At 61.5% G+C, this 56,482-nt stretch carries 52 protein-coding genes; 15 read left to right on the forward strand and 37 right to left on the reverse strand.

The features are described 5' to 3' along the window. Nucleotides 1-137: 137 nt before the first annotated feature. Nucleotides 138-1,001 (reverse strand): universal stress protein, encoded by an 864-nt coding sequence (locus tag IDM28_RS08265; protein ID WP_188035692.1) that lies wholly within the window; start codon nucleotides 999-1,001, stop codon nucleotides 138-140. 151 nt (nucleotides 1,002-1,152) lie between these two features. On the opposite strand from IDM28_RS08265, the gene IDM28_RS08270 reads away from it, so the two are divergent. Further along, entirely contained in the window at nucleotides 1,153-1,770 is a 618-nt protein-coding gene (locus IDM28_RS08270; protein ID WP_101318338.1) for a tRNA-(ms[2]io[6]A)-hydroxylase, read from the forward strand. Nucleotides 1,771-1,800: 30 nt separating this feature from the next. Here IDM28_RS08270 and IDM28_RS08275 read toward each other — a convergent pair whose 3' ends face one another. Next, nucleotides 1,801-2,118, reverse strand: coding sequence for a YqjD family protein (locus IDM28_RS08275; protein WP_101318340.1), 318 nt, complete (start codon nucleotides 2,116-2,118; stop codon nucleotides 1,801-1,803). A 131-nt stretch (nucleotides 2,119-2,249) separates the two neighbouring features. On the opposite strand from IDM28_RS08275, the gene IDM28_RS08280 reads away from it, so the two are divergent. The 4 genes from IDM28_RS08280 to zapE all read left to right on the forward strand — a co-directional run bounded on the left by IDM28_RS08280 (nucleotide 2,250) and on the right by zapE (nucleotide 5,299). Then, nucleotides 2,250-2,513 (forward strand): hypothetical protein, encoded by a 264-nt coding sequence (locus tag IDM28_RS08280; RefSeq protein ID WP_101318342.1) that lies wholly within the window; start codon nucleotides 2,250-2,252, stop codon nucleotides 2,511-2,513. 144 nt (nucleotides 2,514-2,657) lie between these two features. Beyond that, a complete protein-coding gene (locus IDM28_RS08285; protein ID WP_188035693.1) occupies nucleotides 2,658-2,972 on the forward strand; it encodes a hypothetical protein in 315 nt (104 codons plus the stop codon). Between the two features lie 22 nt (nucleotides 2,973-2,994). Beyond that, complete coding sequence (locus tag IDM28_RS08290; RefSeq protein WP_150571312.1) at nucleotides 2,995-4,146, forward strand: PQQ-dependent sugar dehydrogenase; 1,152 nt, start codon at nucleotides 2,995-2,997, stop codon at nucleotides 4,144-4,146. Between the two features lie 46 nt (nucleotides 4,147-4,192). Then, a complete protein-coding gene (zapE, locus tag IDM28_RS08295) occupies nucleotides 4,193-5,299 on the forward strand; it encodes a cell division protein ZapE (protein WP_188035694.1) in 1,107 nt (368 codons plus the stop codon). A 19-nt stretch (nucleotides 5,300-5,318) separates the two neighbouring features. Here the strand turns inward: zapE and IDM28_RS08300 are convergent, their stop codons facing one another. The 4 genes from IDM28_RS08300 to yegQ all read right to left on the reverse strand — a co-directional run bounded on the left by IDM28_RS08300 (nucleotide 5,319) and on the right by yegQ (nucleotide 8,757). Beyond that, on the reverse strand, nucleotides 5,319-6,317 hold the full coding sequence (locus tag IDM28_RS08300) for an alpha/beta fold hydrolase (RefSeq protein ID WP_150571310.1): 999 nt from the start codon (nucleotides 6,315-6,317) through the stop codon (nucleotides 5,319-5,321). A gap of 76 nt (nucleotides 6,318-6,393) precedes the next feature. After that, entirely contained in the window at nucleotides 6,394-6,831 is a 438-nt protein-coding gene (locus IDM28_RS08305; RefSeq protein ID WP_188035695.1) for a YqaA family protein, read from the reverse strand. Between the two features lie 10 nt (nucleotides 6,832-6,841). Continuing rightward, on the reverse strand, nucleotides 6,842-7,270 hold the full coding sequence (locus IDM28_RS08310; RefSeq protein WP_150572838.1) for a DUF411 domain-containing protein: 429 nt from the start codon (nucleotides 7,268-7,270) through the stop codon (nucleotides 6,842-6,844). Between the two features lie 152 nt (nucleotides 7,271-7,422). Further along, nucleotides 7,423-8,757 (reverse strand): tRNA 5-hydroxyuridine modification protein YegQ, encoded by a 1,335-nt coding sequence (gene yegQ / locus IDM28_RS08315; RefSeq protein ID WP_188035696.1) that lies wholly within the window; start codon nucleotides 8,755-8,757, stop codon nucleotides 7,423-7,425. 130 nt (nucleotides 8,758-8,887) lie between these two features. Here yegQ and IDM28_RS08320 point away from each other — a divergent pair, with 130 nt between their 5' ends. After that, entirely contained in the window at nucleotides 8,888-9,949 is a 1,062-nt protein-coding gene (locus IDM28_RS08320; protein ID WP_150571306.1) for an AI-2E family transporter, read from the forward strand. 7 nt (nucleotides 9,950-9,956) lie between these two features. On the opposite strand, the gene IDM28_RS08325 is transcribed toward IDM28_RS08320, so the two are convergent. Further along, complete coding sequence (locus IDM28_RS08325; RefSeq protein ID WP_188035697.1) at nucleotides 9,957-12,017, reverse strand: TonB-dependent receptor family protein; 2,061 nt, start codon at nucleotides 12,015-12,017, stop codon at nucleotides 9,957-9,959. 226 nt (nucleotides 12,018-12,243) lie between these two features. On the opposite strand from IDM28_RS08325, the gene IDM28_RS08330 reads away from it, so the two are divergent. From IDM28_RS08330 to IDM28_RS08340, 3 genes are read left to right on the forward strand one after another with little or no spacing between them, the layout of a single operon-like run. Continuing rightward, complete coding sequence (locus IDM28_RS08330; RefSeq protein WP_101318363.1) at nucleotides 12,244-12,489, forward strand: helix-turn-helix domain-containing protein; 246 nt, start codon at nucleotides 12,244-12,246, stop codon at nucleotides 12,487-12,489. 15 nt (nucleotides 12,490-12,504) lie between these two features. Next, nucleotides 12,505-12,858: a head completion/stabilization protein gene (locus IDM28_RS08335; protein ID WP_188035698.1), complete on the forward strand. Its 354-nt coding sequence runs from the start codon at nucleotides 12,505-12,507 to the stop codon at nucleotides 12,856-12,858. Further along, nucleotides 12,851-13,225, forward strand: a complete 375-nt coding sequence (locus tag IDM28_RS08340; RefSeq protein ID WP_224785543.1) for a hypothetical protein — start codon at nucleotides 12,851-12,853, stop codon at nucleotides 13,223-13,225. Before IDM28_RS08335 ends, IDM28_RS08340 begins: the two co-directional genes overlap by 8 nt. A 3-nt stretch (nucleotides 13,226-13,228) precedes the next feature. Here the strand turns inward: IDM28_RS08340 and IDM28_RS08345 are convergent, their stop codons facing one another. Further along, nucleotides 13,229-13,615, reverse strand: a complete 387-nt coding sequence (locus tag IDM28_RS08345; RefSeq protein WP_150571304.1) for a helix-turn-helix domain-containing protein — start codon at nucleotides 13,613-13,615, stop codon at nucleotides 13,229-13,231. Nucleotides 13,616-13,860: 245 nt separating this feature from the next. Here IDM28_RS08345 and IDM28_RS08350 point away from each other — a divergent pair, with 245 nt between their 5' ends. Continuing rightward, nucleotides 13,861-14,154 carry an ogr/Delta-like zinc finger family protein gene (locus tag IDM28_RS08350; RefSeq protein ID WP_224785544.1) on the forward strand — a complete coding sequence of 98 codons (294 nt, stop codon included), beginning with the start codon at nucleotides 13,861-13,863 and terminating at the stop codon, nucleotides 14,152-14,154. A gap of 67 nt (nucleotides 14,155-14,221) precedes the next feature. On the opposite strand, the gene nuoN is transcribed toward IDM28_RS08350, so the two are convergent. From nuoN to IDM28_RS08425, 15 genes are all read right to left on the reverse strand, one after another. Beyond that, complete coding sequence (gene nuoN / locus IDM28_RS08355; protein ID WP_101318369.1) at nucleotides 14,222-15,691, reverse strand: NADH-quinone oxidoreductase subunit NuoN; 1,470 nt, start codon at nucleotides 15,689-15,691, stop codon at nucleotides 14,222-14,224. A 7-nt stretch (nucleotides 15,692-15,698) separates the two neighbouring features. Continuing rightward, nucleotides 15,699-17,231 carry an NADH-quinone oxidoreductase subunit M gene (gene nuoM, locus IDM28_RS08360; protein ID WP_101318371.1) on the reverse strand — a complete coding sequence of 511 codons (1,533 nt, stop codon included), beginning with the start codon at nucleotides 17,229-17,231 and terminating at the stop codon, nucleotides 15,699-15,701. A gap of 49 nt (nucleotides 17,232-17,280) precedes the next feature. Next, nucleotides 17,281-19,134, reverse strand: a complete 1,854-nt coding sequence (gene nuoL, locus IDM28_RS08365; RefSeq protein ID WP_101318373.1) for an NADH-quinone oxidoreductase subunit L — start codon at nucleotides 19,132-19,134, stop codon at nucleotides 17,281-17,283. Next, complete coding sequence (nuoK, locus tag IDM28_RS08370) at nucleotides 19,131-19,439, reverse strand: NADH-quinone oxidoreductase subunit NuoK (protein WP_103436825.1); 309 nt, start codon at nucleotides 19,437-19,439, stop codon at nucleotides 19,131-19,133. Before nuoK ends, nuoL begins: the two co-directional genes overlap by 4 nt. 3 nt (nucleotides 19,440-19,442) lie before the next feature. Further along, nucleotides 19,443-19,943 (reverse strand): NADH-quinone oxidoreductase subunit J, encoded by a 501-nt coding sequence (gene nuoJ, locus IDM28_RS08375; protein ID WP_101318377.1) that lies wholly within the window; start codon nucleotides 19,941-19,943, stop codon nucleotides 19,443-19,445. Nucleotides 19,944-19,953: 10 nt separating this feature from the next. Then, nucleotides 19,954-20,502 (reverse strand): NADH-quinone oxidoreductase subunit NuoI, encoded by a 549-nt coding sequence (gene nuoI, locus IDM28_RS08380; RefSeq protein ID WP_101318379.1) that lies wholly within the window; start codon nucleotides 20,500-20,502, stop codon nucleotides 19,954-19,956. An 11-nt stretch (nucleotides 20,503-20,513) separates the two neighbouring features. After that, complete coding sequence (gene nuoH / locus IDM28_RS08385) at nucleotides 20,514-21,521, reverse strand: NADH-quinone oxidoreductase subunit NuoH (protein ID WP_101318381.1); 1,008 nt, start codon at nucleotides 21,519-21,521, stop codon at nucleotides 20,514-20,516. After that, the gene (nuoG, locus tag IDM28_RS08390; protein ID WP_181089390.1) at nucleotides 21,518-24,232 is read right to left on the reverse strand and encodes an NADH-quinone oxidoreductase subunit NuoG; all 2,715 of its coding nucleotides are present in this window, start codon (nucleotides 24,230-24,232) and stop codon (nucleotides 21,518-21,520) included. The genes nuoH and nuoG overlap by 4 nt, the downstream gene beginning before the upstream one ends. Nucleotides 24,233-24,366: 134 nt before the next feature. Next, nucleotides 24,367-25,743, reverse strand: a complete 1,377-nt coding sequence (gene nuoF / locus IDM28_RS08395; RefSeq protein WP_101318384.1) for an NADH-quinone oxidoreductase subunit NuoF — start codon at nucleotides 25,741-25,743, stop codon at nucleotides 24,367-24,369. Further along, nucleotides 25,740-26,237, reverse strand: coding sequence for an NADH-quinone oxidoreductase subunit NuoE (nuoE, locus tag IDM28_RS08400; RefSeq protein ID WP_101318386.1), 498 nt, complete (start codon nucleotides 26,235-26,237; stop codon nucleotides 25,740-25,742). Before nuoE ends, nuoF begins: the two co-directional genes overlap by 4 nt. Nucleotides 26,238-26,239: 2 nt before the next feature. Then, nucleotides 26,240-28,021, reverse strand: a complete 1,782-nt coding sequence (gene nuoC / locus IDM28_RS08405) for an NADH-quinone oxidoreductase subunit C/D (protein WP_101318388.1) — start codon at nucleotides 28,019-28,021, stop codon at nucleotides 26,240-26,242. A 79-nt stretch (nucleotides 28,022-28,100) separates the two neighbouring features. Continuing rightward, nucleotides 28,101-28,778, reverse strand: a complete 678-nt coding sequence (locus IDM28_RS08410; RefSeq protein ID WP_101318390.1) for an NADH-quinone oxidoreductase subunit B — start codon at nucleotides 28,776-28,778, stop codon at nucleotides 28,101-28,103. Nucleotides 28,779-28,787: 9 nt separating this feature from the next. After that, a complete protein-coding gene (locus IDM28_RS08415) occupies nucleotides 28,788-29,201 on the reverse strand; it encodes an NADH-quinone oxidoreductase subunit A (protein WP_101318392.1) in 414 nt (137 codons plus the stop codon). A gap of 590 nt (nucleotides 29,202-29,791) precedes the next feature. Then, a complete protein-coding gene (aceA, locus tag IDM28_RS08420) occupies nucleotides 29,792-31,117 on the reverse strand; it encodes an isocitrate lyase (protein WP_101318394.1) in 1,326 nt (441 codons plus the stop codon). A 500-nt stretch (nucleotides 31,118-31,617) separates the two neighbouring features. Next, nucleotides 31,618-32,352: a secretin N-terminal domain-containing protein gene (locus IDM28_RS08425; protein WP_188035699.1), complete on the reverse strand. Its 735-nt coding sequence runs from the start codon at nucleotides 32,350-32,352 to the stop codon at nucleotides 31,618-31,620. A 200-nt stretch (nucleotides 32,353-32,552) separates the two neighbouring features. On the opposite strand from IDM28_RS08425, the gene IDM28_RS08430 reads away from it, so the two are divergent. Continuing rightward, nucleotides 32,553-33,995 (forward strand): SulP family inorganic anion transporter, encoded by a 1,443-nt coding sequence (locus IDM28_RS08430; protein ID WP_188035700.1) that lies wholly within the window; start codon nucleotides 32,553-32,555, stop codon nucleotides 33,993-33,995. Between the two features lie 55 nt (nucleotides 33,996-34,050). On the opposite strand, the gene fusA is transcribed toward IDM28_RS08430, so the two are convergent. After that, nucleotides 34,051-36,162, reverse strand: a complete 2,112-nt coding sequence (gene fusA, locus IDM28_RS08435) for an elongation factor G (protein ID WP_101318398.1) — start codon at nucleotides 36,160-36,162, stop codon at nucleotides 34,051-34,053. 98 nt (nucleotides 36,163-36,260) lie between these two features. Beyond that, nucleotides 36,261-36,689, reverse strand: a complete 429-nt coding sequence (locus IDM28_RS08440; RefSeq protein ID WP_101318400.1) for a hypothetical protein — start codon at nucleotides 36,687-36,689, stop codon at nucleotides 36,261-36,263. A gap of 182 nt (nucleotides 36,690-36,871) precedes the next feature. Between IDM28_RS08440 and IDM28_RS08445 the strand changes: the two genes are divergently transcribed. Then, nucleotides 36,872-37,171: a hypothetical protein gene (locus IDM28_RS08445; RefSeq protein WP_101318402.1), complete on the forward strand. Its 300-nt coding sequence runs from the start codon at nucleotides 36,872-36,874 to the stop codon at nucleotides 37,169-37,171. A gap of 3 nt (nucleotides 37,172-37,174) precedes the next feature. Here the strand turns inward: IDM28_RS08445 and IDM28_RS08450 are convergent, their stop codons facing one another. Further along, nucleotides 37,175-38,425, reverse strand: coding sequence for an aspartate aminotransferase family protein (locus tag IDM28_RS08450; RefSeq protein ID WP_188035701.1), 1,251 nt, complete (start codon nucleotides 38,423-38,425; stop codon nucleotides 37,175-37,177). 421 nt (nucleotides 38,426-38,846) lie between these two features. On the opposite strand from IDM28_RS08450, the gene IDM28_RS08455 reads away from it, so the two are divergent. From IDM28_RS08455 to IDM28_RS08465, 3 genes are all read left to right on the forward strand, one after another. Next, entirely contained in the window at nucleotides 38,847-40,244 is a 1,398-nt protein-coding gene (locus tag IDM28_RS08455; RefSeq protein ID WP_150572857.1) for an amino acid permease, read from the forward strand. A 503-nt stretch (nucleotides 40,245-40,747) separates the two neighbouring features. After that, nucleotides 40,748-41,443 (forward strand): glutathione S-transferase N-terminal domain-containing protein, encoded by a 696-nt coding sequence (locus tag IDM28_RS08460; protein WP_188035702.1) that lies wholly within the window; start codon nucleotides 40,748-40,750, stop codon nucleotides 41,441-41,443. Nucleotides 41,444-41,541: 98 nt separating this feature from the next. Continuing rightward, a complete protein-coding gene (locus IDM28_RS08465; protein ID WP_188035703.1) occupies nucleotides 41,542-41,973 on the forward strand; it encodes a GNAT family N-acetyltransferase in 432 nt (143 codons plus the stop codon). Nucleotides 41,974-41,976: 3 nt separating this feature from the next. On the opposite strand, the gene IDM28_RS08470 is transcribed toward IDM28_RS08465, so the two are convergent. From IDM28_RS08470 to IDM28_RS08520, 11 genes are all read right to left on the reverse strand, one after another. Then, on the reverse strand, nucleotides 41,977-43,431 hold the full coding sequence (locus IDM28_RS08470) for a right-handed parallel beta-helix repeat-containing protein (protein ID WP_188035704.1): 1,455 nt from the start codon (nucleotides 43,429-43,431) through the stop codon (nucleotides 41,977-41,979). A 14-nt stretch (nucleotides 43,432-43,445) separates the two neighbouring features. Then, nucleotides 43,446-44,597, reverse strand: coding sequence for a polysaccharide lyase (locus IDM28_RS08475; RefSeq protein ID WP_150571297.1), 1,152 nt, complete (start codon nucleotides 44,595-44,597; stop codon nucleotides 43,446-43,448). Then, complete coding sequence (locus tag IDM28_RS08480; RefSeq protein ID WP_101318416.1) at nucleotides 44,588-45,997, reverse strand: alginate O-acetyltransferase AlgX-related protein; 1,410 nt, start codon at nucleotides 45,995-45,997, stop codon at nucleotides 44,588-44,590. Before IDM28_RS08480 ends, IDM28_RS08475 begins: the two co-directional genes overlap by 10 nt. Nucleotides 45,998-46,021: 24 nt before the next feature. Then, nucleotides 46,022-46,651 (reverse strand): alginate O-acetyltransferase AlgF, encoded by a 630-nt coding sequence (locus IDM28_RS08485; protein WP_188035705.1) that lies wholly within the window; start codon nucleotides 46,649-46,651, stop codon nucleotides 46,022-46,024. A 19-nt stretch (nucleotides 46,652-46,670) separates the two neighbouring features. Next, a complete protein-coding gene (locus IDM28_RS08490) occupies nucleotides 46,671-47,765 on the reverse strand; it encodes an alginate O-acetyltransferase (protein WP_103436842.1) in 1,095 nt (364 codons plus the stop codon). A gap of 9 nt (nucleotides 47,766-47,774) precedes the next feature. Next, nucleotides 47,775-49,202: an MBOAT family O-acyltransferase gene (locus IDM28_RS08495; protein WP_101318422.1), complete on the reverse strand. Its 1,428-nt coding sequence runs from the start codon at nucleotides 49,200-49,202 to the stop codon at nucleotides 47,775-47,777. 14 nt (nucleotides 49,203-49,216) lie between these two features. Further along, on the reverse strand, nucleotides 49,217-50,671 hold the full coding sequence (locus IDM28_RS08500; protein ID WP_150571295.1) for an alginate export family protein: 1,455 nt from the start codon (nucleotides 50,669-50,671) through the stop codon (nucleotides 49,217-49,219). Further along, complete coding sequence (locus tag IDM28_RS08505; RefSeq protein ID WP_150572849.1) at nucleotides 50,668-52,119, reverse strand: sel1 repeat family protein; 1,452 nt, start codon at nucleotides 52,117-52,119, stop codon at nucleotides 50,668-50,670. The genes IDM28_RS08500 and IDM28_RS08505 overlap by 4 nt, the downstream gene beginning before the upstream one ends. Before the next feature lie 22 nt (nucleotides 52,120-52,141). Then, the gene (locus IDM28_RS08510; RefSeq protein ID WP_150571293.1) at nucleotides 52,142-53,305 is read right to left on the reverse strand and encodes a PilZ domain-containing protein; all 1,164 of its coding nucleotides are present in this window, start codon (nucleotides 53,303-53,305) and stop codon (nucleotides 52,142-52,144) included. Nucleotides 53,306-53,322: 17 nt separating this feature from the next. Beyond that, complete coding sequence (locus IDM28_RS08515; protein ID WP_178080758.1) at nucleotides 53,323-54,855, reverse strand: glycosyltransferase; 1,533 nt, start codon at nucleotides 54,853-54,855, stop codon at nucleotides 53,323-53,325. 64 nt (nucleotides 54,856-54,919) lie between these two features. Beyond that, entirely contained in the window at nucleotides 54,920-56,227 is a 1,308-nt protein-coding gene (locus tag IDM28_RS08520; RefSeq protein ID WP_150571292.1) for a nucleotide sugar dehydrogenase, read from the reverse strand. Nucleotides 56,228-56,482 lie beyond the last annotated feature (255 nt).

Genomic DNA, 56,482 nt, shown 5'->3' on the forward strand with positions numbered 1-56,482 from the left:
GTGGGGTCTCCCCATGTGAGAGTAGGTCATCGTCAAGATTCATTTCGCAAAACCCCTATCTGCGCAAGCAGGTAGGGGTTTTGTCTTTTCCGGATCTGGGAATTTGAGGCTGCATAGCGGCCCCAATCAAGGCAGCTTCAGCCCCGAGCCAACTCAGCAAGATGCGCAATCACCTGCTCAGTCTTCAGTACCAATACATCACCTTCAAGCTTATCCAGCACCACTTCAGCAGTGTTGCCGATCAACGCGCCGGAGATACCCGTACGGGCAACGGTGCCGATCACCGTTACCACGGCTTTGTATTTATCCTCGGTGTAAGGAATCAGCACATCTGCCGGCCCTTCAGCAATGTGTAGGCGATCATCAGTGATATCGAACTCAGCTTGAAACGCGCTGCACGCCTCGCGATAGCGTTGTTCGATACTGTCCCGGTTCTGGTACACCGGATCAGCTGCGGAGAGCATGGGGGAGGGGTGGGCACTGATCACGTGCAGTTCGCCCTTGGCCAGGCTGGCGATGCCAAAACCGTGATCGATAATGCTCGCATGCAATAGGCGGTGTTCCTCATCATGATTGCCCACGTCGACTGCTGCCAGAATCACCCCACCGGTCCAGGGTTGCTCGCTCTTGACCATCAGTACCGCGCAAGGGCACTGACGCAGTAGCTTCCAGTCGCTAGGGGTGAGTAATGCTTTCTTCAGGGGGTTATCCGGACGATGCTCCTTGATTACCAGGTCGCAACCCTCGGCTTGCTGGGCCTGGATGATGGCCTCATGTACAACATCGTGCCTGCTTTGCTCAAAGCTAATATTGTCGTAACCGTCTTCCTGCAGTTGGCCCGCCAATACGCTCAGCAGTGCCTGATGGTCGTGCTTTTTGTCGTACATCAGCAGATGCATACGGGCGCCCGTCACCCCGGCAATCAGCTTGGCCCGGGTCAGCGCCCGGCTGTGGGCGTGGTCTGGATCGAGTACAACCAGAATGCTTCTGACCTGTTGCATGAGCATGGACTCCTAGAATGGGTGGCCGATGCCTGACTATAGACGGCGCGCTCACGGTTGCCGTTTGACGTATATCAAGCATAGTCGCTGGCGATCGCCGCTGCCCTCGGTATAATCGCCGACCCTGCCGCTGTTCAGTTGCCGTGAAATTATGTCCCTGATTCCCGAAGTCGAAGCCTTTCTCGGTTGTCGCACCCCTGATGCCTGGATCGAAGCAGCACTGGCCGATCAGGAGACGCTGCTGATCGATCACAAAAACTGTGAATTCAAGGCTGCCAGCACAGCTTTGAGCTTGATTGCCAAGTACAACGCGCACCTCGACCTGATCAACATGATGTCGCGCCTTGCACGTGAGGAACTGGTTCACCACGAGCAGGTACTGCGCCTGATGAAACGTCGGGGCGTACCGCTGCGGCCGGTCCCGGCAGGGCGCTATGCGTCCAGCTTGCGCAAGCTGGTTCGCTCCCACGAGCCGGTCAAGTTGGTCGATACCCTGGTGGTGGGTGCTTTTATCGAAGCGCGCAGCTGCGAGCGCTTTGCCGCACTTGTACCGCACCTGGATGAAGAGTTGGGGACGTTCTACCACGGCTTGCTGAACAGCGAAGCGCGGCATTTTCTCGGCTATCTGAAGCTTGCCAATCAGTATGGCGATCAGGCCGACATCGCGCGCGTAGTGGAGAAGGTGCGCGAGGCTGAAGCAGAGTTGATCTGTTCAACAGATCAGGAATTGCGCTTTCACAGTGGTATACCGCTGGCTCTGGCCGCTTGATCAGCGGCTGAGCCAGCGATCTCGCCCGTATTACGAACGACGGCCCAGCAGCAAGCCGACTACCAGACCGAAGCCTGCAGACACAGCAACGGTCTGCCACGGGTGGCCACCGATATAATCTTGAGTGGCTTCGACCACCGGCTGCGCACGGTCGCGTACCGAGGTGGCAGCCTGACGAGCCTGGCTCAGCTTCTGGCTAATCTGGGCGCGCAGGGTATCGGCCTCTTCGCCAATCAGCGATGCACTTTGCTCGAGCAGACGCTCGGACTCTTCAATCAACGACTGCAGCTCGCTGAAGACCTGGTCCTTGATCTGATCGGTATCGATTTGGGTGGTTTTCCGGGCCATGAACAGCTCCTCGTTTGGTGATGGTTAGAACAATGGATACCTGCGCGGCGGGAAAGTTGCGCAGACGTTCCGGCCGATTGCCGCATCAGTGTAAGATAGCCGGCAAATTTCATGCAGCAGGGTAGATTTTCATGAGTTTCAATCTGGCCAACAGAAGCTTTGAAGAACGGGCGCAGATCGAAGCGGAGAAAGCGCGACTGTTCGAGTATTGGCAGAGCAACCTTGGCAAGGTCAAGGCTGAAGCCGGTCGCTTGATTTCCGAGAAGTCTCGTCGCAAGGGCAAATGGGCCGAGTGGGTCCGCGCCGAGCTAGATGCGATGACGCCTCAGGATTTTGCGATCATGGTCCGTAGCGAGGTCAATAAAATGATGGCCGCCGCCAACGCCAATCGCTGAGCAGGTGCTGCTGTCGTTGGCGGCCCTCAGCCGCTAGACACGTCAGGAAGCATCTGCACACGAATTCGCACTTTTAATACGAACCTGCCACGCCCTAGGCTATCCAACGCCTGAGCGTGGCTTTTTCGTTTTTGGAGGTGGCACATGAAATCTGTCTGGCCAGTCCTTGGCCTTGGTTTGTTGCTGGCGTTACCTGGCAGCGCCGCATTCGCTGATACCAGTGCGCAGGCGGCCAACAATAACCCCTACAACAGCCCGATTCAGCGCGCCAACCCCAATAGCCGGCAGGGCAGTGCGCCTGATACCCCACCCGTGCGCGGGCCCTCTACCCAGCCCATGCCACGTCCACCGACGCTGGACAATCGCGGTATCGGCAACGGTGACAACTTGCGCCGCCAACAACAGACCCCACGCCTCGAACCCAGTCGCCCGCCGCGTGACAGCCAACGCGCGCCGTGAGCTTTTCTGCAAGGAACCCCGCATGACTCCACGATCCTGGTTGACCAGCTTGACCGTTGCAGCGTTGCTGCCCGTATTTGCCCACGCCGCCTCCGAGCAGCAATTTCCCAGTGAAGAGGGTGAGATCACCGTCAGCACAGTAGCCAATGGCCTGCGTAATCCTTGGGGCCTGGCGTTTCTTCCAGGCGGTAAGGACATGCTGGTCACCGAACGCCCTGGCAACCTGCGTCTGGTGACCGCTGAAGGCAAGGTCGGGCCACCCCTGAGCGGCGTCCCCAAGGTCTGGGCGCAAGGGCAGGGCGGCCTGCTCGATGTAGTGCTGTCGCCAGACTTCGACAAGGACCGCACGGTCTACCTGTCGTTCGCCGAAGAAGGCGACGATGACAAGGCCGGTACTGCGGTTGGCCGCGGCCAGCTCTCGGCCGACCGCGCGCGTCTCGACAATTTCACCGTGATATTCCGGCAGATGCCGAAACTGTCTGAAGGCAACCATTTCGGCTCGCGGCTGGTGTTCGACCGTGACGGCTATTTGTTCATCGCACTGGGCGAGAACAACCAACGCGCCACCGCGCAGGACCTGGACAAGCTCCAAGGCAAGGTCGTGCGCATCCTCCCCGATGGTGAAGTACCCAAAGACAATCCCTTCGTTGGCAAATCAGACGTTCGCCCCGAGATCTGGTCGTTTGGCCATCGCAATCAGCAGGGCGCAGCGCTCAATCCGTGGAGCGGCGAGCTCTGGACCAATGAGCACGGGCCGCGCGGTGGTGACGAGATCAACATTCCCCAGGCTGGCAAGAACTACGGTTGGCCGATTGCTACCCATGGCATCAACTACTCGCTGTTGCCGATTCCAGAGGCCAAGGGCAAGCACGTTGACGGCATGGTCGATCCCCATCATGTGTGGGAGAAGTCACCAGGCATCAGCGGCATGGCGTTCTACGACCGTCCTACGTTCAAGGCCTGGGACCACAACCTGTTCATCGGTGCACTGGCCACTCAAGAGCTGATCCGCCTGCAGCTCAAGGGCGATAAGGTGGTGCACGAAGAGCGGCTGCTGGGCGAACTGAAGGCGCGAATTCGTGATGTACGCGTAGGGCCTGACGGCTACCTGTATGTATTGACCGACGCCAAAGACGGCGCGCTGCTGAAAGTTGGCTTGAGCAACGACCAGTAATCGCGATAACAGGTACCATGGCGTTTTCCCAAACGCTCACTGGCACATGGCTATCGATCCGCAAACGCTCTATCAGCAGGCTTTGCAGCAGGACGGCTTCGTTGCCGATCCTGCGCAGGCCAATGCCGTAGCCGCCCTTCAGCGGTGTTTCGAATCCTTGCAGACTGACCAGGCCGGCCCGGGCGTCTACCTATGGGGGCCGGTCGGTCGCGGCAAGACCTGGCTGATGGACCAGTTCCATCGCTGCCTGCAAGTACCTGCAAGGCGCCAGCACTTTCATCACTTCATGGCCTGGGTGCATCAACGGCTGTTCCAGCTCAACGGCACCGCTGATCCGCTGCGAGCATTGGCCAGTGAGCTGGCCGGGCAAATTCGTGTGCTGTGCTTCGATGAGCTGTTCGTCAACGACATCGGCGACGCGATCATCCTTGGCCGGTTGTTCAGCGAGCTGTTCGAGCACGGTGTGGTGATCGTCGCCACCTCCAATCAACCGCCGACTGAGCTGTACCTGGACGGCTTCAATCGTGACCGCTTCCTGCCCGCCATTGAGGCAATGCAGCGGCATATGCAGATTCTGCCGGTCGTCGGCGAACAGGATCACCGGCTGCACCCAGGCCTCGCGCGTCAGCGTTACTGGTGTGTAGCAGACAATGCGACCAGTACCTTCGGCACGCTTTTCGAGCAATTGAGTGCCGGCGACGCTGGTTGTGCCGAGCCGCTGCAATTAGGTTCGCGACAAATCCGCGTGGTGCGCCTCAGTGACCAGGCCATCTGGTGTCACTTCAGCGATCTGTGCGAGCAACCGTTGTCGGCCATCGAGTTCATGGCCTTGTGTGACCGGTTTCCGGCGATCCTCATCGATGCTATCCCTGCGCTAGGCGGCGAGCAGCGCGCCGGGCGCATTGCACGGGGCACCGAAGATGCTGCCGAGCGAGTAGCAGCCGGCGATCGCCAGCTGCCGACGTTGTCAGCCAAAGACGATAGCGTGCGCCGCTTCATCGCTTTGGTCGACGAGTGCTATGACCGCCGCGTTGCCCTCTACCTTGAGGCCGAAGTGCCGTTGGATGCGCTCTACACAAAGGGCTACCTGGCATTCCCGTATCAGCGCACCTTGAGCCGGTTACGGGAAATGCAGTTGCAACGCTTCGGCTAACGGTCGGCTCAGAGCTGGTTCATTTCTGCAGCCAGTCGATCAAGGTCTTGTGGAAGCGCCGCGGTTCTTCGATTTGCGGCGCGTGGCCCATCCCCTCAAAGACGATCAACTCGCCCTGCGGGATCAGCTTGGCCGCCTGCGGTCCCAGCGCCTTGTAGTTGCCCAGCTTCGCCTTGACCTCAGCCGGGGCAATATCGCTGCCAATCGCGGTAGTGTCCTGATCGCCGATCAGCAGCAAGGTCGGCATCTTCAGGTTCTGGAACTCGTGATAAACCGGCTGGGTAAAGATCATGTCGTAGATCAACGCCGAGTTCCATGCCACGCGCTCATGCCCAGGACCCTGATTCAAGCCAACCAGCATCTGCACCCAGCGCTCGTATTCGGGCTTCCAGCGGCCGGCGTAGTAGGTCTTGCGCTCGTAGTTGCGCACGCCCTCGGCGTCCAGCTTGAGCTCACGTTGATACCACTGATCAACCGTTCGGTAAGGCACGCCTAGGGCTTTCCAGTCTTCCAGGCCGATTGGATTGACCATCGCCAGGCGCTCGACCTGCTGCGGGTACATCAGCGCATAGCGGGTGGCAAGCATGCCGCCAGTGGAGTGGCCGAGAATGATCGCCTGCTCGACCCCCAACTGCTCGAGCAGGGCGTGAGTGTTGCTCGCCAGCTGCTGGAAGCTGTATTGGTAATAGGCAGGCTTGCTCGACGTGCAGAAGCCGATTTGGTCCGGCACGATAACCCGGTAGCCGGCTTTGCTGAGGGCGTCGATGCTGCTTTCCCAGGTTGCGCCACAGAAGTTCTTGCCGTGCATCAGCACCACGCTGTGACCGTTGGCCTTGCCTTGGGCAGGGACATCCATATAGCCCATTTGCAAGGCCTGGTCTTGCGAGGTGAAGTCGTAATGCTGGAGCGGGTAGGGGTAGTCGAAGCCTTCGAGTTGCTGCCCATAGGTGGGTGACTCGGCAGCGAACGCCGGGCTGCCGATTAGGCAGGCGAGGGCCAGGGCGGTTGCGCGCAGCATGGGGGCACTCCGTGTAGGACCATGTAGGAAAAAAGCGACTGTAGCAGCCCGACACGCGCAACAAGCGGCAAAGGTGTTACTGGCCGTTAACCCAGCCCAGGGTAATCAGCACTACCACCAGGTAACGCCCACACTTGGCGACTGTCACCAGCAGCAGAAAACGCCAGAATGGCTCGCGCATGATGCCGGCAATCAGCGTCAGAGGATCGCCGACCACCGGCATCCAGCTAAGCAACAGCGACCACTGGCCCCAGCGTTGGTAGCGTTGCTGGGCACGCTCCAGTTGGGCGCCACTGAACGGGAACCAGCGGTGCTCACGGAGCCGTTCCACCGCCCGGCCGAGCAGCCAGTTGACCACCGAGCCCAGCACATTGCCCAGGGTCGCGACCAGCAGCAGGGTCAACCAGGCATGCTGCTCGCGCAGCAGCAACCCGACCAGCACCGCTTCGGACTGCAACGGCAGCAGAGTGGCGGCGCCGAAGGCGCTGAGGAACAACGCCACAAGGCTCATCATCGGCCGCGGCTCAGTAGCTGGCCACCACCTCGTCGTTACCCTCATGGGTCACGCCGATCACCTGGTATGAATCTTTGTGATCGCCCATCTCCATCCCCGGCGAACCCATCGGCATGCCGGGTACTGCCACGCCCTTGAGGTCGTTGCGTTTGGCGAGCAGGCGCACCTGTTCGGCCGGCACATGGCCCTCGACGAACTTGCCATCGATAACGCCGGTATGACAGGAGGCCAGCCGCGGCGCTACGCCGAGGCGTTGTTTCACGGCGCTCATGTTCGGCTCGACGTGGTCATTGACGGTAAAACCGTTATCGCGCAGGTGGCTGATCCACTGCTTGCAGCAGCCACAGTTGGGGTCACGGTAAACGTCGATGGTCTCGGCAGCCTGAGCAAGGCTAGTGAAGGCCAGCAGGCCCAGAGCAATCAGGCGAGTTCGTAGCATGGTCAAATTCCTCGGCAAGGGGCGGCCGCCTGCAGGCGGCAGGCTCGGCGGCAGCTTAACGCAACCGGCGTCAGCCTGCTGCAGGCAGGCCAAAAGCGGCCAGCATGGCGCAACTCACCTGACAGCAAGCTGACGCAGTCATTACAGCGCTGTCAGCCGGCAGGCGCAGCACCGTCCAGATCACGCATCAGCAACGCGTACTCAAGTGGCACCTGCTCAGGGATAGGCAGATACACCACGTGGCCGTCGCCAGGCGCTACCTCGATCTCGCGCTGCTGCCGATCGTGCAGGCGGCTCAGTTCGAAATGGTAGTTGCCGCGGGGTGTCATCAGCTCCAGCTGATCGCCAAGGGCAAAACGGTTCTTGACCTTGACCTCGGCCAGGCCCTCGACCCGCACACCGGTCAGCTCACCGACGAACTGCTGTCGCTCGGACACCGAATTGCCGCGCTGGTAGTTCTGGTATTCATCGTGCACATGGCGGCGCAGGAAGCCTTCGGTGTAGCCACGCTGGGCCAGCGATTCAAGGTTGTCCATCAGGCTGCGATCAAACGGCCGCCCCTGCAGGGCATCGTCGATGGCCTGGCGGTAGGACTGCACCGCGCGAGCGCAGTAGAAATGCGATTTGGTCCGGCCTTCGATTTTCAGCGAATGCACACCCATGCGCGTCAGCCGCTCGACGTGTTGTACGGCGCGCAGGTCCTTGGCGTTCATGATGTATGTGCCGTGTTCGTCCTCGAACGCCGGCAGCGCTTCACCGGGCCGATTGGCCTCTTCAAGCAGGAACACCTGCTCGGTCGGGGCGCCCAGGCCAAGAGTCGGTTGCACTTCATGGACGATGTCGCCGCTGACGTTCTCCACCGCTGCAGTGGCCTGATACTTCCAGCGGCAGGCATTGGTGCAGCTGCCCTGATTGGCGTCGCGCTTGTTCAGGTAGCCCGACAGCAGGCAGCGCCCTGAGTAGGCCATGCACAGGGCGCCGTGGACAAACACCTCCAGCTGCATAGCGGGTACCTGCCGGCGGATCTCCTCGATCTCTTCCAGCGACAACTCGCGCGAGAGGATGATTCGGCTCAGGCCAAGCTGCTGCCAGAAGCGCACGCTCGCCCAGTTGACCGTGTTGGCCTGCACCGACAGGTGCACCGGCATCTGTGGGAAGTGCTCGCGCACCAGCATGATCAGGCCCGGGTCAGACATGATCAGCGCATCGGGCGCCATCGCGATCACCGGAGCAAGGTCCTTGAGGAAGGTCTTCAGCTTGGCGTTGTGCGGGGCGATGTTGATCACCACGTAGAACTGCTTGCCCAAAGCGTGCGCTTCGTTGATGCCCAAGGCCAGGTTGGCATGGTCGAATTCGTTGTTGCGCACCCGCAGGCTGTAGCGCGGCTGGCCGGCATACACCGCGTCGGCGCCGTAGGCAAAGGCGTAGCGCATGCTTTTCAGCGTGCCGGCAGGGGCGAGCAATTCAGGCTTGGCGAGAGAGGTCATGGGCGCACCGGAGCAAAGGGCGCGGATGGTAGTGGCTGGCCAATTCAGGCGCATTGATCTGGATCAACCCTCACAGGGCACTTTTTCCGATCTCTGCTGCACTAAAGGTCTGAATCCCCGAGGAATACTCATGAACCAAACCGCACTACAGAACAGGGCACTGGCCGTGCTGCTGACCGCCGTCACCATTGCCTTCGTCTGGATCATGCTGCCGTATTACGGCGCGATATTCTGGGCGGTGATCCTGGGCATCCTGTTTGCCCCTTTGCAGCGCAACCTGTTGATCCGTTTCAACCGCCGGCGCAACCTCGCCGCCGGTGTCTCGTTGCTGATCTGTCTGCTGATCGCCATCTTGCCGGTGATCTTCACCAGTGCGCTGTTGGTACAGGAGGGCGCCTCGCTGTATCAACGCATCGAGAGCGGCCAATTGGACATCGCCGGTTACGTTGAGCAAGGCAAGAACATGCTGCCAGCGTTCGCGCAGCACGGCCTTGACCAGATGGGCATGGGTAACCTCGATGGCTTGCGCGACAAGATCAGCAAGTGGGCCGGGCAAGCCAGCCAGATTCTGGCCAGTCAGGCGTTCAGCTTTGGCCAAGGCACGTTCGATTTCCTTGTCAGCTTCGGCATCATGCTCTACATCCTGTTCTTCTTCTTGCGTGAAGGGCCGGAGTTGGCGCGCAAAGTGCGCCTGGCGGTACCGCTGCCCGAGGATCAAAAGCGCCGCCTGCAACTGAAGTTCAACCGCGTGGTGCGTGCCACGGTCAAGGGCAACCTGTTGGTGGCGATCACTCAGGGTGCGCTGGGCGGGGTGATCTTCTGGATTCTGGATATCCCCAGTGCGTTGATCTGGGCAGTGCTGATGGCGTTTCTGTCGTTGCTGCCAGCAGTTGGCGCGGGGATCGTCTGGGCACCGGTTGCGGCCTACTTCATTCTGACCGGGGCAACCTGGCAGGGTGTGGTGCTGACGGCCTTTGGTGTGTTGGTGATCGGTATGGTCGACAACGTGTTGCGGCCGATCCTGGTCGGGCGCGACACGCGCATGCCCGACTACCTGATCCTGGTATCGACCCTGGGCGGCCTGGCGGTATTCGGCCTCAACGGCTTCGTGATCGGGCCGTTGATCGCTGCGTTGTTCATTTCCAGCTGGACCATCTTTACCGAAACCAAGCCGCAAGTGCAGTTGCCCTGAATCTGTTTTACTTCAGGCTGTAGGACACACCTGCATACACGCCGAATCCTTCCCCGGGCGTCGCCCGGGGTTGGTCGCTGCCTTGATCGTCATAGCCCGGGGTGACGCTGGCGCTGTAACGTTTGTTGGTCAGGTTGCGCAGGTCGAGCCAGGTTTGCCAGTCTTGTTGCGGTGAGTCCCAACCCAGTCGCGCACCGAACTGGGCATAGGCATCGGCGTGGTTGCTGTTGGCATAGTCGACCTGCACCTTGGACGCCATCTGTGTATTGACGCCGACATGGAAGCCGCTCGGCCAGTCATAGCGCAGCTCGGCCTGGTAGTAGTGCACGGGCAGGCCAGGCAGGCGGTTGTCGCCAAAGCGCTGGTCATCGCGGTAGTGAAAATCGCTGAAGGTATAGGCTTGGCGCAGGCTCAGCTTGCCGCTGCCTGATTGTTCCCAGAGGGTGCTGTCCAGGCTGGCTTCGACCCCTTCATGGACCGTTGCGCTGGCATTGAACTCCTTGGCAGGCAAGCCTTGTACGAGTTCAACCGCCAGCAGCTCATGGCGAACCTGAGCGTAATACCAGGCCAGATCCCAGCGGCCGACGGCCGAGTCGCCTCGCGCGCCAAGCTCGAGCGTGGTCGCCGTCTGGTTTTGCATCTTGATTGGCTGGGTCGCAACCGTAGAACTCCAGATCAGCGACCATGGGTGCGGCGGTTCGACCGAACGGCTGAGGTTGCCGTACAGCTGCAAGTTCGGCTGCCAGTCGTAGCGCAGGCCGATCCGCGGGGCGTAGTCCCAATCGTGCTGGCTGACCTTGCCGCCACTGGCGGGATAGCTGACGTCGCTCTCACGGCGGGTGTAGATCATGGCCAGGCCGGTGGTCAGCCACAGGTCTGGGATCAGCTCCAGTTCATTACCGACGTGCAACACGGTATCCGAACCCTGATAACTGAAGTCGCGGCTGCGGGCGCCGAAATTATCGCCATTGGTGCGGGCAAACTGCGACGCACCGCTGTTAGGCAGGTGCTTGGTGGTACGCCAACCCACGGTGGTCTTGCTCTCGTGGCCCAGCAACGTGTCGCGGCGCAGGTAGTTCAGGGTGCCGCTGACATCGGTGTAGGCCACCTTCAGGCGCATTGGCCCTTCGCGCAGGTCCATCGGGAAATCGTGGTAGACCAACCCAGCTTCAACGCGGGCATCGTCCTCAAGGTAGAAGGTAGTCTTGTTGGCCACCCAGGTGCTGCCCGGCTGCGGGCGGCTGTCGTCACGGGCCAGGTAGGCGGCGTTGGCGGCCCGTGGGTCGTGCTTGATCTGCTCCTTGGTCAGGCGCCCGGCCAGTTCGTTCTCGGTTTCCCGGTAGCGCAGGTAGAAGCGCGTTTCCAGATTCGGGTTGAAGCGATAGCCTACGTTGGCAGCAAAGCCCTTGGCGCTGCCACTGCTGTGCTCCTGGTAACCGTCGTATTCCGAGTCGGTCAGGGCCACGTAGTAGTCGAGCTTGCCCAGTACCTGGCCGGAACTGATCTGGCGATGGGCGTAGCCGCGGCTGCCGGCCTCATAGCGCACCTGCAGGCGATCTGCATCGTAACCGGTGTGGGTCACGTAGTTGATCGCGCCACCGAGCGTGAGCGCGCCCTGATCAAAACCGTTAGCGCCCCGCAGCACCTCTGCGCGGCTCAGCCACAGCGGCTCGAGCAGCTCGTAAGGCGTGCCGCCGGGGCCAGTCAGCGGCAAACCGTCGAACATCGTGTAGACCCCTGAGCCGTGCGCACCCGGCGCACGGTTGATACCCGAGCCGCGGATCGACAGTTTGATGCCCTCATTACCCGCCGACTGGGCAAACACACCCGGTTGATAGGCAAGTACGTCCTGGTTGCTGGCCAACCGCCCTTGTGCCACCTGCTGCATGTCTACCAGATTGGTAGCGCCCGGGACGTGACGCAGGCGCTCGTCGGCCGCCTCCAACTGGCTTTGCGGCTGATCATTGATCAGCAGTTGATCCAGTTCTACGGGAGCGCTGGCCAGCACCGGGCAGCTGGCCGTACTGATCAGCAGGCCTAAGGCGCGAGAGGGTGGAACACAACGCATCGAACGACTCCAATGGCAGGGGCTTACAGGGCAAAGGAGGTCAGACGTACGAGATGTCGCTCGAAGCACGTCCGATTCTTAAGCGGGCAAGTGTATGAAGTTAGAACGTTGTTGTAGGCGATCGCTTTACAACTGCCGGTACTGGAGCGATCGATCCGCGAGTTCGTAAGGTGGTGTCTTACCCCTCTGCTCTGAGGGCCGTATTCGAATCTGCGGAGAACCAGCCATGAACGCCGTCACCCCACCGATTGATGCTCCGGGCAATAACCCGCCCATTTACCTGACGCCGCGCGAGCGGGAAGTACTGTTGTGGTGCGCCTATGGCAAGACCTCATGGGAAATCGGCCAGATCATTGGCTGCAAGGAGGTCACCGTAAATTTTCATGTCGGCAACATTCTCAGCAAGTTCGCCGTGACCACTCGGGTAATGGCGGTGATCAAGGCCATCCGCTACGGCATGCTGCAAGAATAATGAGGAGGCACGACCATGGACGCCGAGCTTCAATCGCCTGACCCAGCCCCGCCTTTGTACTATCTGGCACGCCACGACCGGTTCTGGCCGCGCATCGAGCTGTCGAGTTTGCGCCAACGCTTGGCGATACCCGCGTACATCAGCGATACCCATCTGCAACTTGCCGGTCAACAGGCCTTGGCGATCGCCGCAGGAGAGTTCGCCAGCTGGCGCCGGCGTTTACGTGCACTGGGCTACACGCAACTCACCGACCTTTGCCGACATGTGCACGGTCGCCGCCTGTGCAGCTGCTATCAGCGTCTGGTCGAGCACTGTACGTTGCGCGCCTTGGGTGGCCGGTCAGCCTTGAAGGGAGCTGCCCATGAATGAGCTTGCCCAGGAAATGCTGCGTAATTGGGCGCAGATTGAGGGTGACCTGGCCAATTTCGACGGCCAGGCCCTGGCTGGCGCGATACTCGGCGCCTGGCTAGTTAGTTCGTCGAAGGGCAAGGCCTGGGTGACGATAAGGACGAGGCGCAAGTTGAGCCTGCAACAACGCCTGCTTACCCTGTTGCTGTCAGCGGGCGTGGGCTACCTATTCATGCCCCTGCTGTTGTCACTGGTGCCTTTCGTCTCCACAGGCGTTGCGGCTTTTGTCGCTGCGGTGGTCGTGATTCCGATCAGTGTCAAGGTGATGCTCTGGCTGGAGAACGCTGATCTCAAGGAAATCGTCCAGCGCTGGCGCCGTGGATCGTGATTGTCAGGCCGAATGCACAGCGGCGCTCAGTTGCTCGAGGCGCCGCTCCAGTTCCTGCAGGCGCAGTCGGTCCACGATTTGAATACGCAAGGCTTGCAGGTCGGCAGGCGCCAGCCCCTGCACCAGATCAAGCAGCTCTTGCGCCGCGTTTGCTGGCCCTGCCTGGGCTGTCCGTGCCGGGCTGCCAATGCCAAGCAGCAACCAGTCCAGTGACACGCTGTGGCGGTTGGCAGCTTCTATGCAAAACGCGTAGGGAATGCTCTCGCGCACCTTCCAGCTGCTCAGGGTCTGCGGACTGACGCCCAGCTCTTTTGCAAGTGCGGAATCACTGCTGGTGCCGGTTAACTCCTTTAACCGGTGCAACACCGAAACTAGAGAGGTATTACTCATTATGAATATCCCTGATAAGTTCTGATAAGATCGATGGCACGGATGTACTCAATATGAATAATCTGGATGGATCCTTACCCGCACCGCATGGTACGTAATTATGATAGTGATGAATATTCTGATAGCGCGCGGGAACAACTTGCCCAGCTGTTGTCGGAGCGACTTACAGACTGCCGGTTTTCAGGTGTTCTTGCTGCCGACACGTTGTTCCCTACGACAGACCCACCTGATTGGAGGAGGGCGCGGTGAGTAGTTACAAACTGGTGTGCCCGCATTGCAGCAGCCGGATGCGCATCCGCACCAGCGAAGGGCGGCATGTGTTTCTCAGGGTCGCTTACCTGCAGTGCATCAATGAAGCCTGTGGCTGGTCTGTGCGTGCCGAGTTCGAAATGACCCACGAACTGTCGCCCAGTGGCATGCCCAATCCGGATGTCCAGTTGCCCAGCGCCAACCGCGAGCTGCGCCACGCTGCTCGTAACCCTGACCCGCCAAGGAAACCCGAGCCTGAACCCAGGCAGGGCGCGCGTACGTCGATCTGATCGAAGTGAGCCTGTTGCCCATAAAAAAACACCCCGCAGATGCGGGGTGTTTTATCTTGCCGGATGATCAGCCGATCAGTTGCAGGCCGGCCTGCTGGACCATCTCCAGCAGCGGCTGCGGGTATACACCGAGGACAAAGGCGAGCAGGGCAATTGCCAGCAGCATCACGCCACCGGTCTGCTGCTCCCACTTCAGCGGCGCGTCGTGGCGACGCAGGTTCGGCTCGACCAGGTACAGGGTGACCATGACGCGCAGGTAGTAGTAAACGCCGATGGCGCTACCAATCACCAGTGCACCGACCAACCACCACAGTTGCGACTCGACGCCAGTGGCGATGATGTAGAACTTGCCGATGAAGCCTGCGGTCAGCGGTATACCCGCCAGCGAAAGCATCATCACGGTCATCACCGCAGTCAGGTACGGACGACGCCAGAACAGGCCGCGGTACTCGTACAGGGCGTCGGCGTCACGGCCGGCGTATGGCGACGACATCAGCGTGATCACGCCAAACGCGCCAAGGCTGGTGATCACATAGGTGACCAGGTAAACACCCATGGCTTCCATGGCCAGGCCTTTGCTGGCGATCAAGGCGATCAACAGGTAGCCGAAGTGGGCGATGGACGAGTAACCGAGCAGACGCTTGAGGTTGCTCTGGGTCAGCGCCAACAGGTTACCGATCAGGATCGAAGCTACGGCGATTACCGCCAGCACGGTGCTCAGTACACCGCTGCTGGCAGCAGGCGAGATCATGTACAGACGCATCAGCACCGCGAACACGGCAACCTTGCTGGCGGTGGCCAGGAACGCTGCGACCGGCGCCGGGGCGCCTTCGTAGACGTCCGGGGTCCACAGGTGGAACGGTACCAGCGACAGCTTGAAGGCCAGACCGACCAGCATCATGCCCAGGCCCATCTGAGCCAGCAGGCTTGGCATGTTGGTGCTGGCCAGCGCCTTGGCGATACCGTCGAAGCTTAGGGTGCCTGCATCGGCATACAGCAGCGCCATACCGAACAGCAGGAACGCCGAACCTGCAGCCGACAGCACCATGTACTTGATACCGGCTTCCAGCGATCGCTTGTTGAAGAACGCGTACGCCACCAGCCCGTAGACCGGCACCGAAAGCAGCTCCAGACCGATGAACAGCCCCGCCAGGTGGTTGGCGCTGACCAGTACCAGGCCGCCCAGTGCCGACATGAGCAGCAGCAGGTAGAGCTCTTCGCGGTTACCCGGGTAGCCTTTGGAACCTTCGCCCAGATAAGCATGGGCCAGGGTTACGCAGGCCAGCGTAGCGACCAGCATGATCGCCATGTACAGGCAGGCGAACTTGTCGATGGTGATCAACGGGGTGATCGCCAGCGGCGCGACTTTCAGTGCTGGCAGGATCGACAGCAGTGCAGCGTTGAGACCGATGGTCGACAGCAGGAAGGTCTGCGAGTGGTTGCGCTTCCAGGCGATCGCCAGCATCACCACAACCGTGGTGAGGGTGGTGATCAGCATCGGCGCCAATGCAATGAAGTGTTGAGTGGTGAATTCCATAGCGCTCTTACCGTGCCGAAGCGAGTTGAGTGAATGCGGAACCGAGCCACTGCTGCACGCCACTCATGGTGGCGGCAGAGGTGTCGAGGAACGGCTGCGGGTAGACGCCGAGCACGATCAGCAACACGGCCAGGCCCAGCACCATGATCAGCTCGCGGCCGTCCATGCCAGCAAGCACAGTCTCGGACTTGCTTGGGCCGAAGTAGGCGCGGTGGATCATGATTAGCGAGTAGACCGAACCGAACACCAGGCCAGTGGTGGCAATCACGGTGAACCACGGCACGTGGGCGAAGCTGCCGATCAGGATCAGGAACTCGCCGACGAAGTTGCCGGTGCCCGGCAAGCCCAGCGAAGCAGCTGCAAAGAACAGGCTGATGGCCGGCAAGTAGGCGATACGGTGCCACAGACCGCCCATTTCACGCATGTCACGGGTATGCAGGCGCTCGTACAACTGGCCGCTGAGGATGAACAGCGCGGCAGCCGAAACACCGTGTGCCAGCATCTGGATCACCGCGCCTTGCAGGGCTTGCTGGCTGCCGGAGTAGATGCCGATCAGCACGAAGCCCATGTGCGAGACGCTGGAGAAGGCGATCAAGCGCTTGATGTCGGTCTGCGCGAAGGCCAGGAAGGCCCCGTAGAAGATACCGATCAAGCCCAGGGTCATGGCGATCGGGGCAAACTCGGCCGACGCGTTCGGGAACAGCGGCAGAGCAAAGCGCAGCAGGCCATAGGCAGCGGTTTTCAGCAGGATACCGGCGAGGTCGACGGAACCGGCAGTCGGCGCCTGGGCGTGAGCATCAGGCAACCACGAGTGGAACGGCACTACCGGCAGCTTTACCGCGAAGGCAATGAAGAAGCCCAGCATCAGCAGGTACTCGGTACCGGCCGGCAGGTCGGCCTTGAGCAGGTCGCTGTAGTTGAAGGTGATGACGCCAGTGTTGCCGTAGTTGACCAGTACCAGGGCGAGAATCGCCACCAGCATGATCAGACCACTGGCCTGGGTGAAGATGAAGAACTTGGTCGCCGCGTAGATCCGGGTCTTCTTGCCATCCGCCGAGCTGTGACCCCAGAGCGCGATGAGGAAGTACATCGGCACCAGCATCATTTCCCAGAAGAAGAAGAACAGGAACAGGTCCAGTGCCAGGAACACACCGACCACGCCGCCCAGAATCCACATCAGGTTGAGGTGGAAGAAGCCGACGTGGCGCTGGATCTCTTTCCACGAGCACAGCACCGAAAGCACACCGAGCAGGCCGGTGAGCAGGATCATCAGCAGCGACAGGCCATCCAGCGCCAGGTGGATGCTGATGCCGAAGCGCTTGATCCATTCGACTTTGTATTCGAAGGCCCAGGCAGGTTCGGCGCCCGGAGCAGGGGCCAGGGTGTAGTCACCGTTGGCCCACAGCCAGAGGCCGATACCGAGCAACAGGGACATGGTCAGCAGTGCAATCCAGCGCGGCAGGGTAGAGCCGAAGCGCTCACCCAGCCAGCACAGGAAGCCGCCGATGAAGGGAATCAGGATCAGCCAAGGCAAAATCATGACGGGTTCGTTTCCTTTGGCAAAGTCGCAAGGTTCGCAAGTGTGAAAGTCATACCGCAGCCACCAGCACGGCGCCGAGTACGAGTACTGCACCTACGGCGATCGAAGCGGTGTACCAGCGCAGCTGGCCGGTCTCGGTCTTACTCATGGCGACATGACCGCCACGTGCCAGCCGAGGAATCAGGCCGATGCCGCGATCTACCGGGTCCTTGCGCAGCAAGTGGCAGATCAGCAGGTAAGGTTTGACGAACAGCTTGTCGTAGATCCAGTCAAAGCCCCAGGCGGCGAACCACCAGGCCGTGAGCAGGCGACCGATGCCGCTGTTGGCGATGGCCGTGACCAGGCGACGCTTGCCCAGGAACAGCATGGCCGCCAGCAGGATACCGGCGATGGCAATGGCGCCCGAGGCGATTTCCAGGCTGTGCTTGGCTTCGCCACCGGCATGGCCGACGCTCTGCGGCAGCACACCCGCCAGTGGTGGATGGATCCAGGCACCGACAAAGGTCGACAGCACGATCAGCGTGCCCAGTGGCAGCCAGTGGGAAATCCCATGGCCAGCATGAGCTTCGGTCTTGGCTTCGCCATGGAAGGCAATGAAGATCAGGCGGAAGGTGTACAGCGAGGTCATGAACGCGCCGAGCAGGCCAGCGTAGAGCAGGCCGCTGTTGCCGCTGGCGAACGCTTCCCAGAGGATCTCGTCCTTGGAGTAGAAGCCTGCGGTCAGGATCGGCAGGGCAGCCAGCGCCGCACCACCGACCACGAAGCTGGCGTAGGCCAGTGGCAGTTTCTTCCACAGACCGCCCATCTTGAAGATGTTCTGCTCGTGGTGGCAGGCAACGATCACCGCACCGGAGGCAAGGAACAGCAGCGCCTTGAAGAAGGCGTGGGTCATCAGGTGGAAGATCGCGCCTTCCCAGGCACCAACGCCCAGGGCCAGGAACATGTAGCCGATCTGGCTCATGGTCGAGTAGGCGAGGATGCGCTTGATGTCGGTCTGCACCAGCGCGGCAAAACCGGCCAGTACCAGGGTCACACCGCCAACGATACCGACCAGGTGGAGGATATCCGGCGCCAGGGCGAACAAGCCGTGGGTACGCGCGATCAGGTAGACGCCAGCCGTGACCATGGTCGCGGCGTGGATCAGTGCCGAAACCGGCGTCGGGCCAGCCATGGCGTCAGCCAACCAGGTCTGCAACGGCAGCTGCGCCGATTTACCAACCGCACCGCCGAGCAACATCAGCGTTGCCAGTACCATCCAGGTATCACCAGCCTGGAACTTCTGCGGTGCCAGCACCAGCAGTTCCTGCACATTCAAGGTACCCAGCTGGGCGAACAGAATGAACATGCCGATGGCCATGAACACGTCGCCGATACGGGTCACGACAAAGGCCTTGAGGGCGGCGTTACCGTTGTTGCGGTTGCTGTAGTAGAAACCGATCAACAGGTACGAGCACAGGCCCACGCCTTCCCAGCCGAAGTAGATGAACAGCAGGTTATCGCCCAGGATCAGGAACAGCATGCTGGCGATGAACAGGTTGGTGTACGAGAAGAAGCGCGAGTAGCCGGCTTCGCCACGCATGTACCAGGAGGCGAACAGGTGGATCAGGAAGCCGACACCGGTGACCACGCCAAGCATGGTCACCGACAGGCCGTCCAGGTAGAGGGTGAAGCTCGGCGCAAAGCCATCCACCGACATCCACTGCCAGAGCAGTTGGCTGTAGGCGCCGCCCTCAGGCGGGGCAACGTTGAATTGCCAGATGACATAGGCCGAGACAGCAGCCGAAAGGCCGATCGAGCCAACGCCGATCAGCGCCGAGAGGTTCTCCGAGAACCGCCCGCGCGAGAACGACAGCAGCAGGAAGCCCAGCAACGGGAAGACGAAAGTCAGGAAGAGAAGGTTCATCCGCGCATCTCACTGGCAGCATCGATGTCGAGAGTGTGGAAGCGGCGATACAGCTGCAGCAGGATCGCCAGGCCAATGCTGGCCTCGGCGGCTGCCAGGCTGATCACCAGAATGAACATGACCTGGCCGTCGGGTTGTACCCAACGCGCGCCGGCGACGATAAACGCCAGCGCACAAGCGTTCATCATGACTTCCAGGCTCATGAGCACGAAGAGAATGTTGCGGCGGACCATCAGGCCAACCAGACCAAGGCAGAACAGAATGCCGGCGACTGCCAGGCCGTGTTCCATCGGGATAGCACCCATGATTTACTCCTTCGCCTCGTTGCGGCCCAAATGGAAGGCGGTGACGGCCGCAGCAAGCAGCAGCATCGAAGCCAGTTCGACCACCAGCAGATACGGACCGAACAGGCTGATGCCGACGGTCTTGGCGTCCACGGTGGTGCCGCTGATGCCCGCGCCGCTTGGCGCAACGAACAGCACATAGAGCAATTCAGCCAGCAGCAAAGCGCCCAGCAGCACCGGCCCGGCCCAGATCCCTGGGGTCAGCCAGCCGCGCTCCTGGGCGACCGAAGCCGGGCCCAGGTTGAGCATCATCACCACGAACACGAACAGCACCATGATGGCGCCGGCGTAGGCGATCACTTCCAGGGCACCGGCAAACGGTGCACCCAGCGAGAAGAAGATCATCGCCACGGAAATCAGCGAAATGATCAGGTAGAGCAGGGCGTGTACGGGGTTGGTGCCGGTAACCACCCGCAGGGTGGAAACCACGGCAATCCCGGATGCAAAGTAGAAAGCGAATTCCATCTTTCTGTCCTTATGGGAGCAAGCTCTTCACGTTGATCGGCTCGGCTTCGTTCTGTGCAGCGCCTTTCGGCTTGCCAGCGATTGCCATGCCCGCAACACGGTAGAAGTTGTAGTCAGGGTATTTGCCGGGGCCGGAGATCAGCAGATCTTCTTTCTCGTACACCAGGTCCTGACGCTTGAACTCGGCCATTTCGAAATCCGGAGTCAGCTGGATTGCGGTGGTCGGGCAGGCTTCTTCGCACAGGCCGCAGAAGATGCAGCGCGAGAAGTTGATGCGGAAGAACTCCGGGTACCAGCGACCGTCCTCGGTCTCGGCCTTCTGCAACGAAATGCAGCCGACCGGGCAGGCCACCGCGCAGAGGTTGCAGGCTACGCAACGCTCCTCACCATCGGGGTCGCGGGTGAGGACGATGCGGCCGCGATAGCGCGGCGGCAGGTACACAGCTTCTTCTGGGTATTGCAGGGTGTCGCGCTTGCGGAACCCGTGGGAGAACACCATGGCCAGGCTGCGCAGCTGCGTGCCGGTGCCCTTAACGATGTCGCCGATATACTTGAACATGGGTCAAATCCTCACTGGGCCGCGACGGCTGGCGTGTTGTAAAGCACGATCGCAGCGGTCACCAGCAAATTGATCAGGGTCAGCGGCAGGCAGAACTTCCAGCTGAAATCCATCACTTGGTCGTAGCGCGGACGCGGGATCGACGCACGGAGCAGGATGAACAGCATGATGAAGAACGCGGTCTTCAGGGCGAACCAGAGGAACGGCACCTGCGGCAGGATGCCGAACGGGCCATGCCAGCCACCGAAGAACAGCGTTACCAGCAGCGCCGAGATGAGGATGATGCCGATGTACTCACCGACGAAGAACATGCCCCACTTCATGCCGGCATATTCAATGTGGTAACCGTCGGCCAGTTCCTGCTCGGCTTCTGGCTGGTCGAAGGGGTGACGGTGAGTCACGGCCACGCCAGCGATGAAGAAGGTGCAGAAGCCAAAGAACTGCGGAATGATGAACCACAGGTTCTGCGCTTGATATTCGACGATGTCGCGCATGTTGAACGAGCCAACCTGCACGACCACGCCCATCAGCGCCAGGCCCAGGAACACTTCGTACGACACGGTCTGCGCCGAGGCCCGCAGGGCACCGAGCAGGGCGTACTTGTTGTTCGACGACCAGCCTGCGAACAACACCGCATAGACCGATAAACCGGCCATGGCGAAGAAGAACAGCAGGCCGATGTTCAGGTCGGCAACACCCCAGCTTGGGGTGATCGGGATGATCGAGAAGGCAATCAGCAGTGCGCTCATGGCCACTACTGGTGCCAGGGTGAAGATCACCCGATCAACGAACGGCGGGTTCCAGTCTTCCTTGAAGAACATCTTCAGCATGTCGGCTGCGATCTGGAACATGCCGAACGGGCCAACCCGGTTCGGACCGTAACGGTCCTGCCACCAGCCCAGCAGGCGCCGCTCGACAAAGCTGAGCAGCGCGCCGCAGACCACTACCGCGAGCAAGACCACAACGGCCTTGACCACGGCGATGATCGCGTCGATCACTTCGGGGGTGAACCAGGTCATTGTGCTGCCTCCTGCAGGCCTTCGACGGATGCACCGAAGATGGCCGGTGGTATCCCGGCCAGGCCTTTCGGCAACGCGACCAGGCCTGCGCCCAGCTGTTCATTGATACGCAGCGGCAGGCGCAGCGAGACGCCAGCGACGGTCAGGCTGAGCAGCGTGCCTTCGTTGACGCCGAGGCGGTCTGCTTCGGACTTGGCCAAGGCCACATAGGCTGGCTGGATGCGCTCTTGCACCGGTGCAGCGCGCGAGGAGGTTTCTTCGCTGCCGAACAGGTGGAACAACGGCACCGCTGTCCAGGTACCACGGGCCGGGCTGAACGCTGCCGGGATCGCGCTGAACCAGTTCAGACGGTCACCCTGCGACTCGATCAGGCGCACGCCTGGGTCACCTGCACGCAGATGGCCACCGACCTCATCCTGAAACTTGTTCCAGGCTTGCGGCGAGTTCCAGCCCGGCGACCAGGCGAACGGCACTTGTTGGCGCGGTTCGACCGAACCCGAGTAGCCTTCCATGGAGAAGGCGAACGCGGTGTCCTTGTCTTGCGGAGTACGCGGCTCGTGCACGCTGATGTTGGCGCGCATGGCCGTACGGCCGGAGTAGCGCAGCGGCTCACGGGCAAGCTTCAGGCCCTTGATGCGGAACGCAGCACTAGGCGCGGCGTTGACGATCGCGGCCAGTTGCGGCGTGGCGGCAGCGCAGGCGCTGGTGACGTGGTCCAACTGAGTCCAGTCGACCGGCTTGTTGAGCAGGGTCGCGCGCAGGGCGTGCATCCAGCGCCAGCCTTCGTGGATCTGGATGCTGCTGTCCATGTAGGTCGGATCGAACACCTGGAAGAAGCGCTGGGCGCGGCCTTCCTGGCTGACCAGAGTACCGTCGCCTTCGGCAAACGATGCCGCCGGCAGGACCAGGTGAGCGCGCTCGCTGGTGGCAGTCTTGGAGTGGTCGGCAACGATGACCACCTTGGCCGCAGCCAGAGCAGCGTCGACCTTGGCCGCCGGAACACGGGCGTACAGATCGTTTTCGACCACGACAATAGCGTCAGCCTTGCCGCTGATGACCGCATCCAGCGCAGCGTCCACCGAATCACCACCGAGCATGGCCAGGCCGAGGCTGTTGGCCTCAGGCACCACCAGGCTCAGCGAACCATTCTTCTCGCGCAGCTTGAGCGCTTTGGCGATGTTGGCGGCGGCTTCGATCAATGCAGGTTCGGCCAGGGAAACACCCGACACCACCAGCGGACGCTGGGCAGCGACCAAGGCATCGGCGATACGCTGGGCCAGGGCCTTGGCCTCGTCGTCCAGACCGATTACCGCTGGAGCACTTGGATCGATTGCGTGGGCGACAGCGAAGCCCAGGCGCGCCAGGTCGGCGGGGGCGGCGTGCACGCACTCTTCAGCGACGTCATCGAGCTTGGTTTCAGCAAGGCTTGCGATAAACAGCGGGTACAGCGCGTGCTGACCGATGTTTTTCACTGCGGCGTCGAGCCACGGCTGTACGCGCATCGCGTCGGCCATGGCCTCGGCCTTGCCTTTGGTGGCCTGGCGAACCGACAGGGCGACGCGCGCTGCGGTTTGGGTCAGGTCTTCACCGAGTACGAACACCGCATCGTGGTCTTCGATGTCGCGCAGGGTCGGCACCGGCAGCGGGCTGTTGTTGAGCACGTCCAGCACCAGGCGCACGCGCTTGAGCTCGGCAGCTTCCATGCCGGAGTAGAAGTACTCGGCACCGACCAGCTCGCGCAGGCCGTAGTTGCTTTCAAGGCTGGCCCGTGGCGAACCGATACCAACGATGGTGCGGCCGCGCAGCAGGTCGGCAGCCTTGTCCAGCGCAGCATCGACGCTCAGTTTGTTGCCATCGGCCAGCAGCGGCTGGCGCGGACGGTCCTTGCGGTTGACGTAGCCGTAACCGAAGCGGCCACGGTCGCACAGGAAGTACTGGTTGACCGAACCGTTGAAGCGGTTTTCGATACGACGCAGTTCGCCGTAGCGCTCACCCGGGCTGATGTTGCAACCGCTTGAGCAGCCATGGCAGATGCTTGGGGCAAACTGCATGTCCCACTTACGGTTGTAACGCTCGGAGTGGGTCTTGTCGGTGAACACACCGGTCGGGCAGACCTCGGTGAGGTTGCCGGAGAACTCGCTCTCGAGCACGCCATCTTCAACGCGACCGAAGTAGACGTTGTCATGGGCGCCGTAAACACCTAGGTCGGTGCCGCCGGCGTAGTCCTTGTAGAAGCGCACGCAGCGGTAGCAGGCGATGCAGCGGTTCATCTCGTGTGCGACGAACGGGCCGAGGTCCTGGTTCTGGTGGGTGCGCTTGGTGAAGCGGTAACGGCGCTCGTTGTGGCCGGTCATTACCGTCATGTCTTGCAGGTGGCAGTGACCGCCTTCTTCGCAGACCGGGCAGTCGTGCGGGTGGTTGGTCATCAGCCATTCGACGACGCTGGCGCGAAACGCCTTCGACTCGTCGTCTTCGATGGAAATCCAGGTGCCATCGCTGGCAGGAGTCATGCAGGACATGACGATACGACCGCGGGTGTCGTTTTCGTCGGTGTACTGCTTGACCGCACACTGGCGGCAGGCACCGACGCTACCAAGCGCCGGGTGCCAGCAGAAATAAGGGATGTCGAGGCCGAGCGACAGACAGGCCTGTAAGAGGTTGTCTGCACCGTTGACTTCGAGCGCTTTGCCGTCTACGTGGATAGTGGCCATGGTTCAAAGTTCTTCGTTGGCCCGCGTAAGCGGGCGTGGCTAATGGAAATCTGTGTGCCTGCGGCTCGCATCGGTCAATACCGTGCGCGCCTGCGAGGCTGGCGGGTGGCACGGACCACCCGCATGCAGTTGTGTTACGCGCCGGCCACAGTCGGTTCGACCTGGATCGGCTTGGCCAAATCCGGGCGCAGGGTGTGCTCGCTGGTAGCAGCGACACCGGCCTCGAACTCGGAGCGGAAGTATTTGATGGCGCTGCCCAGCGGCTCGACGGCACCCGGTGCGTGGGCACAGAAGGTACGACCAGGGCCGAGGAAGTTGACCAGGCCGAGCAGCGTCTCGATGTCTTCTGCCTTGCCCTGGCCGTTCTCCAGCGCACGCAGCATCTTCACGCTCCACGGCAAACCATCACGGCACGGTGTGCACCAGCCGCACGACTCACGGGCAAAGAACTCTTCCATGTTGCGCAGCAGCGACACCATGCTGACGCTGTCGTCGACTGCCATGGCCAGGCCGGTACCCATCCGGGTGCCAACCTTGGCGATGCCGCCGGCGTACATCTGCGCGTCGAGGTGCTCAGGCAACAGGAAGCCGGTACCGGCGCCGCCTGGTTGCCAGCACTTGAGCTTGAAGCCATCGCGCATGCCGCCGGCGTAGTCTTCGAACAGCTCACGGGCGGTCACGCCGAAGGGCAGTTCCCACAGGCCTGGGTTTTTCACCTTGCCGGAGAAGCCCATCAGCTTGGTGCCGTGGTCTTCGCTGCCTTCGCGGGCCAGCGACTTGTACCAGTCGACGCCATTGCCAACGATGGCCGGCACGTTGCACAGGGTCTCGACGTTGTTCACGCAGGTCGGCTTGCCCCATACGCCAACGGCGGCAGGGAAGGGCGGCTTGGAGCGCGGGTTGGCGCGGCGGCCTTCGAGCGAGTTGATCAGCGCGGTTTCTTCACCGCAGATGTAACGCCCGGCACCGGTGTGAACGAACAGCTCGAAGTCAAAACCGCTGCCGAGAATGTTCTTGCCCAGCAGGCCAGCGGCCTTGGCTTCGTCGATCGCACGGTTGAGGTTTTTCGCGGCGGTGGTGTATTCGCCACGCAGGAAGATGTAACCGCGGTAGGCCTTGAGGGCGCGGGCGCTGATCAGCATGCCCTCCACCAGCAGATGGGGCTGTTGCTCCATCAGCATGCGGTCTTTCCAGGTGTTGGGCTCCATTTCATCCGCGTTGCACAGCAGGTAGCGGATGTTCATGGATTCGTCTTTGGGCATCAGGCCCCACTTCACCCCAGTGGGGAAGCCGGCGCCACCACGACCCTTGAGGCCGGCGTCCTTGACGGTCTGAACGATGTCGTCCTGGGACATCTGCGCCAGTGCCTTGCGGGCAGCGGCGTAGCCGTCCTTGGCCTGGTACTCGTCGAGCCAGATCGGCTCGCCGTCGTCACGCAGGCGCCAGGTCAGCGGGTGAGTCTCGGCGGCGCGCGCAATGCGGTTGGCCGGGCCGAAGGAAGTGATGGTCATACGTAACCCTCCAGCAGTTTGGTCACGCCAGCAGGCTGCACGTCGCCAAAGGTGTCATCGTCGATCATCAGCGCCGGGGCCTTGTCGCAGTTGCCCAGGCAGCACACCGGCAGCAGGGTGAAACGCCCGTCTGCAGTGGTCTGGCCGAGGCCGATGCCCAGCTCGCTTTGGATCTGGCTGACCACCGACTCGTGGCCGCCGATGTAGCAGACCATGCTGTCGCAGACACGGATGATGTGCCGGCCGACCGGCTGACGGAAGATCTGGCTGTAGAAGGTGGCCACACCCTCGACGTCGCTGGCAGGAATCCCGAGCAGCTCGCCAATCGCATAAATGGCGCCGTCCGGGACCCAGCCGCGTTGCTTCTGGACAATCTTCAGGGCTTCGATAGACGCCGCACGCGGGTCCTCGTAGTGGTGCTTTTCGTGCTCGATGGCCGAGCGCTCGGTTTCGCTCAGGGCGAAACGGTCGGTTTGGATAAGCGTGTTATTCATGCTTAGCGGTCCACGTCAGCCATAACGAAGTCGATACTGCCCAGGTACGCGATCATGTCCGCGACCATGCTGCCTTTGATCACCGAAGGGATCTGCTGCAGGTGCGGGTAGCTCGGCGTACGAATCCGGGTGCGATAGCTCATGGTGCCGCCGTCGCTCGTCAGGTAGTAACTGTTGATGCCCTTGGTCGCTTCGATCATCTGGAACGACTCGTTGGCCGGCATGACCGGGCCCCACGAGACTTGCAGGAAGTGCGTGATCAAGGTCTCGATGTGCTGCAGGGTGCGCTCTTTCGGCGGCGGCGTGGTCAGCGGGTGATCCGCCTTGTACGGGCCTTCCGGCATGTTGCGCATGCACTGGTCGATGATGCGGATACTTTGGCGCATCTCTTCGACGCGGACCATGCAGCGGTCGTAGGCATCGCCGTTGTTGGCCAGCGGCACTTCGAACTCAAAGTTCTCGTAGCCGGAGTATGGCCGCGCTTTACGCAGGTCGAAGTCCAGGCCAGTGGAACGCAGGCCGGCACCGGTGACGCCCCATTCCAGGGCTTCTTTGGTGTTGTAGGCGGCAACGCCGATGGTCCGGCCCTTGAGGATGCTGTTCTGCAAGGCGGCCTTGTTGTACTCATCGAGGCGCTTGGGCAGCCAGTCGACGAAGTCCTTGACCAGTTTCTCCCAGCCGCGTGGCAGGTCGTGGGCGACGCCACCGATGCGGTACCAGGCCGGGTGCAGGCGGAAACCGGTAATCGCTTCGATCACGGTGTAGGCGCGCTGGCGGTCGGTAAAGGTGAAGAACACCGGGGTCATGGCGCCGACGTCCTGGATGTAGGTTCCCAGGAACAGCAGGTGGCTGGTGATGCGGAAGAACTCGGCGAGCATGATGCGGATCACGTCGACCTTCTGCGGCACCTGGATCCCCGCCAGCTTCTCGACCGCGAGCACGTACGGCAGGTTGTTCATCACCCCACCGAGGTAGTCGATACGGTCGGTGTAGGGGATGAAGCTGTGCCAGGACTGACGCTCGGCCATCTTCTCGGCGCCACGGTGGTGGTAACCGATGTCCGGCACGCAGTCGACGATCTCTTCACCGTCCAGCTGCATGACGATACGGAAGGCACCGTGCGCAGACGGGTGGTTCGGGCCCAGGTTGAGGAACATGTAGTCCTCGTTGGCGCCCTGACGCTTCATGCCCCAGGCTTCCGGGTTGAAACGCGCCGACTCTTCTTCAAGCTGCTGCTTGGCCAGGGTCAGGCTGAACGGATCGAATTCTGTGGCGCGCGCCGGGAAGTCCTTGCGCAGCGGGTGACCTTCCCAGGTCGGCGGCATCAGGATACGGGTCAGGTGCGGGTGGCCGGCAAAGTCGATGCCGAACATGTCCCAGACTTCACGCTCGTACCAGTTGGCATTTGGCCAGATACCGGTCACCGAAGGCAGGTTGAGGTCGCCTTCACTGAGCGAGACCTTGATCATCACGTCGCTGTTACGTTCTACCGAAAGCAGGTGGTAGAACACGCTGAAGTCAGCTGCCGGCAGGCCGCGGCGATGAGTGCGCAGGCGCTCGTCGACACCGTGCAGGTCGAACAGCATGCTGTACGGCTTGGCCACGTTGCGCAGAAACGCCAGCACTTCCTTGAGTTGGGCGCGCTTGACCCACAGCACCGGCATGCCGGTACGGGTCTCCTGGGCGACGAAGGCGTCGGCGCCAAAGCGGTTGTTCAGTTCGACGACCACATCTTGGTCGTCAGCCTTGTAAGGCGGAATATAAATAGCGGTGTCCGCTGTCATGGTCTCGGTCGCTTTCGGTCAACGTAGAGAATGAAGCCAGGCCGCCGGCTCCAGGGGGAGCGGGCGGCAGGTCGCTGGATCAGACTTCGTCGGGGCTGCGCAGGTTGGTGACCTGAATACGCTGTTCACGACGCAGGTCTTTCTGGGCAGGCATCTCGGCACGGTAAATGCCTTGATCGCCTACTACCCAGGAGAGCGGACGTCGTTCTTGCCCGATCGATTCCTGCAGCAGCATCAAGCCTTGCAGGAACGCCTCGGGGCGTGGCGGGCAGCCGGGTACGTAGACATCCACGGGGAGGAACTTGTCGACCCCCTGAACGACCGAGTAGATGTCGTACATGCCACCGGAGTTGGCGCACGAACCCATGGAAATGACCCATTTTGGTTCGAGCATCTGCTCGTACAGGCGCTGAATGATCGGCGCCATCTTGATGAAGCAGGTACCGGCGATGACCATGAAGTCGGCCTGACGCGGCGAGGCCCGGATGACTTCGGCGCCGAAGCGGGCGATGTCGTGGGGTGCCGTGAACGCCGTGGTCATTTCCACGTAGCAGCAGGACAGGCCGAAGTTATACGGCCACAGGGAGTTCTTGCGACCCCAGTTGACCGCACCACGAAGCACATCTTCGAGTTTCCCCATGTAGATGTTCTTGTGGACCTGGTCTTCGAGCAATTGATCGGTAACGGTTTCCCGCTCACCGACCGGATATTGCTCGTTGGGTGCATCCGGATCGATTCTGGTGAGATTGTATTGCATGCCAAAGCCTCATTGTTTCAGCTTCGCTTGCCGCTTGCGACGACCTTCGGGAGCCCAATCGAGGGCCCCGACGCGCCATAGGTAGACAAGACCTGCCAACAGAATTGCTATGAAAACGAGTGCTTCGACGAATCCGGTCCAGCCGCTTTCGCGGACGGACACAGACCATGCAAAGAGAAAGAGGGCTTCGATATCGAAGATCACGAAGAGCATCGCGACCAGATAGAATTTTGCCGACAGGCGCATGCGCGCCCCGCCGGTAGGCAGCATGCCGGATTCAAAGGGTTCGTTCTTGGCGCGGCCCCAGGCTTTGCTGCCGAGCAGGGCGGACAGGCCGAGCATGAAGGCGCACAGGCCGACGACACCCAGAAGGAAGATGGCAAAGCCCCAGTTGTGGGCGATGAGTCCTGCTGAATCCGACATGCTAGAAATCCTTATACAGAGACCCAGCTCTGCAGTCTGAAATAAGTAACGCGGCGACGCGGTGTCGCGGGTGCAGTGACCAAATGTCGCAGCTGAATCAATCGCGCTGATTTTATGGGTAAACCAAGAGCAAGTAAAATTTCTATGGCAAATTAATTCTTCGGTTTAACTACAAAAACCGATTGTAACTGGCTGAAAGCCTTGATTTTCGGGCGTTGCGGCTGGTTTTGTTAATTATGTTTCCTGCATCATGTAACGGAATGCAAGTTGCGTAATGATAATTAATATCGTTTGGGGTGGTGCGGTTCATTTTACTTGGTCTGATGCTTGCAAAGTTGCTGGCGGTGCTTTTTGGTTGCAAATGCGAAGGGCTCTCGTTCTAGCAGCTTTTTAAACGGTTTGCCCCGCTCTGGATCAATGGTCTGGTGAGTACTGGGGCGGGTTGTTCGCTTCTGGGAGCATAGACCTGATCCGGTTTTTTGCTCATACGCTGCCTGGGAGCTGGTCGGCCCTTTCTCGCTAACCATAAAAAAACCCAGACTCCCTCACCGGGAGCCTGGGCCTGCTCATTCCATCAACCAACCGCTACCTCAATGGAACTGCTCTTCCTCGGTCGAGCCGGTCAGCGCTGTCACCGACGAAGCGCCACCCTGGATTACGGTGGTCATGTCGTCAAAGTAGCCAGTGCCGACTTCCTGCTGGTGCGCAACAAAGGTATAGCCCTTGCTGGCATCGGCGAATTCCTGCTCTTGCAGCTTCACGTAGGCGGTCATGTCATTGCGCGCATAGTCATGCGCCAGGTTGAACATGCCGTGCCACATGTTGTGGATGCCGGCCAGGGTGATGAACTGGTGCTTGTAACCCATGGCCGACAGCTCGCGCTGGAATTTGGCGATGGTTGCGTCGTCGAGGTTCTTCTTCCAGTTGAACGACGGCGAGCAGTTGTACGACAGCAGCTGGTCCGGGTATTCCTTCTTGATCGCCTCGGCAAATCGGCGGGCTTCGTCCAGGTCTGGCTTGGCGGTTTCGCACCAGATCAGGTCGGCATACGGCGCGTAGGCCAGGCCACGCGAAATTGCCTGATCGAGGCCAGCGCGTACTTTATAGAAACCTTCACGGGTGCGCTCGCCGAGCACGAACGGCTGGTCGTACGGGTCGCAATCGCTGGTCAGCAGGTCGGCGGCGTTGGCGTCGGTACGGGCCAGGATAATGGTCGGTACGCCCGCAACGTCAGCAGCCAGGCGCGCAGCCACCAGCTTCTGTACAGCTTCCTGGGTCGGTACCAGGACCTTGCCGCCCATGTGGCCGCATTTTTTCACCGAGGCCAGCTGGTCTTCGAAGTGCACGCCGGCGGCGCCCGCTTCGATCATGTTCTTCATCAGCTCGTAGGCGTTGAGCACGCCGCCAAAACCGGCTTCGGCGTCGGCCACGATCGGCGCGAAGTAGTCGACGTAGCCTTCGTCGCCCGGGTTCTTGCCCGCTTTCCACTGGATCTGGTCGGCACGGCGGAACGAGTTGTTGATGCGCTTGACCACGGTCGGCACCGAGTCAACCGGGTACAGCGACTGATCGGGGTACATCGACTCTGCCGAGTTGTTGTCGGCGGCAACCTGCCAGCCGGACAGGTAAATAGCCTGGATGCCGGCTTTGACCTGTTGCACTGCCTGGCCGCCGGTGAGCGCTCCCATGCAGTTGACGAAGTCCTTGTCCGGACGGAAGGACGGGTGGGCACCTTGGGTGACCAGCTTCCAGAGTTTCTCTGCGCCAACCTGGGCCAGGGTGTGCTCCGGTTGCAGCGAGCCACGCAGACGAACGACATCGGCGGCGGAGTAGGTACGGGTCACGCCTTTCCAGCGCGGGTTCTCGGCCCAGTCTTTCTCGAGGGCTGCAATTTGCTGTTCGCGTGTCAGTGCCATGTGATTAAAACCTCGTCGCATCATTCTTGGGGTAGTTGTGGTGCTGATGCTCAAAAGTCGCGGATCAGAGCGCCTGACGGCTGTCCTGTTCGAAGGAGGTACGACGGCGAACGCCAAGGCTCGAAGGGGAAGGAGGGCGCAGCTCGGGCAAGGTGCGGCGACAGGTCGGCTCGTGGATGCCTTGCTGTGGCGCGACAGGATTTGCCTGGTGACTGCGGTGATGCGCTTCCGTCCCTCGGGACAACTTCTCGTTGCAGTCGCAATCCGGTCGAACCGCCTTGTGGGCCGTATAGACACGAGACGCCTCCAGGGGTAGCCGGAGCGCGCCTCGAAGACCCTTGCCAGGGCCTCTGATTAGCGGGAGCGAGGCCATCATGCCCTTGTCAAAAAGTGCCTGTCAAATGTTTTGTAGTGCTTTTCTGGGTCTACTACATCTTTGGTCTAATGCGACTCCACAGTCAGTTTCAAGGCCTTTGGTCGAAGCCTCGAATTGCCTGGGTTCAGTCGAGAAGGTCGACTCTGACACGCAAAGTCATGTTTTCTCCTCGTTGCGTGCCGTAACTGTGGCTTGACGCACTCCGTTCAGCCTGGCTCTGCTGGTTGTACCCGGCCAAAGTAATCCACTCGCCAAGCCTGCCGGTCACGGTTGTGTCGGTGCTCTGCACTTTCACTACATCGGGACGTTCGCTGCTCATTCGATCATTATTGCTGCTGATTGCCAGCCGCACCGTGTCGCCGCTGACGCTGGGTGTGACATAGAAACCCTGGGTCACATTGCGATATTCAGTGTTGCTCTGCACGCGGCCGTACCCGTCGGTGCTGCTGCTGGTGATCGGCACGCTCTGGCCAACCTGGATCAGCGCCGGCTGGCCGTCACTGGCCTGGATCTGCTGCAGGCCGCCCTCCCGGTTGCTGGTGCCGTAGCGAATCACCCGAGCATTGCCACGGTTGTCCTGAAAGTTGCTGTCATTGTTGTCGACGCTGATCAGCAAGCGCTTGGCTTTGCTGTCGAGTTGCTGCAGCAGCGCGCGCAAGTCGCCAATGCGTTCGGGGCTGGCGGTGACGATCAGCTTGTTCTCGAAGGCGCTGACGCTGCCTTCCTTGCCAATAAAGGCCTGCGCGGTGGGCAGCAGTTCGGCACTGCTGCGGTGCTGCAAGGGCAGCACTTCGGTGGCGGCCTGGGCGCCAAGGCTGGTAGCCAGCAGCAGTGAAGCGAGCAGGGGGCGTAGCAGCATGTTGGAGTTCTCCGCAGGTAGAACAGACATGATGGCAAATTTGTCACGGTTATGCCGGATGAGGATCACAACCTGAGTCAAATGCGCTCAGTCGCCACGCACAGGTGGTTGCCCCCGGACAAATTCCGTAACATCGCGCCCCCGCTCGCTGCATGCCCAGATGCCAGCGCTTGCACAGATTGACTGATCTCAGGAAGCCCATGAAACCCGCCCGACTACGCGCCGATCTTCTCGCCGGCCTGACTACTTCCTTCGCCCTGGTACCCGAGTGCATCGCCTTTGCCTTGGTCGCCCATCTCAACCCGCTGATGGGTTTGTACGGCGCCTTCATCATCTGCACCCTGACAGCGCTGTTCGGCGGCCGGCCGGGGATGATCTCCGGCGCGGCCGGCTCGATGGCGGTGGTGATCGTCGCGCTGGTGGTACAGCACGGCGCGCAGTACCTGCTGGCAACGGTGCTGCTGGGCGGGTTGCTGATGATCCTGTTTGGCGTGCTGCGCTTGGGCAAGCTCGTAAGGCTGGTGCCGTACCCGGTGATGCTTGGCTTCGTCAATGGCCTGGCCATCGTCATCGCCATGGCCCAGCTCGAGCATTTCAAAAGTGGCGAGCAGTGGCTCAGTGGCACCCCGCTGTACCTGATGATTGGCCTGGTAGCGTTGACCATGCTGGTGGTCTATGTGTTGCCGCGCCTGACCCGCAGCGTGCCGCCAGCGCTGGTGGCCATCCTCGGCGTCGGCCTGCTGGTGTATCTGCTTGATCTGCCGACAAGGACCCTGGGTGAGATGGCACATATCGCCGGCGGCCTGCCGCAGTTGGCTTGGCCGCAGGTGCCATGGACGCTTGACACGCTGAAAATCATTGCCCCCTATGCGCTGCTGATGGCCATGGTCGGCCTGCTGGAAACCCTGCTGACCCTTAACCTCACCGACGAAATCACCGAGAGCCGCGGCTTTCCAGACCGTGAATGTGTGGCCCTGGGCGCGGCCAACATGGTCTCGGGCATGTGCGGTGGCATGGGTGGCTGTGCGATGATCGGGCAGACCATGATCAACCTCAGCTCCAATGGCCGTGGGCGGCTGTCGGGGGTAGTGGCTGGCGGCATGATCCTGCTGTTCGTGTTGTTCCTGTCACCACTGATCGAGCGGATACCACTGGCGGCACTGGTCGGGGTGATGTTCGTGGTGGCCCAGCAGACCTTCGCCTGGGCCTCACTGCGGGTGTTGCACAAGGTACCCGTCAGTGATGTGCTGGCGATCATTGCCGTGACCGTGGTCACGGTATTCACCGACCTGGCCATGGCGGTGCTGTTCGGGATCATCCTCGCGGCGATCAACTTCGCCTGGCAGCATGCCCGCGAGCTGTACGCCGACAGCCATGTCGATAGTGATGGCAACAAGCACTATCAGGTACACGGCACGCTGTTTTTTGCTTCCACGGCGGCGTTCCTCAACCAGTTCGAGCCCACGCAGGACCCTGATGGGGTGACGCTGGATTGCAAGCACCTGAGCTTTGTCGACTACTCGGCGGTGGCGGCGTTGCAAACCTTGCGCGAGCGTTACAGCAAGGCCGGCAAGCATCTGCGTGTTGTGCATCTGTCCGAGCGCTGCAAGAAGCTGCTCAAGCGGGCAGGGGCCCAGCACTGATCGATCATGCCTGGGCCGGCGTGGATGCGCGGCTCAGGCATAACAACGCGCTGGCCTAGTTGCCGGTGTTCTTCTTGATGATCGCCTCGGCGATAGTGGCCGGCGCCTCACCGTACTTGGTGAACTCCATGGTGTAGCTGGCCCGGCCCTGAGTCATCGAGCGCATCTGCGTCGAGTAGCCAAACATCTCACCCAACGGCACCTCGGCGCGGATCACCTTGCCGGCCGGCGTCTCTTCCCCTTCCTGGATCATGCCGCGGCGCCTGCTCAGGTCGCCGATGATGTCGCCCTGATATTCATCGGGGGTGACCACTTCAACCTTCATCACCGGCTCCAGCAATACCGCGCCGCCTTTCTGCGATAGTTGCTTGGTGGCCATCGACGCCGCGATCTTGAAGGCCATCTCGTTGGAGTCGACATCATGGTAGGAGCCGTCGAATACTGCCGCCTTGAGGCCGATCAGCGGATAGCCTGCCAACACACCATTGTGCATCTGCTCTTCGATGCCCTTCTGGATGGCCGGGATGTACTCGCGCGGTATGACCCCGCCGACCACCTCGTTGATGAACTCCAGGCCCTCTTTACCTTCCTCGCCTGGCGCAAAGCGGATCCAGCAGTGGCCGTATTGGCCGCGGCCACCGGATTGACGGACGAACTTGCCTTCGATTTCGCAGGTGTTGCGGATCTTCTCGCGGTAGGCGACCTGCGGCTTGCCGATGTTGGCCTCGACGCCAAACTCGCGACGCATGCGGTCGACAATGATGTCCAGGTGCAGCTCGCCCATGCCGGAAATGATCGTCTGTGCGGTTTCTTCGTCGGTCTTGACCCGAAACGACGGGTCTTCCTGGGCCAGCTTGCTCAAGGCAATGCCCATTTTCTCTTGATCGGCCTTGGTTTTCGGCTCGACCGCCACCGAAATCACTGGGTCGGGAAAGTCCATGCGCTCAAGGATGATCGGCTTGTTCAGGTCGCACAAGGTATCGCCGGTGGTGACGTCCTTCATGCCGATCAGCGCGGCGATGTCGCCGGCGCAGACGTTCTTGATCTCGGCCCGCTGGTTGGCGTGCATCTGCACCATACGGCCGACCCGTTCCTTTTTGCCTTTGACCGAGTTGAGCACGGCATCGCCCGAACTGAGGATGCCGGAGTAGACCCGCGCGAAGGTCAGCGTGCCTACGAACGGATCTGTGGCGATCTTGAACGCCAGCGCCGAAAACGGCTCATTGTCGTCGGCGTGGCGCTCCAGCGGCCGGTCGTCGTGGTCCGGGTCGGTGCCTTTGATGGCCGGTATTTCGCTGGGGGCGGGCAGGTAGTCGATGACCGCGTCGAGCATCAACGGCACGCCCTTGTTCTTGAATGACGAGCCGAGTACGGTCGGCACGATTTCATTGGCGATGGTGCGCTGACGCAGGCCGGCCTTGATCTGCTCGTTGCTCAGCTCCTGGCCGTCCAGATACAGCTCCATGAACTGGTCGTTGGCCTCGGCGGCCGCCTCGACCAAGTGCGCACGCCACTCGTCGGCGAGTGCCTGCAACTCGGCGGGGATGTCCTCTTCGCGGTAGCTGGCGCCATTGTCGGCGTCATTCCAGTAGATGGCTTTCATCTTCAGCAGATCGATCTGGCCGATGAAGTTTTCTTCGCTGCCGATCGCCAGCTGAATCGGCACGGGGTGGTGGCCCAGGCGTTTGTCGATCTGCTTGACCACGCGCAAGAAGTCCGCACCCTGGCGGTCCATCTTGTTGATGTAGGCAAGGCGCGGCACATGGTACTTGTTGGCCTGGCGCCAGACCGTCTCGGACTGTGGCTCGACCCCGTCGGCCGCACTGAACACCACGACCGCACCATCGAGCACACGCAACGAGCGCTCGACTTCGATGGTGAAGTCAACGTGGCCGGGGGTGTCGATGATGTTGAAACGAAACTTGTCGGCGAACTGCTTGGTCGAGCCTTGCCAGAAGGCCGTCGTCGCCGCTGAAGTGATGGTGATGCCACGCTCTTGTTCCTGCGCCATCCAGTCCATGGTCGCTGCGCCGTCATGCACTTCGCCCATCTTGTGGTTGACGCCGGTGTAGAACAGGATGCGTTCGGTAGTGGTGGTCTTGCCGGCGTCGACATGGGCGACAATGCCGATGTTGCGGTACAGCTCGATGGGGGTCGTGCGGGCCATGGTCAGTCACCTGAGGTGAATGCGCGGGAGGGGTATTCCCACGGTAGCAGACGGCACGCCGCCTGCTAGCCCAATGGCCGGCTATACGAGGAACGGTGTCAGTCGGCCTGAGCCTGCAACTGCCACTTGCCGTCGACTTCACGCGCCAGGCCGCTGGCCGGCAGCAGTGCCAGCAGACGTTGATGCAAGGCCGGGTCGGTGAAACCTTTGACGGTATCCAGGTCGAGCTCGCCGAGCAATTGCATGTCGGTCTTGGTGTACGACAGCCAGGCCTTCTTCAGGTACTGCAGCACATCACTGCCCGCCGTGTTGGCGAAGCGCCGGTTGAGCGTGCGGCCTTCCAGCTCGAAGGTGTGGCGGTGGCTGTAGTTGCTCTCGTCGCCTGCGCCTTCGACGCAGCGGTAGCAGCTGCAGGCGCCGTCGCCGAAGGCGTTGCGCAGGTAGCTGTTGAAGTCCACGACGGGCTTGAGGGAAAGGCGTTTGTCGACCTCGAACAGGTCGGCGGTCATCGGTTGTTCAGCGCTCACGCGGTGTCCTCGTGTGGTGTGGCGTGCATCGGCGGGCACCCTAACAGATCGGCGCTTTTTCGGCCATGCGCGCTGGCGCCCGCGCACATCCGGTCGTCTGCCACTCGCGCGGCGCCGCGTGCTGCCGTAACCTATGCGCCCCCGGTGCCCGCGCGCCGATCCCAACCCATGAGGCAAGTCGCTTGAACAAGTTTCCGTACATCGCCACCATCACCGTCAGCAGCGAAGACCGCGGGGGCGACACTGAAGCATCGGAGAACGTCAACATGCGGGTTGGCATCGAGGCTGTGACCGAGACCTTGAAGAAGGTGCATTTCGTCGCTGCACTGGCGGCCCCGGAAAAACCTGCCACGCACATCTGTGTGACGCTGGAGAACGGCCTGGTTTATTACGGCCCGATCGTCAATGGTCACGCCGAACTCGAAGGCGGCTGGATCGCCTTCGAGTCCGACATGCTCACCCCGCAAGAGCTCGGCCTGTAAGCCTCAGCCCAGCTCGGCCAGGCACTGCTCGAAGATATCCAGGCCTGCTTCGAGCACCTCAGCCTCGATGGTCAGTGGTGCCAGCAGGCGAATGATATGGCGCGCCTTGCCGCTGGGCATCAGCAGCAACCCCTTGCTCCGCGCCGCTTGCAGCAGTTTGGCCAGCTGCGCCGGGGCTGGCTTGCCGTCGGCATTGACCAGTTCGATGCCACGCATGGCGCCGACCCCGGTCAAACGACCCAGTGACGGGTACAGCCCTGATGCCTTCCAGCGTTGATAGCGGCCGACGATAGCTTGCTCATGGCGTTCGCCCCAGGTCGCCAGATTGGCATCGGTCATCTGTGCCAGGCTGGCCAACGCCGCTGCGCAGGCAATCGGGTTGCCTGAATAGGTGCCGCCCAGGCCACCCTTGGGCAACGCTGCGAGCAACTCCCGGCGACCCACTACTGCGCCCAGCGGCATACCGCCGGCCATACTTTTTGCCAGCAGCAGCAGGTCGGGTTCGATCCCCAGTCGCGGGAAGGCAAAACGCTGCCCGGTACGGCCGAAGCCGGATTGGATCTCGTCGATGATCAACAGAATCCCGTGCTCATCGCAGAAGCGCCGCAGGGCTTGGGCGAACGTCGGATCAAGCGCGAGGAAGCCACCTTCGCCCTGCACCGGTTCAAGAATGAAAGCAGCCACGTCCTCCACTGCCAGTTCGACGCTGAACAGCCGGTCCAGGGCCTTGAGCGCCTGTTCACAGCTGACATCGGTGTCATTGCTGGGGTAGGGCAGGTGATAGACCGGGCCCGGCAAATCGCCGACCCGCTGCTTGTATGGTGCGACCTTGCCATTGAGGTTGAGCGTGGCCAGCGTGCGGCCGTGGAAGGCGCCGTCGAAGGCAATGATCGCGCGCTTGCCGGTGGCGCCGCGGGCGACTTTCAGGGCGTTCTCGGCAGCTTCCGCGCCGCTGTTGGTAAGCATTCCGGCCATGGGGTAGCTGAGCGGCACAAAGCTGCTCAGTTGCTCCATCAGTTGCAGGTACGGGCCGTGGGCGGCAGCGTTGAACGCATAGTGGGTCAAGCGACCGGCCTGCTGTTGAATCGCTGCAACTACTGCCGGGTTGCAGTGGCCCAGGTTGAGCACGCCGATGCCGCCGACGAAGTCGATATAGCCGTTACCGTCGGTATCCCAGACATGTGCATTGAGGCCATGGGAAAGTGTGATGGGGTGAACGATGGAAATGGACTGGCTGATACTTTCCTGATTCATGGGGGCACGCGTACCTTGTTCGATTTTGCTGACTATCCAAGCGCTTTGATCGCCCACGCACAAACGAATAATTCGATTGCGGTCATTCCCCTGATTCCTGAATTTTCAGCGGTGACTTGCACCGTGGCGTAAACCGCTGGCTCAAGGTGGTTGATGGTTTTTATTTTTTGGCCGATCGGTCAGGTCATCTCGGCATGAGTTCATTCCCCTGCGGAATCATGTGCTGCAAAAAGGTCGTTTGTTGGGGCTCCACCAAAGATCAATACTGACGTGGATCAATGATCGCGGCCGGGTAGGTCGGGATAACCAAAAGGCCTGCCTCGGTACGTACAGAACAACAACTAGATGCACGTTTGCATTGTACGAATTCTGCTCCAAGTTCAGCCGCCCGAGCGGCGGCCGACCCACTCGAGGGTTTTCCATGGCTTCGCTAAAAAACAAGAAACAGCGGTCCTTGCAACATGGTCTGACCTCGCGTCAGGTGTCGATGATTTCGATCGCCGGGATCATCGGCGCGGGGTTGTTCATCGGCTCATCCAACGCAATCGCCACGGCCGGGCCGGCGATTCTGATCTCCTACGCCATGACCGGCTTGCTGGTGCTGCTGGTGATGCGCATGCTCGGTGAGATGGCCATCGCCAACCCCAACAGCGGCTCATTCTCGACCTATGCCAGTGAGGCGATCGGGCCTTGGGCTGGCTTTACCATCGGCTGGCTGTACTGGTGGTTCTGGGTGCTGATCATTCCGGTCGAGGCGATTGCCGGGGCAGACATCCTGCATGCGTATTTCCCTGACGTGCCGTCATGGCTGTTTGCATTTCTGATCATGTTGGTGTTGTCGTGCACCAACCTGATCAGCGTGAAGAACTTTGGTGAGTTCGAGTATTGGTTCGCCTTGATCAAGGTGATCGCCATTGTGGCATTCATCGTTGTTTGCACGATGGCGGTGCTGGGTTTCTGGCCATTGGCCGAGACACGCGGTGTGAGCCAGCTTTGGGCGAACGGCGGGTTTATGCCGAACGGCTTCGGCACGGTGCTGGGTGGTGTGCTGATCACCATCTTCTCGTTCTTTGGCGCCGAGATCGTGACCATTGCAGCGGATGAGACGGCCAATCCGAAAGACAAGATTCGCCGGGCGACCAACCTAGTGGTGTACCGCATCGGCATCTTCTATCTCGCGTCGATCTTCCTGGTGGTGTCGCTGGTGGCGTGGAACGATCCTGCGCTGAAGGCGGTGGGGTCGTTCCAGCGGGCGCTCGAGGTGCTGAATGTGCCGGGGGCGAAACTGGTGGTCGACCTGGTGGTGCTGGTGGCGGTTACCAGTTGCATGAACTCCGGGTTGTATACGGCTTCACGGATGCTCTACTCGCTGGCTTCGCGGGGGGAGGCGCCTGCTATGGTGCGGCGTGTGTCGGGTAATGGCGTGCCGACGGTAGCGGTGCTGTTGTCGACCTTGGCGGGCTTTGTCGGGTGTCTGGTCAACTACGTGTTCCCGGGGAAGGTGTTTGGCTTCCTGCTGTCCACAACCGGGGCGATTGCTTTGCTGGTGTATCTGGTGATTGCGATTTCACAATTGCGCATGCGTGGGCGGGCGGATCGGCTGGGGACTGTGCTGGAACTGAAAATGTGGCTGTTCCCGTGGCTGACCTGGTTGGTGATCGGGACGATTGTGATGGTGCTGGGGTATATGCTGCTCAGTGATGCTTATCGGTATGAGACGTTGATGACTGCTGGGGTTACGGCGTTTATCTTGCTGGTTGCGGTTACGCGGCGGCGGGGTGGGCCGGGGCGTTCCTCGATTCTGGTTTCGGGTGATTGAGCGTTTTGGATTAGCCCCTTGATCGCCGACACAACGCGGCCCCTGTAGGAGCGGCCTTGTGTCGCGAAAGGCCAGCGCAGCTGGCCCGACATTCTTGCAGCGCTGTATGAATCGAGGGGCCGCTGCGCGGCCCTATCGCGACACAAGGCCGCTCCTACAACAGTCTGAATCAGACAATTCTTATGAGACCCATCCGATCAGCGGAATAGCCTAGCGGGGTTTTCACCATAGGCTTTCCGCGATGTTCACATACACCTCATCCTGTGCACCACCACGGCCTTCGCGCCGAACGGTTGGCTGCCGCCTGAACATCCCGGTTCAACACCTTTGATTGCTAACACTGCCAGCCAGTGGCATACGCCGCCGGCCTGGCTGTTCGCGACCGCGTTAACAGGCACGGTCGCCGGCCGCGTCCTGATGCAGCCGATCTGCTGCAACGGGAGATAGTCAGTGCTGGCCTTTGTGCCCTACAGTGTCATTCCTACGCACAAAGGCTAGCGAGCATGACCGATCTGAGCGCATTCCCTATCACCCGCAAATGGCCAGCCGCGCATCCCGAGCGCCTGCAGCTGTATTCGCTGCCAACGCCAAATGGGGTCAAGGTGTCGATCATGCTCGAAGAGATTGGCCTGGCCTATGAAGCGCACAAGGTCAGCTTCGAACATGAAGAGCAACTGAGCCCCGAATTCATCTCGCTCAGTGCCAACAACAAGATCCCGGCCATCCTCGACCCCAACGGGCCGGACGGCCAGCCGCTGGCGCTGTTCGAGTCAGGCGCGATTCTGCAGTACCTGGCCGAGAAGAGCGGGCAATTGCTCAGCGTCAGCCCGGCCCAGCGCTACCAGACCCTGCAGTGGCTGATGTTCCAGATGGGCGGCATCGGGCCGATGTTTGGCCAGGTAGGCTTTTTCCATTTCTTCGCCGGCAAGGATTTCGAAGACAAGCGCCCACGTGATCGCTACGTCAATGAATCGCGGCGGCTGCTCGGGGTGCTTGATCGGCATCTGCACGGCCGGGACTGGATGGTCGACGACTACAGTATCGCCGACATTGCCATCTTTCCCTGGGTGCGCAACCTGGTCGACCGCTACAACGCACGCGAACTGGTGCAGTTCGAGCAGTTCAAGGACGTGCAGCGGGTGCTGGACAACTTCCTCGCTCGGCCAGCGGTACAGCGCGGTTTGACGATTCCGAGCTGAGCGGCACTGAGTGCTACAGGAGCGAGCGATGATGGCCGGCAAATGGATCCTTGAACAGCTTGCAGGCGATGGACAGGCCCGTGCCGCGGCGGTGTTCGATGGCCTTTGAATTGATCCGCGCCAGCGACAGCTACCGCAGCTTTGCGCGGGATCTCACCCGCCAGGCCATGCTGCCGTACTATCAGGCATTCGGCCTGCGCTGGATCGAAGAAGCCTTCGACCAGGCCTGGGGCTGGCGCGAACAGTGGCTTGTCATGGAAGGCGAGACTGTGCTGGGCTTTTGCAGCGTGAGTCAGGATCGCCAGGCGCTGTTCATTCGCGAACTGCACCTGGTGCCCGAGCAGCGCAACCGCGGCGTTGGCACCTGGGCCCTGCAAGCGCTGGCTGCGATGGCCGCGCGGCGCAAGCTGGGCTTGCTGCGGCTGATGGTGTTCAAGATCAACCCGGCGCGGCAGTTGTACCTGCGCCAGGGTTTCCTCGAGATGGGCGAAGACGACTGCTTCGTGCGCATGCAGCGCGCAGTCGCCTGAACCTCAACGCTGGCTGACGCGCACGGTATTGCCCTGGCGCACGGTCGACTCGAGCAGGGTGCCCTGCAGCGGCAACAGGTCGCCGATCAACAGGTTCTGCAGCAGTGGCTTACCGTCGAAGCTGTTACCACCCAACTCGACCTGGCGCATGCCTTCTACCCGCAGGATGGCCTTGCCGACCTGGCCCAGACGGTTGCCGCTGAGCAGCAGCGGGCCGGCCATGGGCGTGGCGTTGCGCAGGCTCACCGCGTACTCGGGGGTATTGGTGATGTGGTTGCCAAGCAGCGCCAGTGCGCCGACTTCGCTGGCGTCGATGGCGCTACCGACACTGCTGCCGAGCAAGTTGTTGTCGATCACCAGTGGCGCTGCCGGGGTTGGCGCTAGGCTGCGCAGCTGGATGCCATTGCCACGGCTGTCGCCGATGCGGTTGCCGGCCAGCAACACCGCGCCTTGTTGCTCGCTGACTTCGATGGCAGCCTTGCCCGCGCCGAGGATCAGGTTGTTTTCCACCAGCGCGCGGGTTTGTCCACGCAGACGTACGCCGCTGTTGTTGTCGATGCCGCGCAGCTGGTTGTCACGCACGCTGACCTGGCTGTCACGGACATCGATTGCATATTGCTGGGACTGCTCGAAGCGGCTGCCCTCGATGGTTGCCTGGCTGCGCTGCAGCTCGAGCGCACTGGACATCTCACTGAACTGGCTGTCGCGGATCACCACCGTCGCCGGGCGGCTGCTGGCCGGCTGCTGGGTGCTGATCGCCGTAGTCAGGCCACGCGACAGGTTGGCGTTATAGCCCAGACGCTTCAAGGTCGAGCCAACCACCTGGGTGTGGCTGCCGGCCCAGGCGATCACGAACGGACGCCAGGCGCGGTCGGTATTGCCCGCCTTGTCACCGGCCATGCTCTCCAGGTTGGACTTGTTCAGCCCCAGCCAGCCCTGGTTGATCAGCGCGGTACCGGAGTAGCTCGACAGATACAGGCTGGTGCCTTCGAGGACCAGACCGGCATCGGCGCCGATCATCAGCGGATAGCTGAGCAGGTAACCGTCCTTGTAGCGCTTGAGAATGCGTGAGTCGTTCAAGGCATCGTGCAACTGAGCAAGGGTGATGCTGCCGCCGCGCAGGGTCACCACTTGCGGGTGATGCGCCTGATAGCCAGCAATGGCCCGGAACAGCCCATTATTGACGAACGGCTCGAACGGCCAGCTGCCGGCCTGGGCCGAGAACATCGGTTGCAGGCTGACACTGGCGCGGCCCGCCGGGCGTGCGCGTTCGGCCTGGGCAAAGGTTACCGCCAGGCGGACCTGCTGGCGCAGCTGCTGCAAATGTTGCTGATATTGCTCGGCAGGCAGCACGTCGACCGTCTGCTTGATGGGCAAGGTCTGCGTGCCAGCCTGGGCAGTACCGGCCAGCAGCAGGGCGGCGAGGCAGGTCAGGGAAAAACGGGCGAAGGGGGCCATGGGCACGTCCTTGTTCAACGCAAATGGGAATAAGCAGGCTGGATCGGGCCGCCGAGCTGACTGTAGTTGTCGACCTCGCCGTCTTCGCTGTCGTACAGCTTGCGCGCCAGGCTATTGCCCGGGTTGCGTTGCAGGTACGGGATCAGCCAGGCCAGCTTGTACGGCGCTACGTCCGCCTGCGACTTGCCCTTGAGTTCTGGCAGGTCATCCGGATCGAGCACGCTGCGAGCGGCGAAGTTGGCCAGCAGATCAAGCGTATGCTGGTCTTCGGCCGTCCACGGCAGGCCGTTGACGCGGGCCGATTCGGCCAGCAGCACCAGTGGCACCAGCGCGTACTGGCTGTAGCTGGCCGCCAATTTGGCCCGTGCGACTTCCAGCGGCAGATAGGCGTAGCTACCATCGCTGTTGCGTACCGCCTGGGCCAGTCCGCGGCGCAGGTTGCCGTCGGCCCACTGGATGAAATCGTCACGACCGACCAGCATGCCGGTGGCCGCGACTGCCCAGGCTGCCCAGTAGTCGTGGTTGTTGAAGTACACCCCGCGGGCGCTGCGGCGTGGGTCGTACTCAGCGATGACGCGCTCGCCCAGGCGAGTGAACCAGTCTTTCTGCACCGGCGTCAGCTGCAACTTGCCATCGCTGGCCGACTGGGTCAGCAATACCGCGCCGGCCATTGATGCCAGCGCCCATTTGCGTGCCGCCATGCCGGTGCTGCTGGCGTCCTCGGTGAGCAGCGCGCCGGCGCTGGCCCACTGTTCCAGCCACTGGTCCTGGCAGGCCAGGGCCATGTTGGCCTCCTGCGGTTTTTTCGCCCGCTGAAAGCGCTTGCTGGCATAGATCAGGCCGCCGATGAACTCCTTGACCTGCTTGCCGATCCGTTCGCTGTCGGCATCCGGGCTGCTGCGCAAGGTCGACTTGCTCGCGTCGCTCTGGTCGTATTTGCTTTGCAGGCGCAGGCTGCCGGTGTAGGGCGGCGGCGGCGCCTTGCTGCACTCAAGGGTACGGTAGTCGGCGATCATCGCTGCCTGCGGAGTATTGCGCGCAGGCCAGATCGACTGAGCCGCCTGCACCTGAGGCGCGAGCAGGGCCAGAGCCAGAGCCAGCAGGCTCAGTTGACGCGCGTGCGCGCGGCCAGTGCTGGCCGTCGCGCGTTGCAGGTTTACAGGCATAGACGGGTTTCCACATCGGTAGGCGCAGCGCTGGCCTTGGTCGGCTCAAGGAACACCGACAGCAGGTTGGCGCCGGCGTAGGCCGGATCTTTGCTCAGCTCAAGGTAGTACTGGCCACCGGTGACTGCAGCTTCACGGCGGAACCAGACCTTGTCGCGAGCACCGTTGTCGTAATAGACGATGACGTAGAAGTCCTTGACGTTCTTGTCGCTCAGGCGGATATCCAGAAAGCCGTTCGACCCGCTCAGCGCCTGGCGGTCACTGCCGGCGTTGGACAACAGCTCGATTCGTTCGCCGACCTTCAGCGGCGAGCGCTGCAGCTTGTTGCCAAGCACTTCGCGGGACGCTTCGCAGCCGCCTTTGACCGCCGGGATCAGCTGGCGATACATCAACGGCGAGTCAAGCCGGTAGTTGGCCGGCAGTTCCCAGACGATCAGCTTCGGCGGCGCGTCGGCCTTGTAGTCATCGGAGAGCAGGTACTCCAGCAGCGAGCCGTCCTCGCCAACGCCGGGCAGGGCGTAGTTGAGCACGTCGACGCTGAGGTACTGCTTGAGGTAGCCGTCGAAGTTGAACTGCTTGCTTTCGTCTTCCCGCGCTGCCGCGTTACTGTCACCGACCAGAATCACTTCCGGGTCCGGCGCCTCGTCGAACAGCGCTTCGGCGCTGGCCTCGACCGGGATGGTCTGGTAGCCGCGTACATACTGGAAACCGTAGTTGTTGCCGCAGATCGCACTCATGGCCAGGTTGAGGGTGCCGTCTTTGGGCACCATCACGCCAGGCTCGGTGCGGTACTGCTTCTTGGTCAGGCCGGCGTAGAACGGCTGACGGCGGATCTCGTCTGCCATCAAGCGCGCGGTCGCCTCGGCGCCGACCGGTGTCCAGTGGTGGTCGCGGCGGAAGAAGTACTCGCCCTTGGGCGGCTGCTGGACCAGCTGCATCATCGGCGCGACCACCGCGCCACCTTGCTTGAGCTGGCCAAGGTAAGCCGCCAGGTTGGCGCTGGCGCGGGCGTAGTCAAAGCCGTAAGGATGCTCGCCAATCAACCGGTCGCGGTGCATCAGGCCACGGGTCGGCTGGATCGCCATGGCGACCTGAATGCCCTGCTGATTGAAGGTTTTCATCAGGCGGGCAAATTCAGGGCGCATCGGCGCCGGAATGCCGAACTCGTTGGTCAGATCGACCGCCGAGCGGAACAGCCAGCGCTCCTGACCAGGGACGATCTCGCGCATCAGCTTCATGCGCCCCTCGGCATACTGCTGAGGATCGCTCAAGGCCGGGCAGACCATGCACTGCAGGTTTTCGCAGCCGGGCTTGGCGCCTTGCGCAGGCGTGGCGGCGTGGCCGGTCTGGCTGAGCAGGGCGAGGGCGGCGCCGAGGCCCAGGGGTTTGAGGATCTTCATTGCCATTTCATCCTTGCAGCGAAATTACTCGGTCGGGTCGATGCTGTTGGCCATGCTCATGCTGCGATTGTCCGGCAGCAGCACGTAGCTGTACGAGCGGCCCTTCTTCAGGAACAGCTCATCGAAGCTGGCGACCTTCTGCTCGGCCTCGTAGGCGGCGAAACCAATCTTGATTTCGTTGACCATGCGGCTGCCGGTCTGGCCGTTGCTCAGCGGGTCGACGATCACGTGCTTGCCGTCGACGGTCTTCAGCGCAGCTTGCTTGTCGCTGAGGTTGTAGAAGGCGATCTGGGCTTTTTTCGGCTCGTTGACGTATTTGTCAGCGATCAACTTGAGCTGCTTGCCGTCGTAGACCACGGTGCTGGCGGCATTGGCCTTGAGCTGGGGTTCGATGGCCTTGCCGCCGACGGCGATCTTGTGCGTGCCGGCGGGGATGAAGCGGTAACCGCTGAGCTGGCCGGCGGCGACTTTCTGCGGATTGACCTTGCCGCTGAGGCTGACGTCGATGTTGCTCTCCGACAGGTTGAGCACGCGGACAAACGCCGAATCGGCCGGGGCGACGGCATCGTACAGGTCGGCGTTGCCTTCGGCGGCGACCGCCAGGTGGCTGCCGAAGGCGAGGGCGATTGCGGTAAACAGGCGGGTGAGTTTCATCAGTTACTCCTTTGATTCTTCAAAAATGCTGCGGCTGGGCGCTACGGCTGAGCGAGCCCGGGCGATGTGCCAGCAAAGTGCGCAGGGGGAATTCCCAGACCACGGTGTCGATCTGTGGGTTGCTCAACTGATCGCTGGCGAGAAACTGGCTCATCGACTCGAACGGACCACGGGCCTCGACGGCAATCGAGATCAGGTCACGGTTGAGCGCTTCCTTGAGGAAGCCGACAAAGTTCCAGTCATCGATCTTGCTGTAGCTGGTGCCAACCAGCAGCAGGCTCTGCTCCTGCTCGGCAAACAAATCGTCGCTGCTCTGCTCGGCCTTGAGCGTCTCGTACAGGTCGATCTGGTTTGGGCCGAACTGCGGCGCGAGGCGGTTGTGGTCGAACTGGATGTAGTTCATCAGGTCGCCCTTGACGCTTTTCTCGCCGGCCTTGTGCGACACGTAAGCCTGATCGCCGACCAGTTGCGGGCGTTGCCGGGCCAGCTCGAAGGCGGCCAGGCGGGCACCGTCCGGGCTCCAGTGGGTATCGGACTTGAGGAACAACTCCGGGCCGTTCAGTTTGCTGAGGAACGCCCCGCGCAGCGGCACCACGTCGAGCTGACGCGCTTGCAGTTCGCCGACAAAATCGTCGTACAGGCTGACTACGCGTGGATCGAAGCGGTGCTGTGCATGCTCGGCATACACATCCAGCTTCATCGGCAGCGGCAGGATCACCAGCTGCTTGCCGTGCTCGGCCAGCTGCGTCTTGATCTTGGCGATCTGCTCCAGCTGGGTGTTGAGGTTGGCCTGCAGGTCGTTCGGGACGCGGTATTCCTGGTTGGTGTAGAGCCAGCCCTGCTTGCCCAGGACCACGCCTTTGGTGCCTTCACCAAACAGCTTGAACTGGGCATCGGCCCACAGCTCCACCGAAGGCTCACGCAGGAAGAAGCGCTTGTCGTAGACCTGCTCGAACTTGCGCAGCAGCTTGCCATCGACAAACAGGTTCCAGGTGTCGGTCTGGGTGCGGGCAAAGCTGAACACCGGCGGCAGCGAATAGACGAACATCGCCGCCAGCACCAGCACGAAGAGAATGCCATTGGCCTTGCTGGCCGAATTCATCACGGGGTACATGGCAGTCTCCTAGAACTGGAAATACAGGAAGGGCGAGAACGAATTCGCCGCCAGGCTGCTCAGTGCCAGCACGAAGCCGCCCCACAGCAGCACGCTGTGCAGCGCGCCGACGTGGCGCATGAAGTAGCCGTCCTTGTTGCCGGCGTAGAAACGCACGTTGTTGATCCCGGCCAGCAGCAGCCACACCACCGCCACCAAGACAAACGCCATGGCCATCTTCGAGGCTCCCAGCACGTACAGCTCCAGCGAGCCGAAGCCGTTGAAACCAAACAGCGCCTGGTAGATGTCCAGGCTGTGGCGCAGGTCCATGGTGAAGAACAGCGGCATGCTCAGCACGATCAGCAGCGCGGTGCGCAGGTTGCGGCCGAGCTTGTACGGCGTGTTGATCTTGGTCGCCAGGTGGAACTTGCGCTCGATGACCATGGCGAAGCCGAAGAACAGCCCCCAGAAGATGAAGGCGAAACTCGCGCCGTGCCACAGGCCCGACAGCAGCATGGTCCAGACCAACGCGGGCAGGGCGCCGGTGACGCGCTTGCGCACCAAAGGCATGTACACGTAGTCACGCAAAAAATGCGCCAGGGTCATGTGCCAGCGCGCCCAGAACTCGGTCACGCTCTGCGCTACGTACGGCTGATTGAAGTTCTCCGGGAAGCGGAAGCCCATCATCAACGCCAGGCCCAGCGCCATGTGGCTGTAACCGGCGAAGTCGAAGTACAGCTGCAGGGTCGACACCACCAAGCCAAACCAGGCATCGCTGAACTGCAGCGTGCCTTCACCGACGAAGAGCATGTTGATCGGCGCAAGGCGGTCGGCAATCAACACTTTCATGATGAAGCCGAGCATGAACCGACATACACCGAGCGAGAACAGTTCCCAAGAGTGGGTACGCTCGCGCAACTGCGGCGCCAATTGGCTGTAACGCAGGATCGGCCCGGCCACCAGGTGCGGGAACAGCGCCACAAAGGCGGCAAAGTCGATGAAGCGGTTGGTTGGCGTGGCGTCCTTGCGGTAGATGTCGACGATGTAGCTCAGTGCGTGGAACACATAGAACGAGATGCCCAGCGGCAGGAAGATGTTCTCCAGCGTCCAGGTGTTGATACCCAGTGGCGCCAGCAGCACCGCCAGCACTTCAGCGCCGAAGTTGGCATATTTGAAGTAACCCAGGGTCGACAGGTTGCCGATCACGCCGATCCACAGCAGGCGCAGCGCCCAGCGTTTGTCGCCGGCATCCAGGCGATCCTTGATGCGCAGGCCGAACCAGTAGTTCCAGTAGGTGATCGCGACGAACAGCAGCAGGAAGTCCGGCCGCCACCAGGCATAGAAGATGTAGCTGGCGGCAACGATCACGGTCGAGCGCCACTGCGGCCTGGCCAGGAAGTACACGGCCAGGAAAAGCGGCAGATACAGGAACAGGAACACATTGGAGGCGAAGATCATGGCAAGGTCCGTCCTTAGTAGCTGACAACTACGCCGAGGCTCAGCTGATAGTCATCGCCGGTTTCCAGCGCGCTACCGGCATTGAGGTAGCTGGCGCTGACCAGGGCGTTGATATCGAGGTGCTTGCCATCGAGGGCGACCGGGAACATCTTCCAGTAGTAGTTGACGTCGAGCATTTGCCCGACGTTCCGGCCACTGCCCTGCGTGCCCTGAGTGATCTCGCGGTTACGCTGGGAGCGCTGGTCACCGTTCATGCGGATCGGCAAGGTGCCATCGGCATCACGCAGGTTCAGCTGAGTGACCCGCATATCGAGCGCGGTGCGTGGCGTCGGCCGGGTTTCCAGGGCGATGCCGTAGTAGCTCAGGTTGCGCAGGTCGAGGGCGACGAACGAGCTGGTCAGGCGCGTGCTGTAGGATCCTGTGCGGGTGATCCGGTCCGACTGAATCGAGTTCAAGCGGAAGCCGTCGTTTTCATCGCTCGGCTTGTCGGTCAGGCCGCCGCGCAGTGCCACCCGTGGCGTCCACGGCAGGTCGTCGAAGCGCTTGCCCACTTCACCCAGCGCGGCCCAGCCTTTGCTGGTGTTGCCGGTGCTGGTGACGCCGTTGCCGTCGGTGTTGTCCATCTTGCCGTTGAGCGCGGCGAGTTCCAGATGGTAGTCGCTGACCAGCGGCGAGGGCAGGTTGTCGCCATTGAAGAACAGGCCGTAGCGCACGCCAGTGAAGTCGTAGCGATCGTCTGCGTCATGTCCGCTGTGGTCGTTTTCGTACATAAGGCGCACGCCGGCGCGGTTGTTCTGGGTCCAGCGGTAGGCGTACTCGCTCATCACATAGGTGGTGCGCGATTCGCTGTCCGGCAGCGAGTTGACGTCGGTGTTGTAATTGTGGAACTTCTGCCCGACCGCGACGAAGGCGTCAGAGAAGGTGTCTTTGTAGTTGAAGCGCAGCGACTCGAGGCTGTCGTCCCACCAGATGCCGTAGGTATCAAAGAATCGCTGGCGACCGAACGATGCTGAAAAACGTGGATCATCACCGATCAAGTTACGTTTGACGTACAACTCGCGCATCTCGGCGTACCAGCCTTCAGGCTGTTCGCGGGCGTTGGTGGTAGTGCCTTCGTTGGTCAGGTTGCTCGACTGGCTGGAGTCATAGTTCAACCACAGGCGCCCATAGACCATCCATTTGGCCCAGCGCTTCTCCGGCGAATACCAGGCGAACGACGGCTCGTAGCGCAAGCTGTAGAACATCTCGCGGTCGCTGCCGACCTGGGAGTCTTCCGGGCCGTAGCCGGTTTGCACGGTGAGCTTGTTGAAGAACTCGGAGGTGATCACCGGCTCGCTGCCATCAGCAGCGGCAACCCGCACGGGTTCGTTGCTGTCAGCCTCGGGGCCGGTGACTTCTTCAGCAGCGAACGCTGCCGACATTGGGGCCAGGGCAAGCAGGGCGCCGAACAGGGGGGAATGCGCTTTCACAGGGTGGCCTCCTTCAACAGGTCGTTGCGTGCGGCCAGGGCACGCTCGATATCATCCTTGGGCAAGGTTCTTTCCAGACGTCGGACCAGGCTGCGCGCGCTGCGCTCACCCATGTCCAGGGCAATCCGCGCGTAGGTGTAGGCCTTGACCCGGTCATGGCACAGGGCACGGCCAAAGGTGTGCAGGCTGGCCATGCGGTACCAGGCAGCCGATGAACCCTTGTTGGCCTCGGCCTGGAATAACGCCATGGCCTTTTCCTGATCGGGCTGATCAGCCACGCCCTTGCTGTAGTACTCGGCCAGCAACAGGCCGGCGCTTGGGTAACCGCTGGCGCGCAGCTCTTCGATCAGGGCCAGGGCCTTGTCCGGGTCCAGCGTCAGCCAGTTGTTGACCATATAGAACGATGCCTGCAGGGCTTTGCCGCGGACCGGGTCGCGCTTTTGCACCAGATCGATCATCGCCTGGGTTTCATCGGCGTTGTGCTCGGTCGGGTTAGAGATCATGTAGTTGGCCTTGGACACCATCGCCGGCACAAACCCGCGCTCGACGGCGTCATCGCGCCAGCGCTGAACCTGCGCAATCGACGCCGCCAGCGCCTCGGCCTGAGCCTTGTCGCGGGCCAGTTGCTCAGGCGTTGGCGGTAGCTTGGCAGCGGCCGGGTTGGCCTCTTCGCGCTCGTAACGGTCGGCGTCCTGCTCGGCGCGTTGCACGCTGGTGATGTTGTCCAGCAACGAGGCAATCGCGTGCACGACTTCTACCGGCAGCTGGCTGCGCTGCGGCTCAAGCTCGGTAGCGAAGGCGCGGAAGGCCGGATCCTGTTGTTCGCCGAGAAACGCGTAGTAACGGTTGACCGCACGCACATCGAAACGCGCAGCCTCGCGGTACCAGCGCTCGGCGCCGGCGCGATCGCCCTTGCGTTCAGCCAGCACCGCCTTGTACAGCTGCGGCCGGCAGTTGAGCAGGCACGACTGTTCGTACAGGCCGAGCAGCTCGGTGGCCTGCGGCACGTCGACCAGCTCCGGGTAGACCAGAAACACCTCAAGCGTAGTGCTGGCGTTGCGGGGGTCGAGCCGGCTCGGGTAGCGCTCCAGTGCCTGTTTCATCCACGGCTGTTGGGGCTGGCGCAGGCTTGGCTGGCGCTCGATCAAGCGTGCCAGCGAAGCCAGCGCCGGGATCAACCCGCGGCCATCGGCAAAGGCCTGGTGATACAGCGCCACCGATTCTTGCGGTTTGCCATCCGGCCGCCCGGCCAGTACGTCGCCCAGCAGCAGGGCACTGGCCAGGTCACCGCGGCCGGCCAGCTCGCGCAGGTCGGCAGTGACGTCGGCGCTCGGGTCCTTGTACAAGGCGTAGCGGATCTGCTCCAGGCTCTGTCCAGCGCTGGCGGCGCTGGCACAGGCGAGGGCGATGCTGGCCAGCAGCAGGCGCGAAGGCGTCTTCAGGGTCATGACGTCAGCTCTCTCGATGAACTCAGTTCTGGCCGGTAAACGGCAGGCCCAGGAACAGGTCTACCGACACTGCTTTCTGGTAGGCCGTGGCCGGCAACGGGCTGTCTGGAGCAATGGTCAGGGACAGGTTGCGGTTAACCTCGTCAACCCGTGCATCGACCACCTTGCCGCTGAAGTGTTCATCCAGGCCAAACACCTGCATGTCCACCGAGCGAATGCGGCTGACGTCGGCCAGCTTGTCGAACGGCACGTTGGCGCGTACGAACAGGCCTTGGTCTTTCGGCAGCAGATGCATCAGCGGTGCTTCTTTATAGCCATAGCCATCCAGTGGCTGGTTTGGGAAGTACACCTGGCAGTCGCATGGGCTGTTGATCACGGTCTCGATGGTGGCGCGGCCGAGCAGGGTTTGCAGGTCGCCTGGCGAGAGGTCGGCAACCGCCTTCATGTCAGCCGGGCTGGTGAAGCTGGTGGCCAACTGAGTAGAGATGCTGGCCAGTGGCTGACCCGCTTTGACTTCGGTGGTGCCGGCCGGCAGCAGGAACTTCACATAGCCGTTGTCGGGCATGCTGATGATCTGCGCGTTGGTCGCAACCTGGGCCTGCAGGGCCGGGATGCGGAAGAACAGCATGTAGCCCTTGTAGCCAACGAATGCCAGGGCAGCCAGGCCAGCAGCGCTGTACAGCAAGGTGCCGGTCATGGCCTTGAGGCGAGCACCGGCAGAACGCGGCGAAGCGTACTTGTGTTTGCGTTCCTTGATGTAGTTTTCCCGCTGCATCACGTTGAACAGGCCATTGATGTCGGCGATCTCGCCGGACATGTAGGCGGTGATGATGTAGCGCAGGATGTCGCGCTTCTGCGCGTCGAGGTCGACGAACTGCGCGCCGACTTCGTTGCCACGCTGGGAGACGATCTTGACCTTGCCATCGATCGACAGGTCGACCTGATTCAGGCGCAGCTGGATCGATGCGTCATACAGCGCGCCGATGGTCAGCGGGCCTTCATGCAGCAGGCCGATACCGCCCAGCGAGATGTCCTGCAGGGTGGTTTCGATGACGGTCTGACCACCGCTGGCGAGGCGCACGCGGGCGTTGATGCGGGTGCGTACGTACTGGCGCTCGTCAACCGCTTCATGAACGATGTTGGCCGATGTCTTGCCCGGGGCCGCGGGACTGTTGGTCATGCTCATGTGCAGGCGCCTTTCCTTTAACGTTGCGTGAGTTCAAGAAGTACGGTGATGACCCCGAAGAAGATGGCGATGGAGGAGAACAACATCGCCTTCGAGGACCAGCGGTTTAGCGAGGTGTCAAAATCGACACTGCCGGTAGCCAGGGTGGTTTTCTGCCGGGTCCAGCTTTGCTGGTCCATATGGAACATCGCGTAGACCTTCATTACCGAGCCAACGATCTGGTTGTAATAAAGGACAAACGGATACATCGGGCTGACCGGGTGCTTGGCGAACACGAACAGCACGGTCACCAGAGTGCGCGAGATCAATACCCAGAACAGGTACACCAGCAGGTACTGGATGCCGAACACCAGGCCAGCCACCACCGAGGCGGTCAGGCCCATCAGGCAGGTCCACATCGACACCCGTTGGTCCCACAGCACGTACAGGGTGAACAACCCCAGACGCGCGCGGCCGAGCAGGGCGGTGGCGCGAAAGTTCTGCCGCAGCGAGTTGCCGTACCAGCGGAACATCAATTGCCGGGTGGCGATCCAGAAGCTGTCGCTGGGCGGGTGCTCGACGGTCAGGGTGTGGCTGTCGGGTACATAGAAGGTGTCCCAGCCGGCGCGCATCAGGCTCAGCCAGCTGGACTTGTCGTCGCCGGTCAGGAACTGGAAACGGCCCAGGCGCCAGTGCTGAAGAAAGTCTGCTTCGACGTCGCGAATGAACTCCGGGTCGATCATCACGCTGGCGCGGAAGAACGACAGCCGCCCGGTCAGGGTCAGTACCCGGTGCGACAGGGCCATCGAGCACATGTTGATGTGCCGCTGGACAAAGCGCATCGAGTGCCACTGGCGCATCAGGCGGCTACCCTCGACTTCGCAGAACTCGTTGGTAGTCAGGCCGCCGACGTCGGGCAGCACGGCAAACATCTTCACGGCGCGCTCGACACAGCCGGGCAGCATCATGGTGTCGCCATCGACCACACCGACCACCGCATCTTCCATCGGCATCTGCCGCGACAGTGCGCGGAAGGCGTGGGCCAGGCCATCACGTTTGCCGGTGCCGCGGGCGCGGACGATCACTAGCTTGATGTCGTCGCGGTCGCGCACTTCATTGCGCATGATGTCCTTGATGAAATTTTCGTCGCCCTTTTCCACGATCGAAGCAATCACCGTGCACGGCACATTCAGCCGCTGCACTTCCTGAAACACCGACTGGTAGACCTTGAAGGTGGTCGAGGTCGGGATACGGAAGCTGGTCACCACCATGAACATGTGCGAAGGCAGTGCCGCATCACCCAGGCGCTCGACTTCGCGGCGCATGCGTGGGAACCGCCAATGCAGAAAATACATGCCGCGCAGGTAGTGCACGATGGCATTGCCATAGCGCCACATCCCGAGCGTGCCGATAACAAAGATGAACAGATGATGGCTCGGGTCCAGATAAGCCGGGGCGATCATCTCCGACGCCAGCGCGATCAGCCCGGCCAGGCACGCCCAGGCGCAGAAGCTGGCGGCCGCGCGCAGGTAACCTGGGGCCTCGAAAGGTCGCTGTTGCGTTCGTTCCATGTAGCGTGTGCTCCTGTCTGCGGCCGCACCCACGGCGAACTGCCGGGGGTGCGACCTGCATCGATTACCAGCAGATGCCTTGGCGTTGCTCGTCGCTGACGCCATCCATGAACCCGACCAGGTCGATGACCTGTTTGCCCTCGTTGTTCTGCAGGGCACTGGCAAAGCGCTCGTCGTTGTTGCCCAGGACGATCACATCGGCTTCGCCGATCACTTGCTCAAGGTCGTTCTGCAGCAACGAAGACACATGCGGGATTACCGACTCGATGTAGTCGCGGTTGGCACCGAACACCCGTGCGTACTCGACGTTGGCGTCGAAGATGCGCAGGTCGTAGCCCTTGCCGATCAATTTCTCGGCCAGGGTTACCAGCGGGCTTTCGCGCAGGTCATCGCTGCCGGCCTTGAACGCCAGGCCGAGCAGGGCGACTTTGCGTTTGCCGGTGCGCTCGACCAGGTCAAAGGCGATATCGACCTGATTGCGGTTGCTGGCCATCAGCGAGGCGAGCAGGGGGTGCTCGACATCCAGCTGGCCGGCGCGGTAGGTGAGGGCGCGCACGTCCTTGGGCAGGCACGAGCCGCCGAACGCAAAGCCTGGGCGCAGGTAATAGCGCGACAGGTTGAGCTTGTAGTCCTGGCAGACCACGTCCATCACCTCCCGGCCATCGACGCCGGAGGCTTTGGCGATGTTGCCGATTTCGTTGGCGAAGCTGACCTTGGTCGCGTGCCAGACGTTGCAGGTGTACTTGATCAGCTCGGCGACTTCCACCGACTTGCGGATCACCGGCGCATCCAGGCCCTGGTACAACGAAGCCAGCAAGTCGCCCGACTGGGTGTCGAGCTCGCCGATCACGGTCATGGCCGGGAAGTCGTAGTCCTTGATCGCGGTACTTTCGCGCAGGAACTCAGGGTTGACGGCAACGCCGAAATCGGTGCCGGCCTTCTTGCCCGAGTACTGCTCAAGGATCGGAATGACCACATTCTTGACGGTGCCCGGCAGCACGGTGCTGCGCACCACGACTGTGTGGCGGCTTTGCTTGTCGCGCAGGACCGTGCCGATTTCACGGCACACGGCTTCCATATAGACCAGGTCGAGGTCGCCGTTCTTCTTGCTCGGCGTACCGACGCACAGAAGCGACAGGTCGGTGGCGAGTACCGCGGCCTGAACGTCGGTAGTACCGCGCAGGCGGCCCTGGTTGACGCCGTCTTGCAGCAGTTGCTCAAGGCCTGGCTCAACGATTGGCGACTTGCCCTGGTTGATCAGATCGATTTTCGCCTGGGAGACGTCCACTCCCAACACATGATGACCGCGCGCCGACAAGCAGCCCGCGCACACTGCGCCCACATAGCCAAGGCCAAAGATGCTGATGTTCATAGATCCCTCTCCCAGGACACGGCAAGGCCGGCCGAGATGCTCAGTTCAAGAAGTTTTCAATTAGGCAGACGCGCAGAAACAAGCCGCGAGGAAGTGGCAATACAGGCTGTTTTTTTTGGTCTTTTTTCATCCTAAAGGGGTTGCTGTTAGAACCGCAAGCGTTGATCTGCGGCTTTGTGAAAATACTTTAATCGTCGCTTGTTAAAGTTTAAAAACCGTTTTAAAACAACGACTTAAAGTTTGATGTAAGTTCGG

It is taken from the genome of Pseudomonas sp. EZ-C24 (genome assembly GCF_014525325.1).
Lineage (GTDB): Bacteria > Pseudomonadota > Gammaproteobacteria > Pseudomonadales > Pseudomonadaceae > Aquipseudomonas > Aquipseudomonas shirazensis.

Coding starts and splice junctions, on each gene's coding strand:
- IDM28_RS08265 (WP_188035692.1), bottom strand. CDS start 1,001: ATGCAACAGGTCAGAAGCATTCTGGTTGTACTCGATCCAGACCACGCC.
- IDM28_RS08270 (WP_101318338.1), top strand. CDS start 1,153: ATGTCCCTGATTCCCGAAGTCGAAGCCTTTCTCGGTTGTCGCACCCCT.
- IDM28_RS08275 (WP_101318340.1), bottom strand. CDS start 2,118: ATGGCCCGGAAAACCACCCAAATCGATACCGATCAGATCAAGGACCAG.
- IDM28_RS08280 (WP_101318342.1), top strand. CDS start 2,250: ATGAGTTTCAATCTGGCCAACAGAAGCTTTGAAGAACGGGCGCAGATC.
- IDM28_RS08285 (WP_188035693.1), top strand. CDS start 2,658: ATGAAATCTGTCTGGCCAGTCCTTGGCCTTGGTTTGTTGCTGGCGTTA.
- IDM28_RS08290 (WP_150571312.1), top strand. CDS start 2,995: ATGACTCCACGATCCTGGTTGACCAGCTTGACCGTTGCAGCGTTGCTG.
- zapE (WP_188035694.1), top strand. CDS start 4,193: ATGGCTATCGATCCGCAAACGCTCTATCAGCAGGCTTTGCAGCAGGAC.
- IDM28_RS08300 (WP_150571310.1), bottom strand. CDS start 6,317: ATGCTGCGCGCAACCGCCCTGGCCCTCGCCTGCCTAATCGGCAGCCCG.
- IDM28_RS08305 (WP_188035695.1), bottom strand. CDS start 6,831: ATGATGAGCCTTGTGGCGTTGTTCCTCAGCGCCTTCGGCGCCGCCACT.
- IDM28_RS08310 (WP_150572838.1), bottom strand. CDS start 7,270: ATGCTACGAACTCGCCTGATTGCTCTGGGCCTGCTGGCCTTCACTAGC.
- yegQ (WP_188035696.1), bottom strand. CDS start 8,757: ATGACCTCTCTCGCCAAGCCTGAATTGCTCGCCCCTGCCGGCACGCTG.
- IDM28_RS08320 (WP_150571306.1), top strand. CDS start 8,888: ATGAACCAAACCGCACTACAGAACAGGGCACTGGCCGTGCTGCTGACC.
- IDM28_RS08325 (WP_188035697.1), bottom strand. CDS start 12,017: ATGCGTTGTGTTCCACCCTCTCGCGCCTTAGGCCTGCTGATCAGTACG.
- IDM28_RS08330 (WP_101318363.1), top strand. CDS start 12,244: ATGAACGCCGTCACCCCACCGATTGATGCTCCGGGCAATAACCCGCCC.
- IDM28_RS08335 (WP_188035698.1), top strand. CDS start 12,505: ATGGACGCCGAGCTTCAATCGCCTGACCCAGCCCCGCCTTTGTACTAT.
- IDM28_RS08340 (WP_224785543.1), top strand. CDS start 12,851: ATGAATGAGCTTGCCCAGGAAATGCTGCGTAATTGGGCGCAGATTGAG.
- IDM28_RS08345 (WP_150571304.1), bottom strand. CDS start 13,615: ATGAGTAATACCTCTCTAGTTTCGGTGTTGCACCGGTTAAAGGAGTTA.
- nuoN (WP_101318369.1), bottom strand. CDS start 15,691: ATGGAATTCACCACTCAACACTTCATTGCATTGGCGCCGATGCTGATC.
- nuoM (WP_101318371.1), bottom strand. CDS start 17,231: ATGATTTTGCCTTGGCTGATCCTGATTCCCTTCATCGGCGGCTTCCTG.
- nuoL (WP_101318373.1), bottom strand. CDS start 19,134: ATGAACCTTCTCTTCCTGACTTTCGTCTTCCCGTTGCTGGGCTTCCTG.
- nuoK (WP_103436825.1), bottom strand. CDS start 19,439: ATGGGTGCTATCCCGATGGAACACGGCCTGGCAGTCGCCGGCATTCTG.
- nuoJ (WP_101318377.1), bottom strand. CDS start 19,943: ATGGAATTCGCTTTCTACTTTGCATCCGGGATTGCCGTGGTTTCCACC.
- nuoI (WP_101318379.1), bottom strand. CDS start 20,502: ATGTTCAAGTATATCGGCGACATCGTTAAGGGCACCGGCACGCAGCTG.
- nuoH (WP_101318381.1), bottom strand. CDS start 21,521: ATGACCTGGTTCACCCCCGAAGTGATCGACGCGATCATCGCCGTGGTC.
- nuoG (WP_181089390.1), bottom strand. CDS start 24,232: ATGGCCACTATCCACGTAGACGGCAAAGCGCTCGAAGTCAACGGTGCA.
- nuoF (WP_101318384.1), bottom strand. CDS start 25,743: ATGACCATCACTTCCTTCGGCCCGGCCAACCGCATTGCGCGCGCCGCC.
- nuoE (WP_101318386.1), bottom strand. CDS start 26,237: ATGAATAACACGCTTATCCAAACCGACCGTTTCGCCCTGAGCGAAACC.
- nuoC (WP_101318388.1), bottom strand. CDS start 28,021: ATGACAGCGGACACCGCTATTTATATTCCGCCTTACAAGGCTGACGAC.
- IDM28_RS08410 (WP_101318390.1), bottom strand. CDS start 28,778: ATGCAATACAATCTCACCAGAATCGATCCGGATGCACCCAACGAGCAA.
- IDM28_RS08415 (WP_101318392.1), bottom strand. CDS start 29,201: ATGTCGGATTCAGCAGGACTCATCGCCCACAACTGGGGCTTTGCCATC.
- aceA (WP_101318394.1), bottom strand. CDS start 31,117: ATGGCACTGACACGCGAACAGCAAATTGCAGCCCTCGAGAAAGACTGG.
- IDM28_RS08425 (WP_188035699.1), bottom strand. CDS start 32,352: ATGCTGCTACGCCCCCTGCTCGCTTCACTGCTGCTGGCTACCAGCCTT.
- IDM28_RS08430 (WP_188035700.1), top strand. CDS start 32,553: ATGAAACCCGCCCGACTACGCGCCGATCTTCTCGCCGGCCTGACTACT.
- fusA (WP_101318398.1), bottom strand. CDS start 36,162: ATGGCCCGCACGACCCCCATCGAGCTGTACCGCAACATCGGCATTGTC.
- IDM28_RS08450 (WP_188035701.1), bottom strand. CDS start 38,425: ATGAATCAGGAAAGTATCAGCCAGTCCATTTCCATCGTTCACCCCATC.
- IDM28_RS08455 (WP_150572857.1), top strand. CDS start 38,847: ATGGCTTCGCTAAAAAACAAGAAACAGCGGTCCTTGCAACATGGTCTG.
- IDM28_RS08460 (WP_188035702.1), top strand. CDS start 40,748: ATGACCGATCTGAGCGCATTCCCTATCACCCGCAAATGGCCAGCCGCG.
- IDM28_RS08465 (WP_188035703.1), top strand. CDS start 41,542: ATGGCCTTTGAATTGATCCGCGCCAGCGACAGCTACCGCAGCTTTGCG.
- IDM28_RS08470 (WP_188035704.1), bottom strand. CDS start 43,431: ATGGCCCCCTTCGCCCGTTTTTCCCTGACCTGCCTCGCCGCCCTGCTG.
- IDM28_RS08475 (WP_150571297.1), bottom strand. CDS start 44,597: ATGCCTGTAAACCTGCAACGCGCGACGGCCAGCACTGGCCGCGCGCAC.
- IDM28_RS08480 (WP_101318416.1), bottom strand. CDS start 45,997: ATGAAGATCCTCAAACCCCTGGGCCTCGGCGCCGCCCTCGCCCTGCTC.
- IDM28_RS08485 (WP_188035705.1), bottom strand. CDS start 46,651: ATGAAACTCACCCGCCTGTTTACCGCAATCGCCCTCGCCTTCGGCAGC.
- IDM28_RS08490 (WP_103436842.1), bottom strand. CDS start 47,765: ATGTACCCCGTGATGAATTCGGCCAGCAAGGCCAATGGCATTCTCTTC.
- IDM28_RS08495 (WP_101318422.1), bottom strand. CDS start 49,202: ATGATCTTCGCCTCCAATGTGTTCCTGTTCCTGTATCTGCCGCTTTTC.
- IDM28_RS08505 (WP_150572849.1), bottom strand. CDS start 52,119: ATGACCCTGAAGACGCCTTCGCGCCTGCTGCTGGCCAGCATCGCCCTC.
- IDM28_RS08510 (WP_150571293.1), bottom strand. CDS start 53,305: ATGAGCATGACCAACAGTCCCGCGGCCCCGGGCAAGACATCGGCCAAC.
- IDM28_RS08515 (WP_178080758.1), bottom strand. CDS start 54,855: ATGGAACGAACGCAACAGCGACCTTTCGAGGCCCCAGGTTACCTGCGC.
- IDM28_RS08520 (WP_150571292.1), bottom strand. CDS start 56,227: ATGAACATCAGCATCTTTGGCCTTGGCTATGTGGGCGCAGTGTGCGCG.